General features: G+C 40.5%; 52 protein-coding genes, 4 tRNA genes, 6 rRNA genes and 7 pseudogenes (2 of these 69 only partly in view). 48 read left to right on the top strand and 21 right to left on the bottom strand.

The genetic code is table 11. The annotated features are described in order from the left end of the window. From ACWYN3_RS23145 to ACWYN3_RS23170, 6 genes are all read right to left on the bottom strand, one after another. Nucleotides 1–220: the start of a hypothetical protein gene (locus ACWYN3_RS23145; protein ID WP_456216528.1), read on the bottom strand. The gene continues 542 nt to the left of window position 1, outside the view; only the first 220 of its 762 coding nucleotides appear in the window; the start codon lies at nt 218–220; its stop codon lies beyond the left edge, outside the window. 141 nt (nt 221–361) lie between these two features. Then, nucleotides 362–715 carry a hypothetical protein gene (locus tag ACWYN3_RS23150; RefSeq protein ID WP_456216529.1) on the bottom strand — a complete coding sequence of 118 codons (354 nt, stop codon included), beginning with the start codon at nt 713–715 and terminating at the stop codon, nt 362–364. A 69-nt stretch (nt 716–784) separates the two neighbouring features. Continuing rightward, the gene (locus ACWYN3_RS23155; protein WP_456216530.1) at nt 785–1,009 is read right to left on the bottom strand and encodes a hypothetical protein; all 225 of its coding nucleotides are present in this window, start codon (nt 1,007–1,009) and stop codon (nt 785–787) included. A 35-nt stretch (nt 1,010–1,044) separates the two neighbouring features. After that, on the bottom strand, nt 1,045–1,305 hold the full coding sequence (locus ACWYN3_RS23160; RefSeq protein WP_456216531.1) for a MoaF-related domain-containing protein: 261 nt from the start codon (nt 1,303–1,305) through the stop codon (nt 1,045–1,047). Beyond that, entirely contained in the window at nt 1,268–1,489 is a 222-nt protein-coding gene (locus ACWYN3_RS23165) for a hypothetical protein (protein WP_456216532.1), read from the bottom strand. Before ACWYN3_RS23165 ends, ACWYN3_RS23160 begins: the two co-directional genes overlap by 38 nt. Nucleotides 1,490–1,573: 84 nt before the next feature. Further along, nucleotides 1,574–2,158, bottom strand: a complete 585-nt coding sequence (locus tag ACWYN3_RS23170) for a Crp/Fnr family transcriptional regulator (RefSeq protein ID WP_456216533.1) — start codon at nt 2,156–2,158, stop codon at nt 1,574–1,576. Between the two features lie 151 nt (nt 2,159–2,309). On the opposite strand from ACWYN3_RS23170, the gene ACWYN3_RS23175 reads away from it, so the two are divergent. The 5 genes from ACWYN3_RS23175 (at nt 2,310) to ACWYN3_RS23195 (ending at nt 5,229) form a co-directional block, all read left to right on the top strand. Continuing rightward, nucleotides 2,310–3,506 carry a glycosyltransferase family 87 protein gene (locus ACWYN3_RS23175; protein WP_456216534.1) on the top strand — a complete coding sequence of 399 codons (1,197 nt, stop codon included), beginning with the start codon at nt 2,310–2,312 and terminating at the stop codon, nt 3,504–3,506. Beyond that, nucleotides 3,506–3,817 (top strand): glycosyltransferase, encoded by a 312-nt coding sequence (locus ACWYN3_RS23180; RefSeq protein WP_456216535.1) that lies wholly within the window; start codon nt 3,506–3,508, stop codon nt 3,815–3,817. The genes ACWYN3_RS23175 and ACWYN3_RS23180 overlap by 1 nt, the downstream gene beginning before the upstream one ends. Before the next feature lie 8 nt (nt 3,818–3,825). Then, nucleotides 3,826–4,308, top strand: coding sequence for a hypothetical protein (locus tag ACWYN3_RS23185; RefSeq protein WP_456216536.1), 483 nt, complete (start codon nt 3,826–3,828; stop codon nt 4,306–4,308). Between the two features lie 137 nt (nt 4,309–4,445). Then, the gene (locus ACWYN3_RS23190) at nt 4,446–4,796 is read left to right on the top strand and encodes a polysaccharide deacetylase family protein (protein ID WP_456216537.1); all 351 of its coding nucleotides are present in this window, start codon (nt 4,446–4,448) and stop codon (nt 4,794–4,796) included. Then, nucleotides 4,789–5,229: a hypothetical protein gene (locus tag ACWYN3_RS23195; protein WP_456216538.1), complete on the top strand. Its 441-nt coding sequence runs from the start codon at nt 4,789–4,791 to the stop codon at nt 5,227–5,229. Before ACWYN3_RS23190 ends, ACWYN3_RS23195 begins: the two co-directional genes overlap by 8 nt. Before the next feature lie 40 nt (nt 5,230–5,269). On the opposite strand, the gene ACWYN3_RS23200 is transcribed toward ACWYN3_RS23195, so the two are convergent. The 13 genes from ACWYN3_RS23200 to ACWYN3_RS23260 form a co-directional block, all read right to left on the bottom strand. Then, nucleotides 5,270–5,656, bottom strand: a complete 387-nt coding sequence (locus ACWYN3_RS23200; RefSeq protein WP_456216539.1) for a GtrA family protein — start codon at nt 5,654–5,656, stop codon at nt 5,270–5,272. Between the two features lie 285 nt (nt 5,657–5,941). Further along, nucleotides 5,942–6,053, bottom strand: a 5S ribosomal RNA gene (gene rrf / locus ACWYN3_RS23205). Between the two features lie 169 nt (nt 6,054–6,222). After that, a 23S ribosomal RNA gene (locus ACWYN3_RS23210) occupies nt 6,223–9,105 on the bottom strand. A gap of 233 nt (nt 9,106–9,338) precedes the next feature. Next, nucleotides 9,339–9,412 (bottom strand) — tRNA-Ala (locus ACWYN3_RS23215). A 15-nt stretch (nt 9,413–9,427) separates the two neighbouring features. Then, nucleotides 9,428–9,501, bottom strand: a tRNA-Ile gene (locus ACWYN3_RS23220). A 165-nt stretch (nt 9,502–9,666) separates the two neighbouring features. Next, nucleotides 9,667–11,190: ribosomal RNA gene (locus tag ACWYN3_RS23225) — 16S ribosomal RNA — on the bottom strand. 858 nt (nt 11,191–12,048) lie between these two features. Next, entirely contained in the window at nt 12,049–12,294 is a 246-nt protein-coding gene (locus tag ACWYN3_RS23230) for a hypothetical protein (RefSeq protein WP_456216540.1), read from the bottom strand. A gap of 14 nt (nt 12,295–12,308) precedes the next feature. Beyond that, nucleotides 12,309–12,803: a zeta toxin family protein gene (locus ACWYN3_RS23235; RefSeq protein WP_456216541.1), complete on the bottom strand. Its 495-nt coding sequence runs from the start codon at nt 12,801–12,803 to the stop codon at nt 12,309–12,311. Between the two features lie 257 nt (nt 12,804–13,060). After that, nucleotides 13,061–13,172 (bottom strand): 5S ribosomal RNA (rrf, locus tag ACWYN3_RS23240). Nucleotides 13,173–13,339: 167 nt separating this feature from the next. Further along, nucleotides 13,340–16,230 (bottom strand): 23S ribosomal RNA (locus ACWYN3_RS23245). Nucleotides 16,231–16,465: 235 nt separating this feature from the next. Beyond that, nucleotides 16,466–16,539: transfer RNA gene (locus ACWYN3_RS23250), tRNA-Ala, on the bottom strand. Between the two features lie 15 nt (nt 16,540–16,554). Next, nucleotides 16,555–16,628: transfer RNA gene (locus ACWYN3_RS23255), tRNA-Ile, on the bottom strand. A gap of 164 nt (nt 16,629–16,792) precedes the next feature. Further along, a 16S ribosomal RNA gene (locus ACWYN3_RS23260) occupies nt 16,793–18,325 on the bottom strand. The 16S, 23S and 5S rRNA genes sit together here with 4 tRNA genes alongside, the layout of an rRNA operon. A gap of 1,164 nt (nt 18,326–19,489) precedes the next feature. On the opposite strand from ACWYN3_RS23260, the gene trhO reads away from it, so the two are divergent. The 37 genes and pseudogenes from trhO to ACWYN3_RS23445 all read left to right on the top strand — a co-directional run bounded on the left by trhO (nt 19,490) and on the right by ACWYN3_RS23445 (nt 48,245). Continuing rightward, nucleotides 19,490–20,428, top strand: a complete 939-nt coding sequence (trhO, locus tag ACWYN3_RS23265) for an oxygen-dependent tRNA uridine(34) hydroxylase TrhO (RefSeq protein WP_456216542.1) — start codon at nt 19,490–19,492, stop codon at nt 20,426–20,428. 258 nt (nt 20,429–20,686) lie between these two features. Further along, the gene (locus ACWYN3_RS23270; RefSeq protein WP_456216543.1) at nt 20,687–21,286 is read left to right on the top strand and encodes an RNA polymerase sigma factor; all 600 of its coding nucleotides are present in this window, start codon (nt 20,687–20,689) and stop codon (nt 21,284–21,286) included. Nucleotides 21,287–21,384: 98 nt separating this feature from the next. Beyond that, nucleotides 21,385–22,368 carry a FecR family protein gene (locus ACWYN3_RS23275; protein WP_456216544.1) on the top strand — a complete coding sequence of 328 codons (984 nt, stop codon included), beginning with the start codon at nt 21,385–21,387 and terminating at the stop codon, nt 22,366–22,368. 216 nt (nt 22,369–22,584) lie between these two features. Further along, nucleotides 22,585–23,859 (top strand): carboxypeptidase-like regulatory domain-containing protein, encoded by a 1,275-nt coding sequence (locus ACWYN3_RS23280; protein WP_456216545.1) that lies wholly within the window; start codon nt 22,585–22,587, stop codon nt 23,857–23,859. Between the two features lie 10 nt (nt 23,860–23,869). Further along, nucleotides 23,870–24,898, top strand: a complete 1,029-nt coding sequence (locus ACWYN3_RS23285) for a hypothetical protein (protein ID WP_456216546.1) — start codon at nt 23,870–23,872, stop codon at nt 24,896–24,898. 50 nt (nt 24,899–24,948) lie between these two features. Continuing rightward, a complete protein-coding gene (locus ACWYN3_RS23290; RefSeq protein ID WP_456216547.1) occupies nt 24,949–25,446 on the top strand; it encodes a TonB-dependent receptor domain-containing protein in 498 nt (165 codons plus the stop codon). Then, entirely contained in the window at nt 25,379–25,846 is a 468-nt protein-coding gene (locus tag ACWYN3_RS23295; RefSeq protein ID WP_456216548.1) for a hypothetical protein, read from the top strand. The genes ACWYN3_RS23290 and ACWYN3_RS23295 overlap by 68 nt, the downstream gene beginning before the upstream one ends. Further along, complete coding sequence (locus tag ACWYN3_RS23300) at nt 25,846–25,998, top strand: hypothetical protein (RefSeq protein ID WP_456216549.1); 153 nt, start codon at nt 25,846–25,848, stop codon at nt 25,996–25,998. The genes ACWYN3_RS23295 and ACWYN3_RS23300 overlap by 1 nt, the downstream gene beginning before the upstream one ends. A gap of 3 nt (nt 25,999–26,001) precedes the next feature. Then, nucleotides 26,002–26,733 (top strand): annotated as a pseudogene (locus ACWYN3_RS23305) (SusD/RagB family nutrient-binding outer membrane lipoprotein); the annotation flags it as partial. A gap of 167 nt (nt 26,734–26,900) precedes the next feature. After that, nucleotides 26,901–27,518, top strand: a complete 618-nt coding sequence (locus ACWYN3_RS23310) for a SusD/RagB family nutrient-binding outer membrane lipoprotein (protein WP_456223123.1) — start codon at nt 26,901–26,903, stop codon at nt 27,516–27,518. Nucleotides 27,519–27,546: 28 nt separating this feature from the next. Further along, on the top strand, nt 27,547–28,500 hold the full coding sequence (locus ACWYN3_RS23315) for a DUF1735 domain-containing protein (RefSeq protein ID WP_456216550.1): 954 nt from the start codon (nt 27,547–27,549) through the stop codon (nt 28,498–28,500). A gap of 244 nt (nt 28,501–28,744) precedes the next feature. Continuing rightward, nucleotides 28,745–29,917, top strand: a complete 1,173-nt coding sequence (locus ACWYN3_RS23320; protein WP_456216551.1) for a hypothetical protein — start codon at nt 28,745–28,747, stop codon at nt 29,915–29,917. Next, the gene (locus tag ACWYN3_RS23325; protein WP_456216552.1) at nt 29,914–30,969 is read left to right on the top strand and encodes a hypothetical protein; all 1,056 of its coding nucleotides are present in this window, start codon (nt 29,914–29,916) and stop codon (nt 30,967–30,969) included. The genes ACWYN3_RS23320 and ACWYN3_RS23325 overlap by 4 nt, the downstream gene beginning before the upstream one ends. After that, nucleotides 30,852–31,658 carry a hypothetical protein gene (locus tag ACWYN3_RS23330; protein ID WP_456223124.1) on the top strand — a complete coding sequence of 269 codons (807 nt, stop codon included), beginning with the start codon at nt 30,852–30,854 and terminating at the stop codon, nt 31,656–31,658. Before ACWYN3_RS23325 ends, ACWYN3_RS23330 begins: the two co-directional genes overlap by 118 nt. A 244-nt stretch (nt 31,659–31,902) precedes the next feature. Beyond that, nucleotides 31,903–32,898 carry a carboxypeptidase-like regulatory domain-containing protein gene (locus ACWYN3_RS23335; protein ID WP_456216553.1) on the top strand — a complete coding sequence of 332 codons (996 nt, stop codon included), beginning with the start codon at nt 31,903–31,905 and terminating at the stop codon, nt 32,896–32,898. After that, on the top strand, nt 32,852–34,423 hold the full coding sequence (locus ACWYN3_RS23340; protein WP_456216554.1) for a hypothetical protein: 1,572 nt from the start codon (nt 32,852–32,854) through the stop codon (nt 34,421–34,423). Before ACWYN3_RS23335 ends, ACWYN3_RS23340 begins: the two co-directional genes overlap by 47 nt. Before the next feature lie 248 nt (nt 34,424–34,671). After that, nucleotides 34,672–34,863, top strand: coding sequence for a hypothetical protein (locus tag ACWYN3_RS23345; RefSeq protein ID WP_456216555.1), 192 nt, complete (start codon nt 34,672–34,674; stop codon nt 34,861–34,863). Nucleotides 34,864–34,968: 105 nt separating this feature from the next. Next, nucleotides 34,969–36,465, top strand: a complete 1,497-nt coding sequence (locus tag ACWYN3_RS23350) for a RagB/SusD family nutrient uptake outer membrane protein (RefSeq protein WP_456216556.1) — start codon at nt 34,969–34,971, stop codon at nt 36,463–36,465. A gap of 85 nt (nt 36,466–36,550) precedes the next feature. Beyond that, the gene (locus ACWYN3_RS23355) at nt 36,551–37,405 is read left to right on the top strand and encodes a glucoamylase family protein (RefSeq protein WP_456216557.1); all 855 of its coding nucleotides are present in this window, start codon (nt 36,551–36,553) and stop codon (nt 37,403–37,405) included. 17 nt (nt 37,406–37,422) lie between these two features. Beyond that, nucleotides 37,423–37,866, top strand: a complete 444-nt coding sequence (locus tag ACWYN3_RS23360; protein ID WP_456223125.1) for a glucoamylase family protein — start codon at nt 37,423–37,425, stop codon at nt 37,864–37,866. A 41-nt stretch (nt 37,867–37,907) separates the two neighbouring features. Further along, the gene (locus tag ACWYN3_RS23365; protein ID WP_456216558.1) at nt 37,908–38,378 is read left to right on the top strand and encodes a hypothetical protein; all 471 of its coding nucleotides are present in this window, start codon (nt 37,908–37,910) and stop codon (nt 38,376–38,378) included. Continuing rightward, nucleotides 38,329–39,423 carry a discoidin domain-containing protein gene (locus tag ACWYN3_RS23370; protein ID WP_456216559.1) on the top strand — a complete coding sequence of 365 codons (1,095 nt, stop codon included), beginning with the start codon at nt 38,329–38,331 and terminating at the stop codon, nt 39,421–39,423. The genes ACWYN3_RS23365 and ACWYN3_RS23370 overlap by 50 nt, the downstream gene beginning before the upstream one ends. Before the next feature lie 110 nt (nt 39,424–39,533). Further along, a complete protein-coding gene (locus tag ACWYN3_RS23375; protein WP_456216560.1) occupies nt 39,534–39,659 on the top strand; it encodes a hypothetical protein in 126 nt (41 codons plus the stop codon). A gap of 85 nt (nt 39,660–39,744) precedes the next feature. After that, nucleotides 39,745–39,966, top strand: a complete 222-nt coding sequence (locus tag ACWYN3_RS23380) for a hypothetical protein (RefSeq protein WP_456216561.1) — start codon at nt 39,745–39,747, stop codon at nt 39,964–39,966. Nucleotides 39,967–39,982: 16 nt separating this feature from the next. After that, a complete protein-coding gene (locus ACWYN3_RS23385; protein ID WP_456223126.1) occupies nt 39,983–41,251 on the top strand; it encodes a glycoside hydrolase family 3 N-terminal domain-containing protein in 1,269 nt (422 codons plus the stop codon). Between the two features lie 34 nt (nt 41,252–41,285). Further along, complete coding sequence (locus ACWYN3_RS23390) at nt 41,286–41,387, top strand: hypothetical protein (protein ID WP_456216562.1); 102 nt, start codon at nt 41,286–41,288, stop codon at nt 41,385–41,387. A gap of 5 nt (nt 41,388–41,392) precedes the next feature. Beyond that, nucleotides 41,393–42,046: a fibronectin type III-like domain-contianing protein gene (locus ACWYN3_RS23395; RefSeq protein ID WP_456216563.1), complete on the top strand. Its 654-nt coding sequence runs from the start codon at nt 41,393–41,395 to the stop codon at nt 42,044–42,046. Between the two features lie 381 nt (nt 42,047–42,427). Further along, nucleotides 42,428–42,736, top strand: coding sequence for a carboxypeptidase-like regulatory domain-containing protein (locus ACWYN3_RS23400; protein ID WP_456216564.1), 309 nt, complete (start codon nt 42,428–42,430; stop codon nt 42,734–42,736). 11 nt (nt 42,737–42,747) lie between these two features. Then, nucleotides 42,748–44,388 (top strand): SusC/RagA family TonB-linked outer membrane protein, encoded by a 1,641-nt coding sequence (locus tag ACWYN3_RS23405; protein WP_456223127.1) that lies wholly within the window; start codon nt 42,748–42,750, stop codon nt 44,386–44,388. Next, complete coding sequence (locus ACWYN3_RS23410; protein ID WP_456216565.1) at nt 44,385–44,906, top strand: TonB-dependent receptor domain-containing protein; 522 nt, start codon at nt 44,385–44,387, stop codon at nt 44,904–44,906. The genes ACWYN3_RS23405 and ACWYN3_RS23410 overlap by 4 nt, the downstream gene beginning before the upstream one ends. After that, entirely contained in the window at nt 44,906–45,637 is a 732-nt protein-coding gene (locus tag ACWYN3_RS23415; RefSeq protein ID WP_456216566.1) for a hypothetical protein, read from the top strand. The genes ACWYN3_RS23410 and ACWYN3_RS23415 overlap by 1 nt, the downstream gene beginning before the upstream one ends. 14 nt (nt 45,638–45,651) lie before the next feature. Then, nucleotides 45,652–46,407, top strand: a complete 756-nt coding sequence (locus ACWYN3_RS23420; protein WP_456216567.1) for a RagB/SusD family nutrient uptake outer membrane protein — start codon at nt 45,652–45,654, stop codon at nt 46,405–46,407. A 137-nt stretch (nt 46,408–46,544) separates the two neighbouring features. After that, the gene (locus tag ACWYN3_RS23425) at nt 46,545–46,922 is read left to right on the top strand and encodes a hypothetical protein (RefSeq protein ID WP_456216568.1); all 378 of its coding nucleotides are present in this window, start codon (nt 46,545–46,547) and stop codon (nt 46,920–46,922) included. Between the two features lie 49 nt (nt 46,923–46,971). Next, a complete protein-coding gene (locus ACWYN3_RS23430; protein WP_456216569.1) occupies nt 46,972–47,061 on the top strand; it encodes a hypothetical protein in 90 nt (29 codons plus the stop codon). Nucleotides 47,062–47,180: 119 nt separating this feature from the next. Then, nucleotides 47,181–47,378, top strand: a complete 198-nt coding sequence (locus tag ACWYN3_RS23435) for a RagB/SusD family nutrient uptake outer membrane protein (protein ID WP_456216570.1) — start codon at nt 47,181–47,183, stop codon at nt 47,376–47,378. Nucleotides 47,379–47,463: 85 nt separating this feature from the next. After that, nucleotides 47,464–47,970 carry a carboxylesterase family protein gene (locus tag ACWYN3_RS23440; RefSeq protein WP_456216571.1) on the top strand — a complete coding sequence of 169 codons (507 nt, stop codon included), beginning with the start codon at nt 47,464–47,466 and terminating at the stop codon, nt 47,968–47,970. Then, entirely contained in the window at nt 47,949–48,245 is a 297-nt protein-coding gene (locus ACWYN3_RS23445; protein ID WP_456216572.1) for a carboxylesterase family protein, read from the top strand. Before ACWYN3_RS23440 ends, ACWYN3_RS23445 begins: the two co-directional genes overlap by 22 nt. Nucleotides 48,246–49,147: 902 nt before the next feature. Here ACWYN3_RS23445 and ACWYN3_RS23450 read toward each other — a convergent pair. Together ACWYN3_RS23450 and ACWYN3_RS23455 are read right to left on the bottom strand one after the other, a co-directional pair. Beyond that, nucleotides 49,148–49,875, bottom strand: a pseudogene (locus tag ACWYN3_RS23450) (YebC/PmpR family DNA-binding transcriptional regulator). A 23-nt stretch (nt 49,876–49,898) separates the two neighbouring features. Continuing rightward, nucleotides 49,899–50,846 (bottom strand): NAD-dependent epimerase/dehydratase family protein, encoded by a 948-nt coding sequence (locus ACWYN3_RS23455; protein ID WP_456216573.1) that lies wholly within the window; start codon nt 50,844–50,846, stop codon nt 49,899–49,901. Between the two features lie 342 nt (nt 50,847–51,188). Between ACWYN3_RS23455 and ACWYN3_RS23460 the strand changes: the two are divergent. The 6 genes and pseudogenes from ACWYN3_RS23460 to ACWYN3_RS23485 all read left to right on the top strand — a co-directional run. Then, nucleotides 51,189–51,796: pseudogene (locus ACWYN3_RS23460) on the top strand (gluconate 2-dehydrogenase subunit 3 family protein). A gap of 16 nt (nt 51,797–51,812) precedes the next feature. Continuing rightward, nucleotides 51,813–53,515 (top strand): annotated as a pseudogene (locus ACWYN3_RS23465) (GMC oxidoreductase). Beyond that, nucleotides 53,515–54,676: pseudogene (locus ACWYN3_RS23470) on the top strand (Gfo/Idh/MocA family protein). The pseudogenes ACWYN3_RS23465 and ACWYN3_RS23470 overlap by 1 nt, the downstream one beginning before the upstream one ends. Nucleotides 54,677–54,682: 6 nt before the next feature. Beyond that, nucleotides 54,683–55,739: pseudogene (locus tag ACWYN3_RS23475) on the top strand (sugar phosphate isomerase/epimerase family protein). A 141-nt stretch (nt 55,740–55,880) separates the two neighbouring features. Then, complete coding sequence (locus ACWYN3_RS23480; protein ID WP_456216574.1) at nt 55,881–56,279, top strand: c-type cytochrome; 399 nt, start codon at nt 55,881–55,883, stop codon at nt 56,277–56,279. Nucleotides 56,280–56,327: 48 nt separating this feature from the next. Beyond that, nucleotides 56,328–57,671: pseudogene (locus ACWYN3_RS23485) on the top strand (Gfo/Idh/MocA family protein); it runs 119 nt beyond the window's last position.

Below are 57,671 nucleotides of genomic sequence, written 5' to 3' on the forward strand. Positions count from 1 at the left end.
TTTGTGCAGTAGCATATACCGTTACCTCCGGATAATACTTTTTGATAACTTCCAAACCAAAATAAAAGTCAGGATCACCGTGACTGATATAAATCGATTTCAGGTTCTTACCCGTCTTTTTTAACTCAGCAACAACCTGCTCTGCATCGGGCAAGGTAAACTGCGCATCAATCAGAATGGCATCTGTTTGACCACTTACAATAACGGATGCTATTCCCAAACTAGTTTCAGGTGCATTGTATACTGTTAATTTTAATGGACTGGTTTCTACCTTTTTAATACTTTGCGCGCATCTGCATTCGAAACGAATGAACTAAGCGCCAATGCTAAAATAATGAAGTTTGTTTTCATAAAGAATATGTTATTTAATAGTTTTCGAATTTATTTCTTCAATCAGAAGATCAATGTTTTTGGTAATTTCTGCTAAAGAAGAGTAACCTTGTTCCAGCAAAGTCAGCTGATCCTGTTCTTCAAATAACAAAGTAGGATAAGAAGAGGCATATTGAATCGCATTAGAAAAAGCAATCTGAGTAGTCTCTTTCATCTTTTTACTACGAAAATTAATTAAGAACCCGGCCTCGTCAATTCCAAGTTGATTACAAATATTCAAATAGGTACCTTCCATATTCAGATCTTTGCCATCTCTATATCTTGCCTGCTGTACGGCTACCATAAATGGGATATTTTGAGCATTCCAGAATTGCTGGACCGTCATAATGGCTCTTGATGGTATTTCGCTATCCAGCTTAACTTCCTGCTGCTGGATAAATTGAAAATACGCTTCTCAAACAAACTCAGTTCCGGTAAGCTGAGCTATCCGTTCATCGTGTTTCTGAAAATAGCTGGCCATTTGGGGAGATTGCATTCTCACATTTGGTCCTGCCCACATACCGCCAGGCACTATAACAAAGTCAAGTATATCTTTATAGACTCCAAAAAGAGCCAGAGTATGGTTACTGTTACCGTAACACCAGCCGCAAAGCGGATCCATTACATAAATCAATTTCATTTATTTATTGTTTTTTCAGATGTAGCCTCTGAGGATTAGTGATTAGCAATATATTCGAATTTGCCATGAAGGAATTCTGTTTTTCTACCTGACGGACCAGTTGCATCTTTATAGGTCAGATAAGCAGTAACCTTCATATCCTGTGTATCGATTACCTGGCTTACAGTCAGCCCGCTATCCTCCATCCAGTTTAAAAAGTAGGAATGGTCGCTAACTTTTTGATAAAAAACATGTTCTGATTCTTCTGCAACAACTCCTTTAGCGTCCACCGTTTTCCAGTGTGAATAGTAAATCATTGAGATACGCCACTTCGGCCTGGAAGTTATCATATGTGATTTTGCCTGTCTTACCAATCAGGTCATGTTCTGAATTTCTTACAGAGAGGTCCGTTGAGTTTCCTGATGTAGTGCAAGCCGACACAGTTGCAATTACCAGAAATCCAAGAATTTTAGAGAGTGAAGAAAATTTAAAAGCCAACATAATTATTATGTATTAAAATTTGTTTATTAACACAAAATTATATCATCTCCACGAAGGAAAAGTTGAACTAGTTCAAAAAACAGGTTATCTAATTTTGGATACCTTTTTCCTGATTTTACTAAGGAACTCATGGGATATACCCAAATATGCCGCTACTTGCTGCTGGGAAAGTCTTTGCTCCAAATACGGATACTTGGTAATAAATTCCAGATATCGTTTATCCGCCGTTTTACTTAAAGAAGAAATCATTCTGCGCTGTAAAGCTGCATGTGTTTTTTGCGTCATCACCCTAAATAGCTTTTTTTCCACTTTGGGTAATGTTTCATACAGAATGTTTTTATAAGGATAAGTGATCATTAGAATTTCACTATCCTCGAGCGCTTCAATGTTTAATATGGATGGAGCCTGGTTTGTAAAACTATCAATATCTGTAATCCACCATCCCTCTACTGCAAAATATAACACCTTTTCAAAACCTGATTCATCCAGATAATAAACCCTCAGGCAACCTTTATTTACAAACCCTTCAAACTTACAAATCTCACCCTCACGCAATAGCATCTGCTTCTTTTGCACCTTCTGCAAATAAAATGGAGCAGAAAATTGTTCAAATTCCTCGTCAGTAAGATGAATATGTTTTGCTATGTTTTCACGGAGTAAAGTATACATATGGAGGTTAATGAATAAACAGAGAAATGTCGAATATGTCTAAAATAGGCAATATTTTCACAATGTCTTTTATGCCGTCATTTTGAAGCATTCTTTTACAAGATTACTTTTGTAACTTTACCATTGCAAATCTCTTAATAAGATAGAATTAATGCCACTCACAACACAAATGAAATTGAGTTTAACCACTGGTTTAACTAAACTATTCAATAACCGGTTATTTATTTTCAGTTTTTTCATCTTATTACCAGCTATTACGACCTATAGACAATATCATACTGGTGCATCCCATAATAATTATCTGATATTCATTTATACCTATTTTCATGCCAATGATCATTTGTCATTATTTGCCAGATATCCTGAATATGGAGATATGAATCACTATGGCCCGCTATTCGCGTTAATCATTGCTCCCTTTGCACAATTGCCAGAATTCATTGGAATGTTTTTCTGGGAACTTGCAAATAGTTTGTTTTTATACTACGCGATCAGAAGTTTACCATTGAAAGATGCTAAAGTGAATGCTGTTTACTGGATTATTGCACATGAATTGCTAACAGCATTGTTTGCCTGCCAAATTAACCCTTCCATCACAGCTATAATTGTTTTAAGCTATACTTTAATTGATAAAAAACAGAATTTCTGGGCCGCGTGCCTGATTATGCTGGGTACATTTATCAAGCTATATGGTATTGTCGGATTGGCTTTCTTCTTTTTTGTTAAAGAAAAACCAAAATTCATTGCCTACTGTATTTTCTGGGCCATTCTATTTTTTGCATTGCCGATGCTGTTTTATGGACATGAATATATCCTCTCACAATATAAAGAGTGGTATCTTTCTTTAAGTGCGAAACAGCTAGAAAATGCAACACTTGTTTCGTGGCAGGACATCTCTGTTATGGGGTTATTCAGAAGGATTAGTGGTAATGCTAGCCTGCCAAACCTACCTTTTTTAATTACCGGGCTTATACTTTTTTGCCTGCCGTACCTGAGGATCAAACAATATAAATCACAGGATTTCAGACTGATGTATTTGGCTTCGACCTTAATTTTCACAGTAATATTCAGTAATTCATCTGAATCACCTACCTATATACTAGCCTTTACAGGGGTTGCAATCTGGTTCGTTTTGCAGGAAAAACCAATACAACCATTAGTAATTGCCCTTTTTGTATTTGCTATCCTCCTCACCACATTAGCTCCTTCGGATTTCTATCCCCGGTATATCCGTGAGCATTACATTATGCGGTATTCTTTAAAAGCTCTTCCATGTGTGCTGATATGGCTATTTATTACTTATCAAATGATCTTTAAACAATTTGATCTAAAAACTACCTCAAACTAATGAAGAAACTGGTTTCAGTTGTGATTCCCGCCTTCAATGAGGCAGAGAATTTAACCGTCATTATTGACAGGTTAGAAAATGTTTTCAGTAAAACAGCATACAATGTAGAGTTTATATTGATTGACGACGGTAGTAAGGATAAAACACTGGCTATTCTTAAAACAATTGCCACAGTCAAATCAAACTTATTCTACATAGAGTTTTCAAGAAACTTTGGACATCAGCTTGCCCTGAAAGCAGGACTGGATAAAGCTAATGGAGATTGTGTTATTTCTTTGGATGCTGTGACCTTCAGCACCCGCCAGAATTAATTATCCAGATGCTCGAAAAATGGGAAGAAGGTAACGATGTGGTCTATACGCGACGATTAGAAGATAAAACCTTGCCCTACGGAAAAAGAAAGTCATCATTACTTTTTTACAAGCTGCTGAATGTCTTATCCAGTATTCACATTGAAGACGGAACAGCTGATTTCAGGCTCATGGATAAAAAGGTAATTGAGGTATTCAAAAACTTTGAAGAAAATGAGCCTTTTATAAGAGGGCTTATCCAATGGATGGGCTATCAGCAGGTCGCGATTGATTATATACCCGACAAACGACATGCAGGATCAAGTAAATATAATGTCCGCAAAATGATGCGTTTTGCCTTACAGGGTGTAACCTCTTTTAGTATTAAACCCCTTTATACAGCAGTTTACCTGGGGTTTTCTTTTTCAATGTTATCGATTTTATATGTTCCCTACGTTTTCTACTCCGTTTATAGAGGTATTGAAGTAGATGGATGGCATCTACAATCATGACAATTGTATTTTTTGGAGGTCTTCAGCTCATCATTATGGGCATCATAGGAATCTATATCGGAAAAATGTTCATGCAAACTAAGAACCGCCCGAACTACATTATTAAGTCTACAAATTTAATTCAGCCTATATAAGATATGGTATTACTCAGTTTTGATATTGAAGAGTTTGATATGGCTTTTGAATATGGGAAAAGCATAACTTTCGAAGATCAGATCAGTATTTCAACTGAAGGAACCCGGATCATACTGGATTTACTCTTAAAGAATAACCTTAAGGCAACTTTTTTCAGTACAGTTACTTTTGCTAAAAATGCCACGCATCTGATCAAACGTATCCTTGACGAAGGCCACGAATTAGCTTCACACGGAGTTTACCATTCTGACTTTAAAAAGGAACACCTTCTGGAATCCCGGCTTGCCTTAGAAGAACTCTCTGGTGTAAAAGTAGCAGGTTATAGAATGGCCAGAATGATGCCCGTTGGATGAACAGGAAATACAAAAAGCAGGATATTTATACAATAGTTCTATAAATCCAACCTGGTTGCCGGGAAGATATAATAACCGGCATATTTCCAGAACATATTTCCATCAAAGTGGTGTTTTGCAACTACCGGCATCTGTAAGCCCGATTTCACGCTTTCCACTCTTCTGGTTATCATTTCATAATCTTCCGCTTTGGTTCTACCAGCATCTTGCCAAAAGAACCTATCAGAAAGACAATTATATTAATATCTATTTCCATCCCTGGGAATTTACAGATCTTACAGATAAAGAGCGTTTCGGCTTCCCTGGTTATGTCAGTAAAAACAGTGGTAAAGATATGATCCGTCGGATGGATCAATTTATGGGATGGATTAATCAACAGGGTTATCCTTCTGGAACAATATCTCAGTTTACAAAGAATATTCCTGCAGAATAAATCAGAATTCAGATTTATCATAGCTGAACAAACAGCTAAATTAAGCTCTCTCCCGGAAAGTCACATAAGACTGGAAGAAATAGCTGAATGCTGACATTACTACGATTATAAAGGCTTGTGAAGGCGTTGCCCACAAGCCGAAATATCCTACCAGTAAATGCAGTAAACCATAATTCATCAATAGCGAACTTACTGTAACTACTCCATATAAGATCAGTTGCTGGATACCCCGTCCTTCCTGTTGAAAAACAAGATACTTATTCAATAAAAAGCCTACTGGAAAACTTACTGAAAGTGCCATTAAATCAGCAGCGATATAAGAGGTAATAGTTAAGCTTCCTACCTTTAAGTCTTGCCCTATCAGGATAAAATTATAACTCAGATAGAATATAGTCAGATTCAGCAACGCATTACTTCCTCCTGTCATACCATATCTGAATGTCTTTATAGGGATAAATCTGGAAAAAGGTGGGTAAAAGAAATCTATTAACTTAATGAGCGGATTCTTGAGCAAGTTTTATAAATTATGTTAATACAAATAGTAAAAGTTTAGTTAACAAAATAAGACACTTTTAAACACCATACTATAACTGAACGGATATTCCGTAAAAAAGGTTATAAACCAAAAAAGGGAGCCAGGCTCCCAATAACGTACAAACAAAAAAGGTTGTAAACAAGAAAAGCCTGTAGTTTCCTACAGGCTTTCTTTAAGATTTGGCACCGACCTACTCTCCCACGTGTTACCGCAGTACCATCGGCTCTGGTGGGCTTAACTTCTCTGTTCGGAATGGGAAGAGGTGGACACCACCGATATAGGCACCTAAATGTCTTTATCCAGCTTTTGTTATTATTACTCGATTGATATTTTTTTATAGTTTGTCCTTTTCAGTTCCGGTTTTTACATTGCTGCATTATACCTTTCCATCTTTGGAATCAAACGATGACATATTATTGAAAGAAGTTAGTTATGAAGAACAAACAACAGTTTATTGCTCTTGAAAGCTTCGGATGATTAGTATTACTCGACTATGCTGTCACCAGCTTTACATCTATAACCTATCAACGTAGTAGTAGTCTGCTACGGTCCTATATGGAATTCTCATCTCGTGGCTAGTTTCGCACTTAGATGCTTTCAGCGCTTATCTATTCCCAACGTAGCTACTCTGCAATGCCCCTGGCGGAACAACAGATTCACTAGAGGTTAGTCCAACCCGGTCCTCTCGTACTAAGGTCAGCCCCACTCAAAATTCCTACGCCCACAACAGATAGGGACCGAACTGTCTCGCGACGTTCTGAACCCAGCTCGCGTGCCACTTTAATCGGCGAACAGCCGAACCCTTGGGACCTTCTCCAGCCCCAGGATGTGACGAGCCGACATCGAGGTGCCAAACCTCCCCGTCGATATGAGCTCTTGGGGGAGATCAGCCTGTTATCCCCAGCGTACCTTTTATCCTTTGAGCGATGGCCCTTCCATGCAGAACCACCGGATCACTATATCCGTCTTTCGACCCTGCTCGGCTTGTCTGCCTCACAGTCAAGCAAGCTTATGCTATTGCACTCCTCACGGTTACCAAGCGTATTGAGCTTACCTTTGAAAGCCTCCGTTACCTTTTTGGAGGCGACCACCCCAGTCAAACTACCCATCAAACAATGTCCCCCCCTGAAGGGGTTAGACACCGAATACAAAAAGGGTGGTATTTCAACGTTGACTCCACAACACCTAGCGATGCCACTTCATAGTCTCCCACCTATCCTACACATCTTGTATCCAATGTCAATGTTAAATTGTAGTGAAGGTGCATGGGGTCTTTCCGTCCCGTTGCGGGTACCCGGCGTCTTCACCGGGACCACAATTTCACCGAGCTCATGGCTGAGACAGCGCCCAGATCGTTACACCATTCGTGCAGGTCGGAACTTACCCGACAAGGAATTTCGCTACCTTAGGACCGTTATAGTTACGGCCGCCGTTTACTGGGGCTTCGATTCAATGCTTCTCCTTTAACAGATGACATCCCCTCTTAACCTTCCAGCACCGGGCAGGTGTCAGGTTATACTTATACTTCTTCGATTTTGCAAAGCCATGTTTTTTTGTTAAACAGTCGCCTGGGCCTTTTCACTGCGGCTGACATTGCTGTCAGCGCCCCTTCTCCCGAAGTTACAGGGCCATTTTGCCGAGTTCCTTAGCCATGATTCACTCGAGCACCTTAGAATTCTCTTCCCGGATACCTGTGTCGGTTTGCGGTACGGGTTTTTATAACCTGAAGCTTAGCGGTTTTTCTTGGAAGTCTGATTACCTGCGCTATCCACTTACCCGAAGGCTTGCGGTACTATCGACTTTTAGCTAGAGTGGCGGATTTGCCTACCTCTCCAATACCTACAGTCTTTAACGATCTATTCCGTCAGATCGCGGCAGTGTCACTACTCCGTCCCCACATCGCAGTTATAAAAAGTACTGGAATATTAACCAGTTGTCCATCGAATTTCCCCTTCGGGTTCTCCTTAGGCCCCGACTAACCCTGATCCGATTAGCGTTGATCAGGAAACCTTATCCTTTCGGTGGGCAGGTTTCTCGCCTGCCTTATCGTTACTTATGCCTACATTTGCTTTTCCAGAAGCTCCACCACAACTTACGTCATAACTTCGCTGCCGCTGGAATGCTCCCCTACCGTAATAAATTCATATTACCCATAGCTTCGGTGTACTACTTTATGCCCGTTTATTATCCATGCACGATCGCTCGACTAGTGAGCTGTTACGCACTCTTTAAATGAATGGCTGCTTCCAAGCCAACATCCTAGCTGTCTAGGCAATCGCACCTCGTTAGTTCAACTTAGTAGTAACTTGGGGACCTTAGCTGATGGTCTGGGTTCTTTCCCTCTCGGCCCGTGACCTTAGCACCCCGGGCCTCACTGCAGTGTATATTTAATAGCATTCGGAGTTTGTCTGGATTTGGTAGGATTTGACTCCCCCGCACCCAATCAGTAGCTCTACCTCTATTAAACTTTACCACCACGCTGTTCCTAAAAACATTTCGGGGAGTACGAGCTATTTCCCAGTTTGATAGCCTTTCACCCCTACCCACAGATCATCCGGAAACTTTTCAACGTTTATCGGTTCGGTCCTCCAGTACGTGTTACCGCACCTTCAACCTGTCCATGGGTAGATCACAAGGTTTCGCGTCTACCTCCCCTGACTATACGCCCTATTCAGACTCGCTTTCGCTTCGGCTGCGTGTCTTAAACACTTAACCTTGCCAGAGAAGAGTAACTCGTAGGCTCATTATGCAAAAGGCACGCCGTCACGCCACCTGGACGCTCCGACCGCTTGTAAGTACACAGTTTCAGGTTCTATTTCACTCCCCTGTTCGGGGTTCTTTTCACCTTTCCCTCACGGTACTGGTTCACTATCGGTCTCTCAGGAGTATTTAGCCTTACCGGATGGTGCCGGCAGATTCCCACAAGGCGTCTCCGACCTCGCGGTACTCAGGATACTACTAGACTAATGTTACTTACGTGTACGCGGCTCTCACGCTATCTTGCCAGGCTTCCCATCCTGTTCCACTTCATTTCATTAATGCCATATTGTAGTCCTACAACCCCAGCTATGCCGTAACATAACTGGTTTGGGCTCTTTCCCGTTCGCTCGCCACTACTTAGGAAATCATTATTATTTTCTCTTCCTCTGCTTACTTAGATGTTTCAGTTCGGCAGGTTTGCGCATCGTAATGCGACTAGTCTTCAACTAGCCAGGTTTCCCCATTCGGAAATCTCCGGATTAATTCATATTTGCTAATCCCCGGAGCTTATCGCAGCTTATCACGTCCTTCATCGCCTCTGAGAGCCAAGGCATCCCCTGTGTACTCTTTCTTACTTTCTTCTCTCCATAGCCTTTTGCGCCTATGGAAATGCTTTTTTTGATTGTTATTAACCCTTTCGTTAGTTCATATGCAAGCACATTCACTTCCTCAAAGCTAACAACGTCTCTATTGTTGTTTGCTCTTCTTTATTAACTTCTTCCAATATGTCAAAGAACTTTATTGTCCCAGATACCCAGTATTGCTACTTCGTACCCTATTTCTCGTGTCTTTTATCTTAAACACGGGCCAATTGTGGAGAATAACGGAGTCGAACCGTTGACCTCCTGCGTGCAAGGCAGGCGCTCTAGCCAGCTGAGCTAATCCCCCTTAGAATATATAATGTAGTCCCGAGCAGATTTGAACTGCTGACCCCTACATTATCAGTGTAGTGCTCTAACCAACTGAGCTACGGGACTAAATTGTCTTAACTTTCAGTAGGTGAACAACACTAATTTTGATGTTTCATCCTATGGGTTTTCTTTTGAGATTTTATTGTCATTTACTATATATACTAAAAACACCTCTCTTTCGAGTCCTTGTTAGTATATCATTTACGCAGCGAGTAATCTACCTTTCTCCAGAAAGGAGGTATTCCAGCCGCACCTTCCGGTACGGCTACCTTGTTACGACTTAGCCCCAGTTATCGGTTTTACCCTAGGACGCTCCTTGCGGTTACATACTTTAGGTACCCCCAACTTCCATGGCGACGGGCGGTGTGTACAAGGCCCGGGAACGTATTCACCGTATCATTGCTGATATACGATTACTAGCGAATCCAACTTCAAGAGGTCGAGTTGCAGACCTCTATCCGAACTGTGAATGGCTTTTGGAGATTTGCTTGCTGTTACCAGCTTGCTGCCCTCTGTACCATCCATTGTAGCACGTGTGTAGCCCCGGACGTAAGGGCCATGATGACTTGACGTCGTCCCCTCCTTCCTCTCTGTTTGCACAGGCAGTCTGTTTAGAGTCCCCACCTTAACGTGCTGGCAACTAAACATAGGGGTTGCGCTCGTTGCGGGACTTAACCCAACACCTCACGGCACGAGCTGACGACAGCCATGCAGCACCTAGTTTCGTGTCCTTGCGGACTCATCTATCTCTAAATGATTCACTAACTTTCAAGCCCGGGTAAGGTTCCTCGCGTATCATCGAATTAAACCACATGCTCCTCCGCTTGTGCGGGCCCCCGTCAATTCCTTTGAGTTTCAATCTTGCGACCGTACTCCCCAGGTGGAATACTTAACGCTTTCGCTTAGCCGCTAACTGTGTATCGCTAACAGCGAGTATTCATCGTTTAGGGCGTGGACTACCAGGGTATCTAATCCTGTTTGATCCCCACGCTTTCGTGCCTCAGCGTCAATAAAATCATAGTAAGCTGCCTTCGCAATCGGTGTTCTGTGACATATCTATGCATTTCACCGCTACTTGTCACATTCCGCCTACCTCTAATTCATTCAAGCTCTTCAGTATCAAGGGCACTGCGATGGTTGAGCCACCGTCTTTCACCCCTGACTTAAAAAGCCGCCTACGCACCCTTTAAACCCAATAAATCCGGATAACGCTTGGATCCTCCGTATTACCGCGGCTGCTGGCACGGAGTTAGCCGATCCTTATTCCTTCGGTACATTCAGCTACTTACACGTAAGTAGGTTTATTCCCGAATAAAAGCAGTTTACGACCCAGAGGGCTGTCTTCCTGCACGCGGCATGGCTGGCTGGTTCAGAGTTGCCTCCATTGACCAATATTCCTTACTGCTGCCTCCCGTAGGAGTCTGGTCCGTGTCTCAGTACCAGTGTGGGGGGTCATCCTCTCAGATCCCCTAGACATCGTGGTCTTGGTGGGCCGTTACCCCGCCAACTAACTAATGTCACGCATGCCCATCTTAATCCTATAAATATTTGATCATTGTACAATGCTGTACTGTGATTTTATGCGGTGTTAATCCGAATTTCTTCGGGCTATCCCCCTGATTAAGGTAGGTTGCATACGCGTTACGCACCCGTGCGCCACTTTCCTCCTTAGCAAGCTAAAGAGTATCGTTCGACTTGCATGTATTAGGCCTGCCGCTAGCGTTCATCCTGAGCCAGGATCAAACTCTCCATTGTAAAAAATGTTGTTGTTTGAACACTGACCATTCTTAACTTGTATTAATAATAGTCTTATTCTTATTTGTCTGTCAGAATAGACTTAAAAAACTCGCGCGGTTCATGTACTTTGAACTTGTACGTGTTTACCTCGCTACGTTTGTAAATGACATCTCTTTAATGAACTTATCGACTTAACCTCACGGCAGTCTATATATTTTTCAATGGTTACTCTCTATTATTCAGGTCTTAATGTTCCTGATTATTTTCCAGCTCTCATCGTTTCAATCTTGTTATTGTTGCCCTATCAACATCCGTTGTAAAGCTTCCCGTTTTTGTTGGGACTGCAAAGGTAGAAATCTTTTTCGTTTTGGCAAGCTTTTTATTTTTTATTTTTAGAAGTTTTTTTTTTATCCCTTCCTAAAATGCTTACTAACACTCCTACTTTACATCCTTTCAATCTTCCTTTTCACTCTTTCCCTTCCTCCGAAGCGGGATGCAAATGTAGGAAAATTATGCCACCCACCAAACAATAACACACTATTACTTGTATACAATCCATAACTCCATGGTTTACAACACTAAAAACTTTAAAATAAATAATCAGGACGATAGATTCAACAGCTTTTTAGCCTTTAGCCCCCCACTAAAATGCATTCCCTCTGCCAACACTAAATACATGAATTATGCCCATTCCCTGCATAAAACCATGTTTTTACGCGAAGTTATCCATAAAGCATCCAGCATAAAAAAACAAAAAGTAATAAAAGATATCGTAGGAATAAGTTGATAAAGTATAAAACTTATTAAAAGGCTCGATCAAATCACCCATATTATTAAAAAACAATCTGGTATCAATAATAATGATCGAATGGTAGATTATTCAGGAAGTGTTTTAAGCAACCCTTTAGCCGGAACGGATGTAGGATTACCATTCTTATCACCGACAACGAGATTTTCATTATTTAAGGCGGCTTCCTCAACCAAGTTGCGCAAGGCCTTTTTAAGTCCAATCATTACCTTATCGGTAAACGTGCCACCCTGATCAGGTCTTTCCATAATTTTGCTGTTTAATGATGGTATACCAAAGCTCGCTATTAAAAATTGTTTTTCCAAAGCCATCATACTTTGCAATTACTTCAGGTGCCAGGTGCCAGGTCCATATTATTGACAAGCGTCCATTCGTCACATACCGGCATATAGAGATTGTATAAATTATAAATACCTCTGTAATATCTCCGTTCTATGACATCCGCAGGAATATGATGACCTCCATTACTCACTCGTTTCGCCACACGCTCTACAGTTAAATTTGGAAAGCTTAACCAAAAATATAACAGACTGACCTGGTAACCCATCAGCTGAGCCTGCTTAGCCATGGAAACATAGCTTTTACTAGCTAATGTCGTTTCAAAAGCAAAATCAACCTGGGCAGTCATCAATTCACGAATACGGTTAAGCATAATCCTACCTGATTCAAAAGCAACACTTTCAGGATTAAATGGAGATAATCCAGCGGCGATATTATCCGCATTGACAAACTCCCTGCAATTTAGAATCTCAGGTAAAATCGTATAACTGGCCGTTGTCTTTCCTGCGCCATTACAACCGGATACGATATATAGATTAGGCAAAAGATCTCCCCATCGAGAATACTTTTTGTATACTGCTTAATAAATAAAAAATTGATTGTTTCATTAAAGCTAAAGATAGAAATTATTATTCTCAAAGCTCAGCGTCGCTGTTTCTGATTTTAGTAAAGATATACATCAGAAATCCCCAGTCTATAGTTATAGACGTTATTATTTAAATAAGATGTTATAAAGCAGCAGCGTATTAAAAAAGGCTTTAAACAAGAAAAGCCTGTAGTTTCCTACAGGCTTTCTTTAAGATTTGGCACCGACCTACTCTCCCACGTGTTACCGCAGTACCATCGGCTCTGGTGGGCTTAACTTCTCTGTTCGGAATGGGAAGAGGTGGACACCACCGATATAGGCACCTAAATGTCTTTATCCAGCTTTTGTTATTATTACTCGATTGATATTTTTTTATAGTTTGTCCTTTTCAGTTCCGGTTTTTACATTGCTGCATTATACCTTTCCATCTTTGGAATCAAACGATGACATATTATTGAAGAAGTTAGTTTGAAGAACAAACAACAGTTTATTGCTCTTGAAAGCTTCGGATGATTAGTATTACTCGACTATGCTGTCACCAGCTTTACATCTATAACCTATCAACGTAGTAGTCTGCTACGGTCCTATATGGAATTCTCATCTCGTGGCTAGTTTCGCACTTAGATGCTTTCAGCGCTTATCTATTCCCAACGTAGCTACTCTGCAATGCCCCTGGCGGAACAACAGATTCACTAGAGGTTAGTCCAACCCGGTCCTCTCGTACTAAGGTCAGCCCCACTCAAAATTCCTACGCCCACAACAGATAGGGACCGAACTGTCTCGCGACGTTCTGAACCCAGCTCGCGTGCCACTTTAATCGGCGAACAGCCGAACCCTTGGGACCTTCTCCAGCCCCAGGATGTGACGAGCCGACATCGAGGTGCCAAACCTCCCCGTCGATATGAGCTCTTGGGGGAGATCAGCCTGTTATCCCCAGCGTACCTTTTATCCTTTGAGCGATGGCCCTTCCATGCAGAACCACCGGATCACTATATCCGTCTTTCGACCCTGCTCGGCTTGTCTGCCTCACAGTCAAGCAAGCTTATGCTATTGCACTCCTCATACGGTTACCAAGCGTATTGAGCTTACCTTTGAAAGCCTCCGTTACCTTTTTGGAGGCGACCACCCCAGTCAAACTACCCATCAAACAATGTCCCCCCCTGAAGGGGTTAGACACCGAATACAAAAAGGGTGGTATTTCAACGTTGACTCCACAACACCTAGCGATGCCACTTCATAGTCTCCCACCTATCCTACACATCTTGTATCCAATGTCAATGTTAAATTGTAGTGAAGGTGCATGGGGTCTTTCCGTCCCGTTGCGGGTACCCGGCGTCTTCACCGGGACCACAATTTCACCGAGCTCATGGCTGAGACAGCGCCCAGATCGTTACACCATTCGTGCAGGTCGGAACTTACCCGACAAGGAATTTCGCTACCTTAGGACCGTTATAGTTACGGCCGCCGCCGTTTACTGGGGCTTCGATTCAATGCTTCTCCTTTAACAGATGACATCCCCTCTTAACCTTCCAGCACCGGGCAGGTGTCAGGCCTTATACTTCATCTTTCGATTTTGCAAAGCCATGTGTTTTTGTTAAACAGTCGCCTGGGCCTTTTCACTGCGGCTGACATTGCTGTCAGCGCCCCTTCTCCCGAAGTTACAGGGCCATTTTGCCGAGTTCCTTAGCCATGATTCACTCGAGCACCTTAGAATTCTCTTCCCGGATACCTGTGTCGGTTTGCGGTACGGGTTTTTATAACCTGAAGCTTAGCGGTTTTTCTTGGAAGTCTGATTACCTGCGCTATCCACTTACCCGAAGGCTTGCGGTACTATCGACTTTTAGCTAGAGTGGCGGATTTGCCTACCTCTCCAATACCTACAGTCTTTAACGATCTATTCCGTCAGATCGCGGCAGTGTCACTACTCCGTCCCCACATCGCAGTTATAAAAAGTACTGGAATATTAACCAGTTGTCCATCGAATTTCCCCTTCGGGTTCTCCTTAGGCCCCGACTAACCCTGATCCGATTAGCGTTGATCAGGAAACCTTATCCTTTCGGTGGGCAGGTTTCTCGCCTGCCTTATCGTTACTTATGCCTACATTTGCTTTTCCAGAAGCTCCACCACAACTTACGTCATAACTTCGCTGCCGCTGGAATGCTCCCCTACCGTAATAAATTCATATTACCCATAGCTTCGGTGTACTACTTTATGCCCGTTTATTATCCATGCACGATCGCTCGACTAGTGAGCTGTTACGCACTCTTTAAATGAATGGCTGCTTCCAAGCCAACATCCTAGCTGTCTAGGCAATCGCACCTCGTTAGTTCAACTTAGTAGTAACTTGGGGACCTTAGCTGATGGTCTGGGTTCTTTCCCTCTCGGCCCGTGACCTTAGCACCCCGGGCCTCACTGCAGTGTATATTTAATAGCATTCGGAGTTTGTCTGGATTTGGTGGTAGGATTTGACTCCCCCGCACCCAATCAGTAGCTCTACCTCTATTAAACTTTACCACCACGCTGTTCCTAAAAACATTTCGGGGAGTACGAGCTATTTCCCAGTTTGATTAGCCTTTCACCCCTACCCACAGATCATCCGGAAACTTTTCAACGTTTATCGGTTCGGTCCTCCAGTACGTGTTACCGCACCTTCAACCTGTCCATGGGTAGATCACAAGGTTTCGCGTCTACCTCCCCTGACTATACGCCCTATTCAGACTCGCTTTCGCTTCGGCTGCGTGTCTTAAACACTTAACCTTGCCAGAGAAGAGTAACTCGTAGGCTCATTATGCAAAAGGCACGCCGTCACGCCACCTGGACGCTCCGACCGCTTGTAAGTACACAGTTTCAGGTTCTATTTCACTCCCCTGTTCGGGGTTCTTTTCACCTTTCCCTCACGGTACTGGTTCACTATCGGTCTCTCAGGAGTATTTAGCCTTACCGGATGGTGCCGGCAGATTCCCACAAGGCGTCTCTCCGACCTCGCGGTACTCAGGATACTACTAGACTAATGTTACTTACGTGTACGCGGCTCTCACGCTATCTTGCCAGGCTTCCCATCCTGTTCCACTTCATTTCATTAATGCCATATTGTAGTCCTACAACCCCAGCTATGCCGTAACATAACTGGTTTGGGCTCTTTCCCGTTCGCTCGCCACTACTTAGGAAATCATTATTATTTTCTCTTCCTCTGCTTACTTAGATGTTTCAGTTCGGCAGGTTTGCGCATCGTAATGCGACTAGTCTTCAACTAGCCAGGTTTCCCCATTCGGAAATCTCCGGATTAATTCATATTTGCTAATCCCCGGAGCTTATCGCAGCTTATCACGTCCTTCATCGCCTCTGAGAGCCAAGGCATCCCCTGTGTACTCTTTCTTACTTTCTTCTCTCCATAGCCTTTTGCGCCTATGGAAATGCTTTTTTTGATTGTTATTAACCCTTTCGTTAGTTCATATGCAAGCACATTCACTTCCTCTCAAAGCTAACAACGTCTCTATTGTTGTTTGCTCTTCTTTATTAACTTCTTCCAATATGTCAAAGAACTTTATTGTCCCAGATACCCAGTATTGCTACTTCGTACCCTATTTCTCGTGTCTTTTATCTTAAACACGGGCCAATTGTGGAGAATAACGGAGTCGAACCGTTGACCTCCTGCGTGCAAGGCAGGCGCTCTAGCCAGCTGAGCTAATCCCCCTTAGAATATATAATGTAGTCCCGAGCAGATTTGAACTGCTGACCCCTACATTATCAGTGTAGTGCTCTAACCAACTGAGCTACGGGACTAAATTGTCTTAACTTTCAGTAGGTGAACAACACTAATTTTGATGTTTCATCCTATGGGTTTTCTTTTGAGATTTTATTGTCATTTACTATATATACTAAAACACCTCTCTTTCGAGTCCTTGTTAGTATATCATTTACGCAGCGAGTAATCTACCTTTCTCCAGAAAGGAGGTATTCAGCCAGCCGCACCTTCCGGTACGGCTACCTTGTTACGACTTAGCCCCAGTTATCGGTTTTACCCTAGGACGCTCCTTGCGGTTACATACTTTAGGTACCCCCAACTTCCATGGCTTGACGGGCGGTGTGTACAAGGCCCGGGAACGTATTCACCGTATCATTGCTGATATACGATTACTAGCGAATCCAACTTCAAGAGGTCGAGTTGCAGACCTCTATCCGAACTGTGAATGGCTTTTGGAGATTTGCTTGCTGTTACCAGCTTGCTGCCCTCTGTACCATCCATTGTAGCACGTGTGTAGCCCCGGACGTAAGGGCCATGATGACTTGACGTCGTCCCCTCCTTCCTCTCTGTTTGCACAGGCAGTCTGTTTAGAGTCCCCACCTTAACGTGCTGGCAACTAAACATAGGGGTTGCGCTCGTTGCGGGACTTAACCCAACACCTCACGGCACGAGCTGACGACAGCCATGCAGCACCTAGTTTCGTGTCCTTGCGGACTCATCTATCTCTAAATGATTCACTCACTAACTTTCAAGCCCGGGTAAGGTTCCTCGCGTATCATCGAATTAAACCACATGCTCCTCCGCTTGTGCGGGCCCCCGTCAATTCCTTTGAGTTTCAATCTTGCGACCGTACTCCCCAGGTGGAATACTTAACGCTTTCGCTTAGCCGCTAACTGTGTATCGCTAACAGCGAGTATTCATCGTTTAGGGCGTGGACTACCAGGGTATCTAATCCTGTTTGATCCCCACGCTTTCGTGCCTCAGCGTCAATAAAATCATAGTAAGCTGCCTTCGCAATCGGTGTTCTGTGACATATCTATGCATTTCACCGCTACTTGTCACATTCCGCCTACCTCTAATTCATTCAAGCTCTTCAGTATCAAGGGCACTGCGATGGTTGAGCCACCGTCTTTCACCCCTGACTTAAAAAGCCGCCTACGCACCCTTTAAACCCAATAAATCCGGATAACGCTTGGATCCTCCGTATTACCGCGGCTGCTGGCACGGAGTTAGCCGATCGATCCTTATTCCTTCGGTACATTCAGCTACTTACACGTAAGTAGGTTTATTCCCGAATAAAAGCAGTTTACGACCCAGAGGGCTGTCTTCCTGCACGCGGCATGGCTGGTTCAGAGTTGCCTCCATTGACCAATATTCCTTACTGCTGCCTCCCGTAGGAGTCTGGTCCGTGTCTCAGTACCAGTGTGGGGGGTCATCCTCTCAGATCCCCTAGACATCGTGGTCTTGGTGGGCCGTTACCCCGCCAACTAACTAATGTCACGCATGCCCATCTTAATCCTATAAATATTTGATCATTGTACAATGCTGTACTGTGATTTTATGCGGTGTTAATCCGAATTTCTTCGGGCTATCCCCCTGATTAAGGTAGGTTGCATACGCGTTACGCACCCGTGCGCCACTTTCCTCCTTAGCAAGCTAAAGAGTATCGTTCGACTTGCATGTATTAGGCCTGCCGCTAGCGTTCATCCTGAGCCAGGATCAAACTCTCCATTGTAAAAAAATGTTGTTGTTTGAACACTGACCATTCTTAACTTGTATTAATAATAGTCTTATTCTTATTTGTCTGTCAGAATAGACTTAAAAAACTCGCGCGGTTCATGTACTTTGAACTTGTACGTGTTTACCTCGCTACGTTTGTAAATGACATCTCTTTAATGAACTTATCGACTTAACCTCACGGCAGTCTATATATTTTCCAATGGTTACTCTCTATTTCCTAAAGTCTTAATGTTCTTCAGGTATTTTCCAGCTCTCATCGTTTCAATCTTGTTATTGTTGCCCTATCAACATCCGTTGTAAAGCTTCCCGTTTTTGTTGGGACTGCAAAGGTAGAAATCTTTTTCGTTTTGGCAAGCTTTTTTTTTTTTTTATTTTTAGAAGTTTTTTATCCCTTCCTAAAATGCTTACTAACACTCCTACTCTACATCCTTTCAATCTTCCTTTTCACTCTTTCCCTTCCTCCGAAGCGGGATGCAAATGTAGGAAAATTATGCCACCAAACAAACAATAACACACTATTACTTGTATACAATCCATAACTCCATGGTTTACAACACTAAAAACTTTAATACAGATCTAGCAGAACCAAATTGAAGCGAATTTCTTCATTCTGCCCCGCCAATCCACCAGGTTTTCAACCCCGAAATCAAAGAAAAAAAAACAGCATCAAACAATAAGACAAACCAATCAGTTCTTCCCTTTTCAATGCAATAGCCTTTGTTTCATCTTAAAACTAAAGACTTAGGGCCCCAGGTAATACCAGCATTATAGTTAACAAACACCAAAAAAAAGTCAGAAACAAGGAATCAGCTCTATACAAGCTCACCTTGATACGGCTTTGAAGCGGGTCTGATACGGGTCTGAAACGCCTTGCCCCGTTTCAGACCCGTATCAGACCCGTATCAGACCCGCTTCAGACTGAGCCACAATACAGCGATAATAATGCTCCTACATTGCCTTGAATACTCCTCAACCCATTATTAACCCTATTTCCCTGCTTACACCTCATAGTAGTATATATATATACTATACAAACCCACACATCAAAACCTTCTATTTATCCCCCATTCACTCATTCCGCCAGCAACATTCATAAAATTTAGATTTTATTCTTAAATTTGCAGCTGTTAAACGCCGTTTGCAGCGGTATCAATTTTTTATGGAAAAATTCAATACGATATTATACTATTGCTATAGTCCTATAGCAGATGCGGAACAATTTGCAGCCGATCACCTTAAATTTTGTAAATCATTAAATCTCGTTGGACGTATCATCGTTGCTGATGAAGGTTTAAACGGGACCATTTCAGGTACTGAAAGTTCTTGTGCAGCTTATATGACAGCTGTTCACGCAGACGAACGCTTTGCAAAAACTGAATTTAAGATAGATGAGGTTCCTGAACCATCCTTCATTAAAATGCATTGCCGTTATAAATCAGAGATTGTGCATTCTGGTTTAAGAGATACAAGCATTATTGATCCGAATGAACAAACGGGAAAGCACCTTGAACCCGCAGCATTTAAAGAGATGATCGATCAGGAAGATGTAATCATCCTGGATGTACGCTCCAATTACGAACACAGTCTTGGCAGATTCAAAAATGCCATTACACTTGATATAGACAATTTCAGGGAATTCCCGGAAAAGATAAATGAACTGGCGCAATACAAAGACAAAAAAGTACTGACGTATTGCACTGGTGGGATTAAATGTGAAAAAGCCTCTGCACTATTGCTTCATCATGGTTTTAATGACGTTTACCAATTACACGGTGGTATCATTAAATATGGTAAAGAAGCAGGTGGTGAAGATTTCGAAGGTAAATGCTATGTATTCGACAACCGTATAGCAGTAGACGTGAACTCAGTAAACCCTACTATAGTATCAAAATGCTATAACTGCGGTACAATTACTGCAAAAATGATCAATTGCGCCAATCCGGAGTGTAATGAACACATTACTCAATGTGATGAATGTGGTACAAAACTAGAAGGGTGCTGCTCAACTGCTTGTGTAACTAACCCACGCCGCCGCCCTTATGATGGAACAGGCTACTATGTGAAAGTTCCTCAACAGGTAAATGTTTCCCCGAAATAACAATCCGGTTTCAATAACCTCTTAATTATTGATAACCTGTTAATAAAGCATTCTCTATTTCCAGAGAAGTTGATTCAGAAGCTGTTTGAAATTTTATCATCTAAATTTAAACAGCTTCTGAAATTTCCAGGGCTAATCAGCCATATTAGAAAACAGTTCATTTTTAACCTTAATTATTTTATTAGATTTGATTATAGAGACTCGCTTAAAATTTAAGCAGGCCTATAACAAAGATTTAAAATTTCTATAGGTATAAAATTGTCAAATCACGCAGAAAACATTCAGGAGGAATTTCTACAGCAACTTATCGCTGGAGATCAAAGTGGTTTTGCCGGCTTATACGACTTGTATAACCGATCTATATATAATTTTATAATCAGATTTGTGCATTCTGTCCCTCTGGCAGAAGATCTTACCCAAGAGGTTTTTATCAAAATATGGGAAAACAGACTCTATCTCAAAGGGGTAAGATCATTTAAAGCCTATTTGTTTACCGTAGCCCGTAATCACACTCTAAATAGCCTTAAAATAGTTTTTCGTTCAGAAGCTGCAATTGGAGAGGTCATTAAAAGTTTCATCGATACCAGAAGTGAGACGGAGGAAGACATTTTGCACAAAGAATATCTTGAATTCTTAAAGAAAACAATGGATGCCCTTCCTGAACGGACACGCCAGATTTTCAAACTTTGCCGTGAACAGGAAAAAACTTATGATGAAGTCGCTAAGTCCCTGAACATTTCCCGCAATGCAGTAAAAAATCACATGGTTCAATCCATGAAACTATTGAGTTCTTCTATCAAAAAGGAATTTGGAATCTCTTTAACCCTGTTTATGATCATTTTACACGGCATTCGATAGTAAAAGCATTTAGCACAATGTAAAAACTATCTTTTTTTTCAATCCCGGCTACCCTACCCCAGCTTTTTATTGTCTTTATAAATAAGAAGCCGGTAATTATGAACGAAGACTACCTCAGACAGCTAGTTAAAAGATATCACGATAAAAAATCAACAGACGGGGAACTGGAAGTTTTTGTATACCTGATGAAACAAGGTAAACTGGATCAGTACATCCAGGAAGCAATGGATACAGATATTCAGACAGCTGCTGATAGTAATATTCCTCAACCAAAAATAGCTACCTATAAAAACGCAAAACTATATTTGAAAATTGCGGCCAGCATATTACTGGTTTCAGGTTTAATAGCCACTATCTACTTTTATAAAAATAATCAGCCTGTATTAACAGCAATAAATACAATCAGCATCAATAACCATACTGGCATTATTTACAAACAAGTATTACCCGATGGAACCAGGGTATGGCTAAATCCAAACGCCAGTCTAAGCTATCCTTCAAAATTTGGTAAATTCCGTGAAGTAACCATGCAGGGCGAGGCATTTTTTGATGTCACCAAAGATCATAAACATCCTTTCATAATTACTAGCGGCAACGTATTGACCAAAGTTTGGGGAACAAGTTTCCGCATCCGTTCTATTCCGGGTGAAAATAGTACTAAAGTATCCGTATTAACCGGAAAAGTCTCAGTAAGTGTACCAGAGAAAGCTTCCAATACACCGAAGAAAGCCGAAGAAGTAATTTTACTCCCTCAGGAAGAAGCGACTTATCAAAAGACAGCACATCATTTAATGAAGGCACCAGTACCAGCATCTTCGGATTTGACGATCTGGCACAACACTAACCTTTCTTTTGAAAACGAAACGATTGAACAGGTGACAAAGGTTTTAAGCAAAAAATACAATTTGCAGATACAGGCAGAAGGCACGCAACTAAATCAATACCGGTTAACCGCAGATTTTACAGATAAAAATCTTGCAGACATACTTTTCCTCATTTGCAGATCAGTACAGACAACTTATGTGAGGAATGATAATAAAATCACCTTAAAAAACTCAAAACTCAACTCAACCATAACCTAACCACCTAAACCAGAACCAAATGCAAAAATAAAAGCCCGTAATTTTTCAGAAAAAAGGAACAGAAGTGTTCTAACCACTCCTGTCCATAATCAAAATTCCTTCATTGATAGAGCGTCTAACCCGCTCTAAAGGGGAATTATTTGTCTCATTTGTTCAAAAGAAACATTCTAATTTATGAATTTAATTTTACAAGACCGTATTGGCTTATTTAAAATTATGAAAGTCACCTTGAGTCAATTAGCCATTGTACTTGCTCTTTCAGGCGCTTCTTATGCCGAAAACAGCAAAGCTCAGGATGTTGTATTAGACCGGTCAATAAATATTTCTGTAAAAAACAGAAGTCTGGAAACCGTGTTAAAGAAAGTAACTTCAATCACCTCAGTAAAGTTCATTTACAGTAAAGACTTTGTCAATACTGATGCTTTAGTTTCAGTTGATGCGAAAAACCAATCGCTAAGAAATTTACTAAATGATTTACTGACTAAATACAACATTCATTATGAGATTATTAACGGGGATATTTTACTGGAAGTACAACCAGCACAATCCTCTGCATCCGAAAAACAAGGAGAGTCAAATCAGCAACAGCTGATCTCTGGAACAGTAACCAGTAACAACGGAGAGTCTTTGCCCGGAGTAAGCGTATTTATTAAAGGAACCAAACAAGGAACATATACTGATGGTTCAGGGAAATACGTCATCAAAGTACCTGATGCAAACAGCATTCTGGTTTTTGAATACCTTGGTTATGTCCATAAAGAAGTACCTGTTGCTGGAAAATCCCTGTTGAATGTCATCCTTACAGAAGATGCTCATCAACTGGGTGAAGTAGTAGTAACCGCTTTAGGGATTAAACGTTCTGCAAAAGAACTTGGCTATGCCACTCAGCAGGTTAATACGAAAGACCTTACCCAGAGCAGACCAACGAATCTTGCCGCCGGTTTATCAGGAAAAGTAGCAGGTTTACAAATTGTACAGACCAATAATCAGATAGATGCTGGTGATCAGATCAGAGTTGTTTTGCGTGGAAACAGATCTTTCCAGGGTAGTAACCAGGCTTTACTGGTATTGGATGGAGTTGTAGTACCACTGAGTTACCTGAACTCTGTCAATCCGAATGATGTAGATAATGTGAATATCCTTAAAGGAGCAAATGCAGCTGCATTATATGGTTCTGAGGCTTCAAATGGAGTAATGATTGTAACGACCAAACATGGCACGAAAGATCAGACGCAAATTACCTATACGAATACAACACAATTGAACCAGCTTGCCTATTTCCCTAAGATGCAAACGCAGTTTGGTGGTGGATCTGGACAGGATGTTTACGGGTTCCCTCAGTTTACGGCTATTGAAAATCAGAATTTCGGTGATCGTTTTGATGACAGCATGCGTCCTTTAGGCCGTCCTCTTCCGGATGGTTCCATACAGATGGCACCTTATTCCAATTTATCTGACGAAAAGAAAAAATTTTCAAACTGGAATCGATGAGCAGAATGACTTGAGTTATAGCACAGGAAATGATAAAGGATCTACTTATATCAATATCCAGCGTGTAAACAGCAAGGGTTATGTACCCGGTGATTTCGCAAATCGTACAGCTGCAAGGTTTAATGGCACACGTATTTATAACAAACTAAAAATAGATTATACGTTAAACTATACGCAGAAGAATTACGATAAATCCTACTCACAGGTTTATAATAATATTATAAATACCCCGGCAAATATCCCGCTTACTCAATATAAAGATATTAACTCCATTTATGGGAATCTGGATAACTACTTTAATGACTATGGCTTAAATCCTTATTTCTATTTACAGCAACAGCGTAACAATGAACGCAGGGACGATTTATTAGGAAACCTGTCTTTATCTTATGATGTAGCTCCATGGCTGAACTTAACAGCCAGAGGTGGTATTACTACTTTCACCAAAAACGGAAAGTTTATAAAAAAAGCAGTAAGCTACTCTGATTTTGCACATGATAGCGGGAAGTCTATCGCAAATCCACAGAACTCTCCTGCAACTGAATCTGACTATTCTAATTTTAACAGCCGTATGGAAGGAAACCTGATGGCTACTTTTAAAAAGAAAGTCTCTGATTTCAACTTTACGCTGATTGCAGGTGCCCAGACTATTCAAAAATCAATTCGTGACCTATCGGTCGGAACAGACTTCCTGGTTATTCCTGATTTTTATAATATAGGTTACCGTGCTGGTGACGCTAACGTTTCAGAAACAAGCAGAAAAGACAGACAACTTGCGGCTTTCGGAGATTTGACAGTCGGCTATAAAGATTATTTATTCCTTCATGCATCAGGTCGTAATGACTGGGATTCAAGACTGTCTGAGAAAAACCGTTCTTTCTTTTATCCGTCTGCGGATCTTTCCTTTGTATTTACAGATGCTTTCAAATCACTTAAAGAAAGTAAAATACTTTCTTATGGTAAAATCAGGGGTGGGATAGCCAAGGTTTTTATGCGGTACAATTTGATCCTTATTCGCTGGAAGCAACGTTTGATGTAGGTTCAGGATTTCCTTATGGAAGTACTGCTGGATATAGTGTTGGTGGTACTGTGTATGCCCCTGATTTAAAACCAGAACAAACGGTATCTACTGAGATAGGTTTGGAATTAGGCTTTTTCAATAACAGGATTACCATGGAAACCTCAGCTTACTGGGAAACCACAAAAGATCAGGAAATCCTGAAAGGGATCAATATTTCGAGCGCCACAGGTTTTACCAATGCGGTTATCAATACAGGATCAGGAAAAAACAAAGGGATTGAACTCTCTCTTAAAGGTTCACCGTTTGTGAGCCATAACGGACGTGGCGCAACCTGGAATATAGGGGTTAACTATTCGTACAATACCAACAAAGCAGTTGAACTTTACCAGGGATTGCCAAATCTAAGCATTGGCAACAACAACTACATTGTTAAAGACCAGCCATACCCTGTTTTAATGGGTACTGGTTTTTGCGACAGATCCACAGGGAAGAACCATTGTGAATGCCGGAACCGGTTTCCCTGTTTTAAGCCCGACAAACATTCTTTTCGGACAGACAACTCCTAAGAACATTCTCGGTATCAGTTCTAGCTTAAGTTATCACAATTTCACTTTATCCGGCACAGCCGAATACAGAAGCGGAAGTGTAGTCTATAGTGGTGCGGGCAGTACAATGGATTTTTCGGGGATCAGTTATGGCTCTGCCACCAATGGCCGTGAACGTTTTGTCTATCCTAATTCAGTAATAGAAACCTCTCCTGGCGTATATGTTCCGAATACGAATATTACTACCAGAACCGGAGGCATTGACTATTGGGCTGGTTCTACAACACGTTATGATGTATTGCAGAATTATGTGACCAGTGCAGCCTTCTGGAAAATCCGTGAGCTTTCTATTGGTTATGAAATTCCTGCAAAGTTCCTGGAACATACCAAATTTATTAAACGTGCAAAAATTTTGCTTTAGTGGGCAGGAACCTATTTATGTTCAGACCAAAAAGCAATATGTACAGCGATCCGGAATACAATGCAACGACTGATAATGCACAAGGATCAAACAACCTGAACCAAACTCCGCCAACACGTATTTACGGCTTTACCGCTACCATAACTCTTTAAATTATGCAAAAGCTTAAAAATAAATCAATATTACTTTGTATCGCAGTAATCCTGCTTTTAGGAGCCTGTAAAAAAAACTATCTGGATATTAACACTAATGTGAACAAACCCACTGATGTAACCCCTGGTTTGGTTTTAACAAATGCGTTGAATTCAACTGCAAAAAACACTACCGGATCAAGTAGTTTCTATCAGTTTGCATCCGCATGGATTGGTTATTGGAATTTTAGTGGCGCTGTAGCGGCATTTGCCGAAGAACGCAGTTACCAGTTTACAACTAACTATAGTGGTGTAGTTAACATCTGGACTTCCTTGTATCATAACCTGGAAGATTATGATTATGTAGGAAAAAAAAAAGGAACAGCGGCTAAGAATCAGTTTTATATTGCCGTGGCAAAAACGATGAAGGCCTATGACTTTCAGAATTTAGTAGATGTATATGGAAATATCCCTTATAGCCAGGCACTGAAATCTACAGCAGTGATCAGACCAGGTTATGATAAAGCACAGGATATTTATGAAGATCTGGCTAAACAATTAGACACCGCGGCTTCCTTATTCAAAGCAAATACTGGAAAAGTTTCTTCAGCAGACGGAGCTTTTGATATCATGTATAAAGGTGATGCAGGTAAATGGGGGAAATTCGCCAATACACTTAAACTACGTTTGTTATTACGTCAGTCTGAAATCCCTGGCAGAGAAACTTATATCCGTGCAGAAATCGCCAAAATCAATGCAAATGGTTTAGGCTTTATCGGAGCAGGGGAAACTGGCGCTGTGAATCCTGGATATAATAATTCGGCAGGGAAACAAAATCCATTCTGGGCAAGCTTCGGTTATACGCCATTAGAAAAACTGCACCTACTGATAACCACCGCTACTTTATTGCGAGTGAGTATGCGATTAACTTTTACCAGAATAACAATGACCCCAGACTTGGAAAATTGTATACAACTATTAACGATGGTAAAGGCACAACCTACTCAGGAAGTCCATTTGGCCCAACCGCTAATTCAGGGGATAACCCAGAGTTTAAATCGGCCATTGGAACAGGCTTATTAAAAAGTGCAGACATGGCGCAACCTTTACTGACCGATGTTGAATCGTTATTTCTACAGGCAGAAGCTGCACAGCGTACTTACATTAATAGCAACACCCGTTCTTTATATGAATCAGCTATTCAGCAATCATTTACTTACCTGGGTGCTGATAATATTACTACTTATCTAAAAAGCGACGTAGCTAACTGGGATGTGGCTGCCGATAAACTTAAGCTTATTATGACTCAGAAATGGGCAGGTATGAACGGACTTAACGATATGGAGTCATGGGCCGATTACCGCAGACTGAATATTATTCCTGCTGATATCCCGATTTCAAATAACCCCGCAGCATCTACCCGTCAGGTTCCTGTTCGTTTATTATATCCGCAGAGCGAGTATAATTATAACCCGGATAATGTTTTAAGTCAGGGAACAATCAGCCAGTTTACTTCCAGAATTTTCTGGGATATCAATTAATAGGGCGTTTAATTTTAAGCTAAAGAATATGTACAAAAGATCATTATATACCTTTTTAATCGGAACCCTGGTCATCAGCAGCTTTTCTGCCTGCCTGAAAGATGACTCTCAGCCTGATTTCACACAAAATAAACCAGTCATTGAATTGCCAATAGGCTCTTCTAATGCAAATGGCGCCGGTAATACCATTGATGTCAAATTTATACAGGACGAAGTTCCTTCAGACTACTTTGTGTATGTGAATTACGCGGCACCCGATGCCAATCCGCAGGATGTGACAGTAACATTATCTGTAGACGGTGCAGCCCTGGACAAATACAACCAGACAAACAATAAAAATTACACTTTATTACCGCCAGCAGGCTATACCCTGGCTTCCAGCAAAGTTGTCATACCAGCCGGACAGCGTAAAGTTCAGCTTCCTGTTAATATCAATACGATCAATCTGGATCCGACTAAAACCTATGCCTTACCTGTAACCATTACTGATGGGGGTGGCTTTACGATCAGTGGAAATTTTGGAACATTGATTTCTGTGATTACACTGAGAAACAGATGGGATGGAGTTTATACCGTTACCGGAACAATGAATGATACCATGAATAGTACATTTACCGGTGCTTATCCAAGAACTGTTCAGCTGGTTACACGCGGGCCTTATACGGTAGCGATGTATGATCCTGGATACAATGCATTTGCACATGCTATTCTGAATAATGGTGCAAACAGTACTTATGACACTTTCAGTCCTCTATTTACCATAGATCCGGCAACAAATACAGTGACCAGTACAGCAAATTATTATGGACAGCCGTCGTCAAAAGGATATTCAGCCAGATTAGATCCGACAGGAGAAAATAAATTCATGATGTCAGCGACTGAAAAAGTTCCTGTAAGCTTAAAGACAAAGTACATCCTTATACAGGATGGTGCTGACAGAACATTTTTTGAGGAGAGCTGGACTTTCAAGTCTGCCAGATAATCGGATACAGCTAAAAGGATTGCTCATATCGATCATCATCTTTACAAGAGAGCCGGTTTAAATTCAAACCGGCTCTTTCGTTTATAGATAAATATCCTTTAATGCAGTGTAAACGCAGGCCGGAAAGGAAAATCGCCCGGTATGTCTTCAATTTTATCAAGGGAAACTAATTTTTAATGTATAATTTGCGGCTTTTATAAGAAGCTGTTTAAGCTTTTTTAAATATTGAGTATCCATTTTATAAATGAAAATCCGTTATCTACTGAATTTCTTATTGTTCCTGTCTTTTGTTTTGACCGGTACACTGCTTAAAGCAACACAGATAAAGAGTATTGGTGTTCCTTATGTTCAGAAGAATTTCCCGAAATCAGTTTACCTTTCCGGAAATCAGAACTGGGCTGTCGCAAAAGATACTCAGGGAATTATGTATTTTGGAAATACTCAGGGTCTTTTAACTTATGATGGCAAATACTGGCAGCAATACCAGATGCCTAATCGCCAAATAGTCCGTTCTGTAGCAACCGATTCTAAAGGAAAGATTTACACTGGCGGTTTCGGTGAATTTGGTTACTGGTCTACACAAAACAAAAAACTCACCTATACTTCATTAGTTAAACTGATCCCTAAAACCGGGCAGCTATCCGATGAAATCTGGAAAATCTATGTAGATGGTAAAAGAATTATCTTTCAGTCATTCACTACGATCTACAGCTATGAAGACAATAAAATAACTCAGATTAAAGGCCCCGGGTCATTTTTTTTGTTCCTCCATCATGTGGGCAACAGATACTTAGTTGAAGTACTGGACAAAGGAATATTTGAGCTGAAAGGACATACCCTGACACCCCTTCCGCATACAGATCTGGCCAGTCCGCGAAATATCATGACTATTCTTCCTTATAAAAATGGAAGTATGTTAATCGGCACAAGCAAGGATGGTTTATTCATCTATAACGGATCAACTTTTACTCCTTTTAATATCCCGGCAAATAATTTCCTCAAAACATTTCAACTGAATAATGGCAGCAGGATAAATAATCAGTATTATGCCTTTGGTACTATCCTGAACGGATTAATATTAATTGATCAGGAAGGAAATATTGTACAGCAGATCAATAAATCCAAAGGCCTGCAAAACAACACCGTATTAAGTGTATTCACGGATAATGAGCAAAATCTCTGGGCTGGGCTGGATAATGGAATTGACAGGGTCGAATTGAACTCTCCACTTTATTTTTATCTCGATAAAGCGGGACAGTTAGGAACAGTATATTCCAGCCTGATTTATAATAACAATATATACCTGGGTACAAACCAGGGCCTTTTTTATAGTCCCTGGGCTCCTGGAAACGGCAAAACTTTAATACTTTCGATTTCAGACTGGTTCCAAATTCACAGGGACAGGTCTGGGATTTGAGCGTACTGGATGGTCAGCTCATTATGGGCCATAATGTAGGTAGTTTTAAGGTAAACGGGAATCAACTGGAAAAGATTTCCAGTTCAAGTGGAGGCTGGACGATTAAAAAACTAAACACTAATCCGAACTACCTGATTCAGGGAACCTATAAAGGACTTGTTTTATACAACAAGGACACAAACGGACAATGGAAGTATTTTACTAAAATTCAAAACTTCGAGGAGCCTTCACGTTATGTAGAGCAGGATTCAAGGGGAGATATCTGGGTAAGTCATGCTTACAAAGGTTTATACAGGCTTACGCTAAGCGCTGATTTTAAAAAGGTGATCAAAACTCATTATTATGATGAAAAAAATGGCCTTCCTGGTAATTATAACATCAACCTGTTTACACTGGAGAATAAGCTGATCTTCTCTTCTGATGCCGGCTTTATGCTCTATGATGAAATCAGTAATCGTTTTACACCGTATAAAGAGTTAAACAAGGGTTTAGGGAGTTTTGCCAACTCTAACAAGATTATCAGCGCGGGTGTAAAAAAATACTGGTTCATCAACCATGGAAAAACGGCAATGGTCGATTTCAGTGAACCCGGCAAACTGCTCATAGATTCTAACAGGCTCAGTTTACTGGACGGCAGGATGGTTCAGTATTACGAGAATATCAGCCCGATCAGCAATACGATGCATTTGGTTAGTGTGGATGATGGCTTTGTAATTTATGATGCAATAGCTGGTAATGATCCCGGAAAGAAAAAAATGCTGCCAGCAGTGCTGATCAGAAGAGTAGAAGATGTAACTGATGTTTATAAAACGATCAGTGAAAGTGGAAATAGTGGCGGGGAGATTGAGATACCGTTTAACAGGAATAATATCAGGATCTCGTTTTCACTGCCATATTATAGACAAGCAAAAATAAAGTTCCAGTATTACCTTACCTGGAAGGATATGCTAACCAATGGTCTGAATGGAGCCCTTCTTCTCAGAAAGACTTCACCAATCTTGGCAAAGGGAATTATAAATTCCTGGTTCGTGCTAAGATTAATGATGAACTGATCAGTAAGGTCAGCGTATTTGAATTTACCATCCTCCCCCCTTTTTATGCAAGTAACTGGGCTTTCGCCTTATATGTAATCTTGATTATTCTGCTGTTTATCCTGGCTAAAAAACAATACCAGCTGAGACTTCAGAAAGACCATGATGACATCCTGGCTAAAGTGCAATTAGAAAAAGAGATTTTCCTGAAAAAAGAAGCTGAAGAAAGAGAAAAACAACTAAGCATTATTCAGACAGAAACACTCCAGTCAGAGCTGAAAAGTAAAAACCGTGAGCTGGCAAACTCGGCAATGAGCCTGGTGTATAAAAATGAGCTGCTGCAAAAGTTAAGTCAGGAGATGATCAAGCTGAAAGACGAGAAAGGCAAAACTCTTGCAGATGATCAGTTCAGAAAGATACAGAAGGTTATTGATGAGGGAATGAATGATGAACGTGACTGGAATTTATTTGAAACCAGCTTCAACGAAGCACATGGAAGTTTCTTCAAAAAACTAAAAGCCAATCATCCTGACCTGGTACCAAACGACCTCAAGCTATGTGCTTATCTGCACATGAATATGAGTAGTAAAGAAATGGCCTCTCTATTGAACATCTCCCTGAGAGGTGTTGAGATCAGAAGATACAGACTTCGCAAAAAACTCAATATACCGCACGACAAGAACCTTGCAGAGTTCTTTATGGAGCTTTAGGACTACATCATTACTACACAAAACCATAAAACCGTTTTAAATACATCAATTCTTCTTTAAAATACCCTCCGCCATCTATCCTATCTTAAAGGCCGGTTCAGCTGCATTTTTATAGCTCCAACACTTATTGTAATTTTTACACAAAGGCGTCGTGATGTATTAATGTAGAGGTACTTTCTTTGTTTATGATCCAAATCCGACGGAGATTTAACAAACTATTATTAACACAAAACCAATAATCAGTATGAAACGAATCTTTACAAAATTTTCTGTTTTAACTTTTCTATGTTTGCTTTTTATTAATGCAGCATCTGCCCAAAACATTACTGTTAAGGGTACCATTACAGATGGTCAGGATAAGACAACTATTCCTGCAGTAAGCGTAGTTGTAAAAGGGACAACCATAGGAACACAAACAGATGCTAATGGTAAGTATGCCATCAGCGTTCCGGCAAACGGAACATTAGTATTTACTTATATAGGATACAATACACAGGAGGTTCCTGTAAACAATCAAACAACAGTTAACGTGACTTTAGCTTCCAGCTCTCAGCAATTAGAGCAGGTAGTGGTAGTTGGGTATGGTACTCAGCGTAAAGTTGACGTGACTGGTTCTGTAGCGAGTCTTAAGGGATCTGAGATCTCTAAGCAGGCATCTACCAACCCGGTAAGTGCATTACAGGGTAAAGTAGCAGGTGTTTCCATTACAAACTCTGGTACACCGGGTTCTTCACCTCAAATCAATATCAGAGGTTTAGGTACTATCTACGGTAACCAGGCTCCACTGTATGTTGTTGATGGTGTATGGTACAGCGACATTAATTTCCTGAATCCTGGTGATATCGAAAACATGAGTATCCTGAAAGATGCCTCTGCACAGTCTATCTATGGTATCCGTGCAGCAAATGGTGTAGTCTTAATTACCACTAAGAAGGGGAAATTAGGTTCAGCAGCCACAATTAACTATGATGCTTATGCTGGATTCCAGTCGGTAACAAATAAAGTTAAGATGGCTAATGCCTCTGAATACGCAACACTGACTAACGAGTTGTATACTTATAATGGTCAGGCTCCATTATTCAAGGATACAAATTTAGGAGCTGGTACGGACTGGTACAAACAAATCTTACAGAATGCTTTCGTTATGAACCACAATATTTCTATTGCTGGTGGTACAGAAAAATCGACTTATAATGTTTCCCTTGTATTTGAATCAGGATGGTATTGTAAAAACAAATAACTTCAAAAGATATACTGCAAGAGTATCCAATGATATTCAGATTTTCAAAGCATTGAAAGTTGGCTATAATATTACCGGTGTTGGCAGTCAGTCAAGAGACATTCCTCCAACTATCTTTCACGAGATGTACTCTGCTTCTCCAACAGTGCCAGTATTTAATGCTGATGGAACTTATGGTGATCCAAGAGCACAGAACTTAGGAGACGGCGCCAGATTCAACCCTCAGGCCACACTTGATTTCTTTAATCAGAGGACACAGGATTACAGGGCTACAGGTAATATCTATGCTGAATTAAAGTTTGCAAAACACTTCACTTTCAGAACTAGTTTGGGTGGAGAATTTGGTCAGACTGAGAACAAAAAATATACCCCGGCTTATTTCGCAACGACAGGACAAAAAAATGATATCAGTATTTTAGATCTTAAACGTGTTGAAACCAGGAACTGGATTATTGAAAAAACACAGACTTATCAGAATACCTTTAATACAGATCACAGTCTGACTGTATTGTTAGGCCAGTCTGCACAAAGAAATAAATCTTATACCTTAAATGCTTCTGCACAAAATGTTCCTTTTAACAGTGATGCAGATTTATATTTAAGTTTGGGTAATGCCGGTACACAAAATTTAGCTGACGCCGGAACGCTGATTAAATTTGCTTCTTATTTTGGAAGAGTAAATTATGCTTTCAAAAATAAATACTTACTGAATGCTTCTATCCGTGCGGATGGTGCTTCTCAATTCTTTGGCAAGGAAACATGGGGATATTTTCCATCAATAGGTGCAGGATGGGTAGTAACGAATGAAGACTTCATGAAAGATCAGACTGTATTCAGCTCTTTAAAAATAAGAGGAAGCTGGGGTAAAGTTGGTAACGCAAGTGTACCAATTAACCCAAGTCAGTCATTAATCTCACAAACTGGTGACCTGGTTGCTTTTTATAATGGTATTCCAGCTACTGGTGCGAGTAACAACACACTACCTCCTCCTTTTATTGTCTGGGAAAAAGGAATTGGTAGTAACATAGGTTTTGAAGCTGGATTTTTAAAAAACAGACTGACAATTGAAGGTGATTATTATTCCAGAAAAACTTCAAAAGCAATTTTCGCTATTCCAATTCTTGGTTCGTTAGGAACAAAAGACAATGGACTTATTGGTAACCAGGCTGATTTACAAAACAGAGGAGCTGAACTTTCAGCTAACTGGAGTGATGTAACAGGTGGTGGTTTAACTTATTCAATTGGTGGTAATATCAGCTACAATCAAAATAAAGTATTATCAGTACTTTCTGGTAAAACCCCTATTTATGCAGGCAGTACCGGTCTGACTAATGGTTATGTAGCTAGCAGAACAATGGAAGGAAGCCCTATCGGAGAATTCTTTGGTTATAAAACCGTAGGTATCTTCCAGAATGCGGCAGATATTGCAAATTCACCAGCACAAGCAGGTGCTTTACCTGGTGATTTAAATACGCTGATACTAATGGTGACGGACAAATTAATTCTCAGGACAGAGTTCCACTAGGAAATCCCAACCCCAAATATACCTATGGTATAAACACGAGCTTCTCTTATAAAAACTTTGATCTTGCTTTAGATTTCCAGGGTGTTGCTGGTGTTGATATTTATAATTCTAACCTGGCTTACCGCTTTGGAAATGAGAATTTCACTAAAGATTTCGTAGATAACCGCTGGCACGGAGAAGGTACATCGAATACCTATCCTTCAGCAAGTCTGGGTTCTTCTGCTAACTCTGCACCAAACTCTTTCTATGTGAGCAGTGGTTCATATTTCAGAGTAAGAAATGCACAATTAGGCTATACATTGCCTAAAGGTATTCTGGCGAAGTGGAAAATCCAAAAAATCAGGTTCTATGCCAATGCACAAAATGCAATCAACCTATTTGGCTACAAAGGATTCAGTCCTGAGGTTGGGGCCGTACCAGTTGACAATTCAGAAAAATAAGGACAGACGTGATAACTCTCTGAATGCTGGTCTTGATGCTAACGTATACCCATTGTATGCGACTTACAATTTTGGTGTTAACCTTACTTTTTAATCTGAGACATCATGAAACAAAATAAAAACATATATACAAAGACGGTTTTAGGTATAAGCTTAATCGTTTCTATTGCAATTATTCCTGCTTGTAAAAAGGGCTTTTTAGATGTCCCTCAACAAGGACAACAAAGTAGTGAAGTGTTCTGGAAAACAGCAGAAGATGCCGGAAAAGGTGTCAATGCGATTTATGGAAACCTGCGTTCGTGGGAAAACACAGCTTTTCCTGCAATAGCAATTGAGAGCATGGGTTCGGATGATGCAGAAAAAGGAAGTACACCTTCTGATGCAAGTTTCTTTAATGACTTTGATACATTCAGTGTAGACCCGGCGCAAGGTAATATCGGTGGTTTCTGGAGTGGTCAGTACAGAAATATAAATTATGCTAACCAGGTTCTTGACCATGTACCTGCTATTGTCATGGATGAAGCTCTAAAAGCAAGATATCTGGCAGAAGCTAAGTTTGTGAGGGCATTCTCTTATTTCAGACTGGTTCGCGCTTTTGGTAATATCCCATTGCGTATCAAACTGCCAACTGATGCTAATGTAGATTACAACCTGCCACAGACACCTGCTGCGCAGGTTTATGCACAAATTGAAAAAGATTTGACTGAAGCTGAAGCAGTTTTACCACAAACTTATCCAGATGCAGATAAAGGAAGAGCAACAAAAGGTGCTGCTTTAACTTTACATGCTAAGGTAGCGATGTACCAGAAGAAATGGGGAGATGTATTAACCTATACCAATACGGTAATGGGTATGGGTTATTCTCTATTACCTGATTATGAAAAAGTTTTCAGACTAGAGAATGAAAATGGGCCGGAATCGATATTTGAGATTCAATGTGTATTGTTGCCTGGAAATCCCGAGGCTTCCAATTCTCAGTATTCACAAGTTCAGGGTGTACGTGGTCAAAGCGGTGTAGATGGTGGTGGATGGGGATTCAATGTTCCTACTCCTGATTTAGCTGCTGCTTTTGAACCTGGTGACCCAAGAAAAGCCGGTACTATTCTTAAAAGAGGTACAACTACTCCGGAAGGTGATGTTATTCCCGCTGTTGGTGACAATCCAATGTACAACATGAAGTCTTATGTTCCTTTTAAATTATATGTAAGTAACTTCAATGAAGGCGCACAACAGAATGTACGTATGCTTCGCTATTCTGATTTTTTATTAATGAATGCAGAGGCAGCAAATGAGCTGGGTAATTCTGGTCAGGCTTTATCTTCATTAGAACAAGTAAGAAGAAGAGCACGTCAGGGTAACCCTGATATTCTGCCTGCAGTAACCACTACAGATCAAACTGCCTTACGTGCAGCAATTTACAGAGAAAGACGTGTAGAATTTGCTATGGAATTTGACCGCTACTTTGATGTAATCCGTCAGGGAAGAGCGCTGCAGTTTTTTGGCCCTAAAGGCTGGAAAGCGAATAAAAATGAGGTTTGGCCTATCCCACAAACAGAGGTTGATCTGAGTGGTGGCGTACTCATCCAGAACCCAGGTTATTAATTTAATTACATCATAATTCGAAGAGGTTGCCAGGCTGAGCCTGGTAACCTCTTTTAACATCATTCAATCCCTGCAAACAAAATCTATGAAATTCAACTCTTTATTCAGTCTCCTGGTTTTGACAACTATCAGCTTTTCTGTATTAGCGCAAAAGAAAAATGTAGCTTTTCAAGGTATTAAACCTGAATTGAAAATACAGAAAAACCTGACCGACGACCAGCTTCTTGATTTAGTGCAGAAACAAACCTTCCGGTATTTCTGGGATTTTGGTCACCCTGTAAGCGGAATGGCTCGCGAGCGCAGCAATGCTGCTTTTGATTACGGCAATGAAGTAGTGACAACTGGCGGAACAGGTTTTGGAGTGATGGCTACCATTGTAGCTGCTGAGCGTAAATTTATCACGCGCGAACAAGCTGCTGCAAGAACTAAAAAAATTGTAGACTTTTTATATAAAGCTGATCAGTTTCATGGAGCATTTCCACACTGGTTAAATGGGGAGACCGGAAAAGTAATCCGTTTCAGCCCTAAAGATGATGGTGCTGACATCGTTGAAACTTCTTTTCTTTTTCAGGGGTTATTAACCGCACGCCAATATTATACAGCGGACAATGCTGTAGAAAATGATATCCGGAACAAGATACTCTGGATGTGGGAAAGCATTGAGTGGAACTGGTTCACACAACAACAAAATGCACTTTACTGGCATTGGAGCCCCAACAATGGATGGAGCATGAACCACCAGATTAAAGGATGGAATGAATGTTTTATCACTTATGTAATGGCTGCTTCCTCGCCTAAATTCCCTATTGATAAAAAAGTTTACGAAGAAGGATGGGCTAACAGCAATACATTCTTCAACGGAAAGAAATTTGAAGGGATTACCCTTCCGCTTGGTTTGATTTTGGCGGCCCGTTATTCTTTTCACAATATTCCTTTATAGGACTTGATCCGCGCGGACTGAAAGATCGTTACGCAGATTATTTTGAACAGAATAAAAACCACACTTTAATCAATCATGCCTATTGCGTTGAAAACCCGAAACATTTTAAAGGTTATGGTGAAAATAGCTGGGGATTAACTGCCAGTGATAGCTGGCAAGGTTATGCCGCGCACTCTCCATCTGAAGATTTAAGTGTGATCAGCCCTACTGCTGCATTATCTGCTTTCCCATATACTCCTGAATATTCCATGAAAGCTTTGAAACACTTCTATTTTGATCTGGGTGATAAAATATGGAGTGAATATGGTTTTGTAGATGGCTTTAGTGAAGAACATAACTGGTATGCAAAATCACACCTTGCAATTGATCAGGGCCCGATTATCTGTATGATAGAAAACTACCGGAGCGGATTATTATGGAAATTATTTATGAGCAGCCCCGATGTTAAAAATGTTGAATAAACTGGGTATTGAAAGCCCTGCAATAACTAAATAAAATGGTGATGAAAAGAAATATACTGTTGTTATGCTTCTTGATTTCAAGCTGTACATTATTTGCTCAGAAAAAACAGCTGACCTATTGTAATCCTGTAAACCTGGATTATGGCTATACCCCTATCCCTCATTTTACGGATCAGGGAAAACATCGTGCAACAGCAGATCCTGTAATTGTCAATTATAAAGGAGATTATTTTTTATTCTCTACCAATCAAATGGGTTATTGGTGGAGTGCTGATTTATACAACTGGAATTTCGTTTCGCGCTCCTTCCTGCGTCCGGAGCATAAAGTCTATGATGATTTATGTGCGCCTTCGGTATGGATACAAGGGGATACAATGTTGGTTTTCGGTTCTACCTATTCGAAGAATTTTCCGATATGGATGAGTACAGATCCAAAAAAAGATTCCTGGAAAGAAATCGTACATGAATTTGAAATTGGTGGCTGGGACCCTGCACACATTTTTTGTAGATGAGGATGGAAAGCTATATATGTACAATGGCAGCAGCAATCAATATCCTTTGTATGGCGTTGAGTTAAACCGTAAAACTTTCGCTCCCATCGGAACAAGAAAAGAATTATTACTGCTTAATGATGAAAGATTCGGATGGCAGCGCTTCGGTGAAAATCTGGACAATACTTTCCTTGATCCTTTTATTGAGGGTGCATGGATGACTAAACATCATGGAAAATATTATTTACAATACGGAGCACCGGCTACAGAATTTAGTGGTTATGCAGATGGTGTAGCTATATCAAAGAGTCCGCTTGGCCCGTTTGAACATCAGTCTTTACCCCTTTCTTATAAACCCGGAGGCTTTGCAAGAGGCGCTGGTCATGGGGCTACCTTTCAGGACAGATGGAAAAATTACTGGCATGTTTCTACCATGATCGTTTCTGTGAAGAATAACTTTGAACGAAGATTGGGAATCTGGCCGGCCGGGTTCGATAAAGATGATGTAATGTATATGGATGCTGCTTTTGGCGATTATCCGCATTACCTGCCAACAAAATCTACTGATCATTTAAAGTCTGGTTTCACCGGATGGATGTTGCTTAATTACAATAAACCAGTAACTGTTTCTTCTACGTTAGGTGGTTTTACTGCAAATAATGCCGTTGATGAAAGTATCAAAACGTATTGGAGTGCACAGAGTAATAAGAAGGGGGAATGGATACAATCTGATCTTGGAAATTTATCTGAGATCAATGCGGTACAGATTAACTACGCAGATCAGGATGCAGAATTTTTAGGCAAACAGAAAGGGGTTTATCATCAATATAAACTTTCGTATTCGACGGATGGTAAAAGCTGGAAAATACTGGCAGATAAAAGTGCAAATAAAACAGATGTTCCACATGATTATATAGAACTGGATAAACCTGTTTCTGCCCGTTTTATCAGATTAGAGAACATACATATGCCAACCGGAAAATTTGCAATCAGCGGATTACGGGTCTTTGAAATGGAAATGGAAATGGTAGTAAGCCTTCGGCTGTTAAAGACTTCACCGTACTGAGAACAGAAAAAGATAAAAGAAATTCATGGATCAGGTGGAATGCTGTAAATGATGCCTACGCTTATAATATATATTTAGGTACTGAGCCTGATAAATTATACAATAGTATCATGGTCTATCAGGCCAATGAATATTGGTATAAGGGAATGGATAAAGAAAAACCTTATTACTTCTGCATAGAGGCCATTAATGAAAATGGTGTCTCTGAAAGATCAAAAGTAGTCAGGGTTAATTAGGTTCCGGCACTTATAACAAACGAATACACACAAATGAAAACCTGGCAAGGCCAGCTTGAATACAATTAAAAATCAATACAGACTTATGAAAACTACGACTTCCTTATTTTTCCTGGCGGCTATTTTCAGTGCAAACTCTTTAGTTGCACAACAGAAAAAAGCTGTTAGCGCGCCTGACCAGAAGATGAATACCTTCATCAACAATCTAATGTCTAAAATGACAGTAGATGAAAAAATCGGACAATTGAAACTTACCGGCTGTAGGTTTCGATGTAACAGGGCCGATTTTAAGTCAGGGGGTAAATGAAAAGATTGAAAAAGGCCTGGTAGGAGGTGTTTTCAATACATTCACGCCCCAAGCTGTACGTAAATTACAGAAACTTGCCATGACTAAATCCCGTTTAAAGATTCCTTTGTTATTCGGATATGATGTAGTACATGGTCATAAAACTATTTTTCCTATTCCATTAGGCTTAAGTGCGAGCTGGGATATGGATTTAATTGAGAAAAGTGCCCGTATTGCCGCAAGAGAGGCAAGTGCTGATGGTTTAAACTGGACCTTCTCTCCTATGGTGGATATCGCAAGAGATCCAAGATGGGGAAGAATTTCTGAAGGTTCTGGTGAAGATTCTTATTTAGGTTCATTAATCGGTGCTGCTATGGTTAGAGGATATCAGACCAATAGTCTTGCAAATAAAGATGCAATTATGGCAAGTGTAAAACACTTTGCTTTATATGGTGCTGCCGAAGGAGGAAGAGATTACAACACCACAGACATGAGTCTGATCAGAATGTACAATGAATATTTACCTCCTTATAAAGCGGCTATTGATGCAGGTGCTGAAACAGTCATGGTATCTTTCAATGATATTAACGGAACACCTGCTACGGCTAATAAATGGTTATTGACAGATTTATTGCGTAAAGACTGGGGTTTCAAAGGTTTTGTAGTGAGTGATTATACAGGTGTTAGTGAGCTGATTGCTCACGGTCTGGGTGATTTACAAACCGTAAGTGCAAAGGCTTTGGATGCTGGAACTGACATGGATATGGTTAGTGAAGGTTTCCTGACTACTTTAAAGCAGTCTCTGAAAGAAAAAAAGATCACTCAGGAAGTGATTGATTTAGCTTGCCGCAGAATTCTGGAATCAAAATACAAACTGGGTTTATTTGAAGATCCTTACAAATATGTTGACGAAGAACGTGCAAAAACAGAAATCCTTTCAGCACAAAACAGATTAGATGCAAAGAATATTGCAGCTGCTTCTATGGTGTTATTGAAAAACAACAATCAGTTACTGCCGTTAAAGAAAAATGCAAAGATCGCTTTAATCGGACCGTTAGCTGATAATAAACGCGATATGATTGGTAACTGGAGTGCAGCGGGTGACTGGAAAAAAGCCATCAGTGTAATCGAAGGATTGAAAAATGCCGCGCCTGATATGGATATTATTTATGCTAAAGGAGCAAATCTGGTTGATAATCCAGCAATTCTTAAACAGATCAATGCCAATGGTGCTGATATTACGGCAGATGCAAAATCACCAAAACAATTAATTGATGAGGCGGTAACCGCAGCAAAAAAAATCTGATATAGCTGTTGTTGTTTTAGGTGAAAGTGCAATCATGGGTGGTGAAGCGACAAGTCGTACTAACCTTGATTTATTACCTAACCAAAAAGATTTACTAAAAGCTTTATCAGCAACTGGTAAAAACCGATCGTATTAGTATTGATGAACAGTCGTCCATTGACCCTGGAATGGGAAGATGCAAATGTTCCTGCAATTTTAGAGACCTGGTTTAGCGGTACTGAGGCTGGAAATGCAATCGCAGATGTATTGGTAGGTAATTATAATCCTTCTGGTAAACTGACAGCTACCTTCCCAAGAAATGTAGGTCAGATCCCACTTTATTACAACCACAAAAGTACTGGCCGTCCATATGATGGTGCATCCAATGAGAAATTTAAGTCACGTTATATTGATAGCTCAAATGATCCTTTATACCCATTTGGTTTCGGTTTGAGCTATACAACTTTCAGTTTCTCACCGGTTAAATTAGATAAATCTTCTCTAAAAAGCGGTCAGACTATCAAAGCAACAGTAGAGGTTAAAAACACCGGAGATTTTGACGGACATGAAATAGTTCAGTTATATATCCAGGATATTTACGGTTCTGTTACCCGTCCTGTTAAAGAACTAAAAGGTTTTCAAAAAATATTCTTAAAAAAGGGTGAATCTAAGCAAGTTACTTTTACAATCGACACGGAAATGCTTAAGTTTTATAACTCCGATTTAAAATTTGCAGCCGAATCCGGAGACTTCAATGTATTTATCGGTTCAAATTCACGGGATGTTTCAACAACCAAATTTGGTTTTACACTTTAACATTACCATTTCAAAAAGCCTCTCAGATAATTACTGAGGGGCTTTTTTTTGTTTAATCAGGAATCTGAAGAGAATATTTTGCCGCATTTTTACTCATCTTACAGCCTTGATTTCAGCCAGCGAAAAATAAATATCTTTAACTATTGGATTTAAACTTTCCTTTCTTTAGTTTAGATATAGTGTACGAACTACACATATACCATTGTGTATTAACACACACACATATATTTTATTCACATTAAAAACCAATATATAAAAAAACAGCTTTATAACTATAATCCCTTCACCTAAACCAACTATAAACTTATGCAACGAAATTTACCACTTTTCAAGAGGGTTCTACTTCTCTTGTGCCTGGGCCTGTCATTTGCAATCGGAGCAATGGCCCAAAGCAAAATTACCGGAAAGGTCATCGCAAGTGATGACAAACTGCCCATTATCGGCGCTTCAATCAAAATCAAAAATGCCGCGGGTGGAACTACCACAGACGGAAACGGTGCATTCGCGCTTATCGTAAAACCTACAGATGTATTAGTCGTTTCCTTTGTTGGATATGGCGCCAGAGAAGTTACTGTTGGTAACCAAACTAACATCAGCATAACTTTAGTGGCCGACAACAACAACCTGAATGAAGTAATTGTAACCGGGTACTCTTCACAACGTAAAAAAAAGACCTTACTGGTTCTGTAGCTGTAGTTAACATTGGTCTTTTAAAAGCCCAGCCTGCTGCCAGTGCTGTTGAAGCCCTACAAGGTAAAGCGACCGGTGTGCAAATCATCAACGATGGTGCACCGGGGTCAACACCACAAATCAGGATTCGTGGTACAAGTAGTACGATCAATAACAATGAACCACTTTATGTAATCGATGGTGTACCATTTGAAGGCAAATTATCATGGCTTAATCAGAATGATATTGAAAGTCTTCAGGTGCTGAAAGATGCATCTTCTGCTTCTATTTATGGATCAAGAGCAAATAACGGTGTTGTGATCATTACGACCAAAAAAGGAGTACCAGGCGCACCAAAAATCACATTAGATTCTTATTATGGTACTCAGGTTCCAAGAAAAAACAGCTTTCCAAAAATGATGAATCCGCAGCAATACGCACAGTATGTGTTTGATGGTTATACAAATGCAGGAAAAACTATCGCCGCAGGTACAAATTATGGATCAGGTTCGGTTCCTGTATTACCAGATTACCTTCTTGCAGGTGGAAAAACAGGTCAGGAGATCACTGCTGCTGATTTAGATCCTTCAAAATACAACTACAGCCGTGACCCTGCTAAATTTTACCAGATTACAAAAGCAAATAAAGAAGGAACTAACTGGTTTGATGAAATTACAGATCCTGCTCCTATTCAGAACTACCAGTTAAGTGCTACAGGGGGCGGAGAAAATGCAACCTACACTTTTTCTGCAGGTTATCTGGATCAAAAAGGTACTTTGAAATATACAGGTTTCAAACGTTATAATTTCAGATCTAACACTAATATTTCTGCCTTTAATAAGAAAGTACGCTTTGGTGAAAATGCACAGTATAGCTATTCTGAAGGCTATGGCTTAGGCGTAAATCAAAACGGTGCCGGAGATTATCAGGATCAGGGAAGTGCACTAAGCTGGGCATATCGTATCCCAACAATTATTCCGGTATATGATGTGAATGGAAATTTTGCAGGTAGCCGTGGTAGTCAGCTGGGTAATGCCGAAAATCCTTTGGCTTTCCTTTATCGTGCAAAGGACAATAGAAACAAAAGCAATTTCTTTTTCGGAAATGTATATGCAGAGGGTGATGTTTTACCTGGACTTGTATTAAAGACTAATTTTGGTCTGCGCTATGAAAACTATAACGGTTTATCAATGCGTTATCCAAATCTGGAATTCTCAGAAGGTAATAACTCCAATAGTCTGAGTGAGTATATGGGTTATTCTACTGAATGGACCTGGTCAAATACCTTGAATTACAGTAAGGTATTTAATGAGAAACACAGATTAAATGTATTAGTTGGTACTGAGGCTATCAGATCTAAGTCCCGCCAGCTCAATGCCGGAAGAAATGACTTCTTTCTTTTAGGTAATCAGGATTATTATTACCTGAATACAGGTGCTTCCAATATCAGTAACTCGAGTTACGGTTCCATCGGATCACTCTTTTCTTTATTTGGTAAGGCCGATTACTCTTATCATGACCGTTATCTGGCCAGTGTTACGCTTCGCCGAGATGGTTCTTCGAATTTTGGCCCTAACAACAAATATGGATATTTCCCAGCTGCAAGTGCTGCATGGAGAATTTCAGAAGAGAACTTTATGAAAAGTGTTAAATGGGTAACTGATTTGATTTGAAGTTCCGTGTAGGTTATGGACAAACAGGTAACCAAAGGATACCTGGATTTCAGTACGTTGACAGGTTCCAGAGCTCTATTTCCAGTGCTGCTTACGCCACTTCCGGGGGCAATCAACTAGCTACCGGGGTATGGCAAAGTTCATATCAAAATCCTGACATCAAATGGGAAACTGTAAAATCTTTGAATATAGGTATTGATTTTACCTTATTAGATGGTGCATTTGACGGATCAGCCGATTGGTACAATAAAAAAACTTCTGATATGCTTTATAATGTCCCAAGGCCTTCAAGCGTAGTAGGATTAGGTAGTTCTCCTTACGTTAATATTGGTGATATGAGTAATAAAGGAGTTGAATTTAATGTAGCTTATCATTATGGAAGAAAAGATGATAGTCCATTTAAGTTTGATGTTGGTCTGAATTTCTCTAAAAACATAAATAAACTAGTAAAACTAGCTCCTGGTATTTCCAACCAGGTTTATAATAACTATAGAAGTTTTTACAGACAAGTGTATTAATGGAAGGAGCACCTTTTGGCTCATTCTACGGATACAAAACAGCCGGAATTTATCAAAGTGCTGCAGATATTGCAAACAACCCATCTTATACAGGGGCAAGAGTTGGTGGCCTGCGTTATGTTGATGTTAATGGTGATGGGGTAATTGATCCTAAAGACCGTACGGTAATTGGGAATCCAAATCCAGACTTCACTTATGGGATCAATTTGAATGCTTCTTATAAAAACTTTGATATTGCAACCTTCTTTTATGGAGTTCAGGGCAATGATATTTTTGAGGCAACCCGTTATTTCACAGATTTCCCATCATTTGATGGTGCAAAAAGTACCAGGTTATTAAATGCATGGAGCCCGACCAATACATCAAGCCAGATACCTTCATCTTATGTGGGAGCATCCGATCTGGAATATGCTTCTTCCAGCTACTACATACAAAAAGGTAGTTTCTTCAGACTGAAAAATATCCAAATCGGTTTCGATTCGATTCCAACAGCTAAAGCATTTGGTCCAAAATCTGGTATTAGCAAACTGAGAGTTTATGTAAGTGCTACTAATCTTTTCACAATTACGAAGTACACTGGTCTTGATCCTGAGGTAAGTCAGACGAGAGAATCTTCTGCTTCTGTTGGAAGCACGGGTATGCCAGCTGACCAATTCTCAGCCCTTGGCGTTGACAAAGGAGTTTATCCTACGCCACGTCAATTTATTATCGGTATTAATGTTGGATTTTAACTAAAGAGACAAAGATGAAACACTTAAAATATATTTTCATATCCTTTTTAATTTGCAGTACGCTTTCCTGCAAGAAGGAATTTTTAACCGGTCAGCCACAAGGTGAATTGACCGGCCCCCAGTTGACTACGCAAGATGGTGTTGAAGGTTTATTGGTAGGCGCCTATGGTTTACTGAATGGTAATGTGAACGGTACCTGGGGTAATTATGGTGCTGCTCCAAGCCAATGGCTATTCGGTGAAGAAGTTGCTTCCGATAATGCCCATAAAGGCAGTAGCAATGGAGATCAGCCTAACATGAACGCAATAGAACGTCATGCCCCAACCAGTACAAATGATAACCTGGCTAATGTATGGGACAGATGCTTTGAAGGTATTCAGCGCAGTAACAATACGCTGAAAGTTTTAGCTGCATTACAAGCTGGTCAGGGAACTACAAAATTTGATGATGCCCGTGCAAAAGAAATTCAGGGTGAAGCCAGATTACTTCGTGCACACTTCTATTTCTTTTTGGTAAGGATATTCAAAGTTGTACCTTATGTTACTGAGGCTACTACAAATGGAGACATCATTCCAAATGACAAAGATATCTATCCTAATATCATAGAAGATTTGCAGTTTGCAGTAGCAAATCTGAATACAACAAAACCAAAAGGTCAAAAGGGTCGTATGGATAAATATGCTGCGCAAGCTTATCTTGGAAAAGTATTTTTTTATATCAGAAAAAATATGCCGAGGCTTATGCTCAGTTTAATGCTATTATTATTGTAGCAAAACCAAGTCTTGTAAATTTACCTTATTCAGATAACTTCGATATTACTAAAGAAGATGGTCCGGAATCAATTGTTACCGTACAACATTCTGTAGGAACAGATGGTACTGGTGGTGATAACGGGAACGTTGGGGATATGCTGAATTTCCCTTATGGCAGTGCACCGATCAATTGCTGTGGTTTCTTCCAGCCTACAATTGACCTGGCAAATTCATTCAGAGTAGATGCCAATGGTCTTCCACTACCTCCTGAAATCTACCGTCAAACGCCCTATACATCTGATCTTGGATTAACAGCAGATCAAAAGACAGCCTATACTGTGAATACAGCATTGGCTTTAGATCCAAGAATTGAGTCTACTTTGGGAAGAAGAGGTATTCCGTTCCGTGACTGGGGTTTAATGCCAGGTGATGCCTGGATTCGTGATGCAAGTAATGGCGGCCCATTCCTTGCCGTTAAAAATACAATCGAAGTTGCTCAGTTAAACCAGCGGAACTGCTCCGGGAAGTACTAATGTAACAGGATTAAATGTTAATCTGATCCGTCTTGGGGACATCTATCTGATGGCTGCCGAATGTGCAGTAGAAACAGGTGATCTGGGAACAGCCCTAACCCTGGTCAATGCGGTAAGGCAACGCGCAGCAAAAAAATAACTCCTCAAACGATCAACGGAGCACCAGCAGCAGCCTACAAAGTAGGTCTTTATGCTTCATTCCCGGATGCTAATTACGCCAGAACTGCTGTTCGTACTGAACGCAGATTAGAATTGGCATTGGAAGGCCATAGATTCTTCGATCTTGTACGCTGGGGTATTGCAAAAACAACATTGGAAAGTTACTTCGCTTTTGAAGGTACATACTTTGATTATCTGAAGGGTATCAGTTTAAAACCTCGTGATGAATATTTTCCATTACCACAAGATCAAATTGACAGAAGTCAGGGTAAATTAGTACAAAGCCCGGGCTATTAATAAGAATTTACCAATAGTGATTTCAAATAAAAATTAATTCATGAAAACCCGCTCCTATCCGAGTTTTTTTTTTTAATTTAGTAACATGAAGCATCTCAAATTAATTCTCTGGTTCTCCCTTCTGTTCATTTTACAAACAAAGGCTCAGGATTTCAAAAAATATGACAAAGGCAGTTTTATCGATGGTAAAGACAGTATCTCTTACCGGATCTTATTTCCCGAAAATTTCGACCCTAAACAAAAATATCCAATATTATTCTTTCTTCATGGTAGCGGGGAGAGAGGAAATGATAACGCAAAACAATTACTGCATGGCGGAAAATTATTTCTGAGAGATGACATCCGTAAACAATACCCTGCAATCATAGTTTTTCCTCAATGTTCAGAAGACAGTTTTTGGGCTAACATAAAGATGTCATCTGATTCTGCCGGAAAAAGAAACTTTGATTATCAAAAAGGTGGGAAACCGACAAAAGCTATGAAGGCCCTTTTAGGAATGGTAGATAACTTCCTCGAAAACCCTATATCAATCACAAACAGGTATACGTTGGCGGACTCTCTATGGGTGGTATGGGAACACTGGAATTGTTGAGACGCAAACCAAGAACCTTTGCTGCTGCCATTTCCATCTGTGGTGGTGATAACATCGCAAATGTAGATAAATACAAAAAAGTACCCCTTTGGATCTTCCATGGCGGAAAAGATGATGTGGTACCACCATCGGGATCTACAGCAATAGCTAACCAGTTAAAAATAATCGGAAAGGAAGTGAAATTCACACTTTACCCGGACGCAAACCATAACAGCTGGGATTCCACTTTCGCTGAGCCAAAGCTTCTCCCGTGGTTGTTCAGTCATCAAAAGTAATCCCGGTAAAACAAATAAGGACATGTAGTTTTCTGGCCGCGTTCACTGAACTGTGAACAATGCCAGAAAACTACATGTCCTTATTTGTTTTACAATGTCTGACTTGTTTACGAGCTGAGTCTTTTGTTTTATTATCCCACGCGTATTCCCGCAATCCCCCTTCATCAGTATAACTCTCTTACTGGTTATTTTTCTTAGAAAACAATATTTTAATTTTCTTCCAGGCTCCTGTGAATTTTTTCTTCTTAGGGCTCTATCCAAGTCTTTCCCAGAGCGGTATCTAAGGTTTTTAGGTTTCTTCCAGGAGTTTATCTTCTAAGGCTCCTTCTAAATTTTTCTTCTTAGGATGCCTTCCTGATTTCCTTCTCAAGCTCTTTCTAAACTCTTCTTAGGGTGCCTTACTAGTTTCCTTCTCAAGCTTTTCTAAATTTTTCTTCTTAGGGCTCTATCCAAGTCTTTCCCAGAGCGGTATCTAAGGTTTTTAGGTTTCTTCCAGGAGTTTATCTCCTTAAGCTCCTTCTAAACTCTTCTTCTTAGCGCGCGCTCCAAGATTTTCTTCTAAGGTTCATTTTAAATTTTTCTTCTAAGGGCTCTATACAAGTCTTTCCCAGAGTGGTACCTAAGGTTTTTAGGTTTCTTCCAGGAGTTTATCTCCTCCTTAAGCTCCTTCTAAACTCTTCTTCTTAGCGCGCGCTCCAAGATTTTCTTCTAAGGTTCCTTTTAAATTTTTCTTCTAAGGCTCCCTAAATAAGGCGTCTTCCAGGCCTTCCCCCAGTCATATCTGATATGACATAGAATAAAAAAAGCCTTACTAGTTTTCTGCCATTGTTCACAATTCGTGAACGCGGGCAGAAAACTAGTAAGGCTTTTTTTATTAAGTTTAGCGGATAGCCCCCTACACCCTACTCTGTCATGTTGTGATAAACAGCCTGTACATCATCATCCTCTTCCAGCTTGTCAATTAGTTTAAACACATCCACAGCCTGTTCTTCAGAAATATCCGTAGTAGACAACGCAATCCTTTCCAGTTTCGCGCTTTTCATTTCAAACCCTAAATCTTCCAGAGCTTTCTGCATTTTACCGAAATCTTCAAAAGCTGTTTGAACAACCGCGATATCATTACCTTCCTCATCAGATTCAAGGTATAACTCTTCAAGGGCATCGCATCGATCAGTTCAAACTCCAGTTCTTCCATATCCTTTTCACCCGGTACAAACCTAAAAATAGATTTACGATTAAAAATAAAATCCAGAGAACCTGTTTTCCCCAATGAACCACCAGTTTTACTAAAGTAACTACGCACATTAGCAACAGTTCTGTTCGTATTATCAGTAGCAGTTTCGATTAATATCGCTACACCATGAAGTGCATATCCTTCGTAAACATGTTCCTCGTAACCATTCTCATCCTTATTAGATGCCCGTTTAATCGCGGCATCCACTCTGTCTTTCGGCATATTTACCGCTTTAGAGTTTTGAATTGCCGTACGTAAACGTGAATTCGTATCAGGATTAGGACCACCGTCCTTAACAGCCATAACAATCTCTTTCCCTATACGGGTAAACTGTACGGCCATTTTGGCCCAACGTTTAAATTTTCTTTCTTTTCTGAACTCAAATGCTCTTCCCATGGTATAAATTATAGAGATTTACCCTACTTTTTTTTTAAATTGTTTAACATATCGATCGTCATTTTTGACAGATCAAATTCAGGCTTCCAGCCCCAGTCATTTCTTGCAACCTGATCATCTATCGAACGCGGCCAGCTGGCAGCGATCTGTTGGCGGGGATCATTAGCAGTATAAGTTAATGTAAATTCCGGAATATGTTTCCTGATTTCTGCTGCCAAAATTTCGGGAGTAAAACTTACACCTCCAAAATTGTAACTTGAACGGATAGAAATAAGATTTGCCGGAGCGTCCATTAATTCTATTGTTCCGCGGATTGCATCATCCATATACATCATTGGTAATTCCGTTTCAGCAGAAAGGAAAGAAGCATAACTTGCTTTTTTCAATGCATCATGGAAAATATGGATGGCATAATCCGTTGTACCTCCGCCCGGAGCAGCCTTCCAGCTAATCAGTCCAGGGTAGCGGATACTACGCACGTCAAGACCAAATTTCTGATGATAATACTCACACCATCTTTCACCAGCTAATTTACTGATTCCATAAACAGTATTTGGGTCCATCACACAAAATTGTGAAGTATTATCCTTTGGAGAATTAGGTCCGAATACAGCAATAGAACTAGGCCAGTAAACTTTGGCAGTTTTATAGACAATCGCCAGATCAAGAATATTCAGCAGACCGTTCATATTCAGGTCCCATGCAAGTTTTGGATTCTGCTCGCCGGTAGCTGATAATAAAGCTGCAAGTAAATAAACCTGGCTTGGTTTATATTTATTAAAGATAGTATTTAAAGTATCCTTCTCTAAAACATTGACGAATTCAAATGGTCCGGAATTCTTAATGTCATAATCAGGACGTCGGATATCACAGGCAACTACATTGTCTTCACCATAAGTTTTGCGCAGTGCAGTAACCAGTTCAGTTCCTATCTGCCCATTAGAGCCTAATACTAGTATTTTTTCAGTCATTGGTCTTTTGATTTTGGCAAAGGTAAAAAATTGTGTGAAACCTGTTGAAAAATGTTTTTACACCAGTCATGTTTATATTAAACAGGCAAAGCTCTTTGTCGTAAAGAAACGCGGTTCAACTACCCTATAGAACGATGTTTAGACATTCTTTTGTTAAATCCTTATTTAGAATCAATATAGGGTGTAACAAAAGGATGATAAGTAAGAATAAAATATCAATATTTTGTTCGTTACGCATATTTTTTTTCTATTTTTAGTAGTTGATAGTGTACAAACAACACCTTAAATAACCAAATATTAAGTATGGAAAGAAGAGACGCAGTCAGAAACATTGCCTTTTTAATGGGAGGCGCATTATCTGCTACTACAATCGGAGTATTTCTTGACAGCTGTAACACTCCTTCGACCAAGAAAGGATCGGGAATATTTTCAGCAGATCAGGATCAGTTGATCACAGAAGTGGCAGACATTATTATTCCGTCAACAAAAACACCAGGTGCGAAAGCAGCAGGGGTTGGACCATGGATTTCAATGATGGTAAGGGATTGTTACCTAAAGATGCACAAGATGCATTTGTTAAAGGTCTTGAAGACCTGGAAGCCCGTTCAAAAAAAGAATACAATAATTCATTCCTTAAAATTTCTGTAAAAGAACGTGAACAATTACTTGGAAAAGTAAGAGATGAGACTGTTGCTGCTCAGAAAGCTGATGGCGAAAAAGCCGCAGCAGCTGAAAAAGCAAAAAGCAAAGCATTGACCAATACTGTTAAAGCTGCTAAATACGGTCCTCAGGGTACTCCATACTTTTTTGCCATAGCGAGAGATTTAACCCTGCTAGGTTATTTCACCTCAGAAATCGGCGCAACACAAGCGTTAGAGTACATTGACGTTCCCGGCCGTTACAATGGCTGTGTCGATTTAAAACCTGGACAAAAAGTTTATTCTTCTTAATCTATTTACAAAACACATGAATTTAAACACAAAAGCAACCGCACAAAATACATACGATGCTATCGTAGTTGGATCAGGAATAAGTGGAGGATGGGCAGCAAAAGAACTGACTGACTGAAAAAGGACTTAAAGTTCTGCTACTTGAACGCGGCAGAAACATAGAGCATATAAAAGACTATACTACAGCAATGAAAAAACCATGGGAGTTTGAACACCGTGGTAAATTAACTGAAGTACAAAAAGAAGCCCACCCGGTACAAAAGCGTGATTATCCTTACCAGGAATTTAATGAAAGCTTTTGGGTAGATGATCATGAATGTCCATATACAGAGGTTAAACGTTTTGACTGGTACCGTGGTTTCCATGTAGGTGGAAAATCACTGATGTGGGGCAGACAGAGTTACCGTTTTAGTGACCTGAATTTTGAAGACAATAAAAAAGATGGCCATGGTAATGACTGGCCTATCAGATATAAAGACTTAAGTCCATGGTATGACCATGTAGAAAAATTTGCCGGAATTAGTGGTCAGGTTGAAAACTGGCCTGCTTTACCTGATGGACATTTCCTCCCACCAATGGAAATGAACTGTGTAGAGAAAGATGTTAAAAACGTATTGAAGCTAAATGGAATAAATCACGTATCATGACAATTGGCCGTACAGCCAATCTGACTGTTCCTCACGGAGGAAGAGGAAGTTGTCAATATCGTGACAGATGTAGCAGAGGCTGCCCTTTTGGTGCATACTTCAGCACACAGTCTTCTACCCTGCCAGCTGCGGTAGCTACTGGAAATCTTACTTTACGTCCTTTCTCATTAGTAGATCATATTGTCTATGACAAAGAAACACAGAAAGCAACAGGTGTAGTAATCATTGATTCAGAAACAAAAGAAAACATAGAATACTTTGCCAAAATTGTTTTTGTAAACGGTTCTACCTTAGGTAGTACATTCTTATTATTGAACTCAACTTCTGCTGAACATCCTAATGGTTTAGGAAATGCAAGCGGAGAGCTGGGACATAATTTAATGGATCACCATTTCCGTTGTGGTGCTTCTGGAGATGCAGAAGGTTTTGATGACAAATATACTTACGGCCGCAGGGCCATGGTATATATGTTCCGAGATACCAGAACATGGGAGGTGATAAACGTGATTACTTACGTGGATTTGGTTATCAGGGTGGTGCAAGCCGTACAGGTTGGCATAAAGACGTAGCCGAACTTGCTTTTGGCGGTGACTTTAAAGATCTGATGACTCAGCCAGGTGCATGGAAAATGGGATTAGGTGGTTTCGGTGAATCTCTTCCATACCATGAAAACAGAGTTTACATTGACAAAACGAAAAAAGATAAATGGGGAATGCCGGTACTGGCTATCGACTGTGAATTTAAGGGTAACGAAGAAAAAATGCGTATTGACATGATGAATGATGCGGCAGAAATGCTTGAAGCAGCAGGAATCAAAAATGTACAAACTTATGATGTCGGCTCAACACCAGGTATGGCTATCCATGAGCAGGGAACTGCCCGTATGGGAAATGATCCTAAAACTTCGGTATTAAATAAATGGAACCAGATGCATGAAGTAAAAAATGTATTTGTAACAGATGGTTCTTGTATGCCATCTATCGCATGTCAAAATCCTTCGCTGACTTTTATGGCTTTAACAGCCAGAGCAGCAGATTTTGCAGTAAGTGAATTAAAAAAAGGTAATCTTTAATGAACGGTAAAATAAGAATGGGGATGATCGGTGGCGGTAAAAATGCATTTATAGGCGCCGTCCACCGTATTGCAGCCAATATAGATGGTCAGATAGAACTGGTTTGCGGGGCTTTAAGCTCCAATCCTGAAACTGCTAAGGAATCAGGTGAATTATTGTTCCTGACAGCAGACAGAAATTACGGGACTTATCAGGAGATGATCGAAAAAGAGAGTCTCCTGCCTGCTGATATAAGAATGCATTTTGTGACAATTGTTACGCCTAATTTTGCGCATTTCGCACCTGCGATGCTGGCGCTTGAACATGGCTTTCATGTGGTTATTGATAAACCAATCAGCCTTACACTGGCAGAAGCTAAGCTACTGAGAGATAAAGTACTGGAAACTGGTCTGACTGACTTTATGTCTTACCTATACCTATTCTGGCTATCCAATGGTTAAACAAGCCCGCAGGATGGTAAAGGATGGTACTTTCGGAAAGATCAGAAAGATTTTAGTGGAATATCCGCAGGGGTGGTTAAGCCTGCCTTCTGAGCGTGATGGAAACAAACAATCTGCATGGAGAACTGACCCATCAAAAAGTGGGATCAGTGGCTGTATGGGTGACATCGGAACACATGCGGCACAGCTTGCTGAATATATTTCAGGTCTGGAGATTACAAAAATCTGTGCAGATCTGAATATTATGGTTGATGGCCGCGCGCTGGATGATGATGGAAACGTACTGCTAAAATTCAACAATGGAGCGAACGGTGTTTTAGTCGCTTCACAAATTGCTGCGGGAGAAGAAAATGCACTGAAAATTAAAGTTTACGGAGAAAAAGGTGGCTTAGAATGGCACCAGGAAGAGCCGAATACACTGAAAGTAAAATGGCTGGATGCACCAACTCAGCTTTACCGTGCTGGTCAGGGTTATTTAACTGAAGCAGCACAGTTCAATGCAAGAACACCAGCCGGACATCCTGAAGGTTATCTGGAAGCTTTTGCTAATATTTACCGAAATTTCGCATTAACTTTAAAGTCAAAGATGGACGGTAAAACCCCGACCCCGGAGATGTTAGACTTCCCTGGTGTAGACGAAGGTGTACGCGGAATGGCCTTTATAGAAAATGTAGTAGCCTCAGGGCTGTCAGACCAGAAATGGTTTGATTTTAAAATATAAATAACGATGACAACAATCAAAGGACCTGCAGTTTTTTTAGCCCAGTTTATTGGAGACGAAGCGCCGTTTAATTCCCTTGACGGAATTTGTAAATGGGCAGCAGATTTAGGGTTTAAAGGTATACAAATGCCAACCCTGGATACAAGATTTATTGACTTACAGAAAGCAGCTGAAAGCAAAACTTATGCTGACGAACTGAAAGGAAAAATAAATTCATACGGACTGAAAATCACACAGAACTTTCTACACATATCCAGGGTCAGCTAGTAGCTGTTAACCCTGCTTATGACAAAGTATTTGATGGTTTTGCTCCGGCTGCTTATCAGAATAATCCTGCAGCCAGAACAGAATGGGCAGTACAACAGTTGAAATATGCTGCGAAAGCTTCTCAAAACCTGGGTTTGAATGCACATGCTACTTTTAGCGGTTCTCTTTTATGGCACATGTTTCACCCCTGGCCACAAAGACCGGAAGGTTTGGTAGAAGAAGGTTTTAAAGAACTTGCACGCCGCTGGTTACCGATACTAAATGAATTTGACGCCTGTGGTGTAGATGTTTGTTATGAAATCCACCCGGGCGAAGATTTATTTGATGGGATAACTTATGAGATGTTTCTGGAACAGCTAAATTTCCACCCAAGAGCCTGTCTGTTATATGACCCATCACATTTTGTATTACAACAACTGGATTATATCCAATATATAGATCTTTATCATGAAAGAATTAAAGCTTTCATGTGAAGGATGCAGAATTCAACCCAACGGGCAGACAAGGTACTTTTGGTGGCTATCAGAGCTGGGCAAACCGTGCCGGCCGTTACCGTTCTCCGGGAGACGGACAGGTTGACTTCAAAACCATCTTCAGTAAACTTGCTCAGTATGACTTTAAAGGCTGGGCAGTAATGGAATGGGAATGCTGTATTAAAGACTCTGAAACTGGTGCGAGAGAAGGTGTTGAATTTATTAAAAATCACATCATTCCGGTTACTACAAGAGCATTTGATGATTTCGCTGCGACAGGTGCAGATCAGGAATTCAACAAACAAATATTAGGTATAAAATAAATAGTAAAACAAACACACACACGATGAAACCTGAATGAGCTTACCGCTCATGAAAGCTTCATAACCGTTAACCACGAAGTGCTCTTGAGAACAATTAAAAAACAATGAGTACTTCGAAAAAAAAAAAACAATAAGAGCATTATGAAAAAGACACTGTTAATTTTGGGATGTATTAGTTTAGCAATCGCTTCATGCGGAAACCCGGGATCTACAACTGAAGGATCAACTACTGCGACTACTACAGATACTGAAGCCTCAGCAAAAACACCAGCTCCATCAGAAATGTTGCCTGGAGAGAAACTAATAGCAACAGCAGATTGTATAGGCTGCCATAACAAAACTCAAAAGGTAATCGGCCCTGCATATGTAGATATCGCAGCAAAATATCCTTCAAGCGAAGAAAACATCAACAAATTAGCGGATGTAGTTATTGCAGGAAGCAAAGGAACATGGGGAGATCTGCCAATGACTCCACACCCTAACTTAAGCAAAGACGATGCAAAACAAATGGTGACCTGGATTTTGTCACTGAAAAAATAAGTTCTCCGGAACCACCACACATACCTATCTAACCAAATATTAATAAGCATGGAACAAACCAACAAAGAGATAGATGCGTCCAACAGGCGCTCGTTTCTTAAGACAACAGCAATTGCCGCAGCTTCAGCTTCATTTATGATTGTGCCCCGTCATGTATTAGGCGGGAATGGCTTTTTAGCACCTAGTGATAGATTGATCGTAGCAGGTATTGGTGCTGGTGGAAAGGGTGCTTCTGATATTGCAAATTTTGCTAAAAGCGGAAAAGCCGATATTGGATTTCTTTGTGATGTAGATACAAACAGAGCTGCGGGATCAGTTAAAAGCTTCCCTAAAGCTAAATTTTATAAAGACTGGCGTGAATTACTGGACAAAGAGCATAAAAACTTCGATGCGGTAAGTGTTTCAACACCTGATCACAGTCATGCCATGATTGCGCTTGCTGCCATGCAGCTGGGTAAGCATGTTTATGTTCAAAAACCACTGACACATGATATTTATGAGGCCAGAAAGTTAACTGAGGCAGCGCAAAAATATAAAGTAGTTACACAGATGGGTAACCAGGGAGCATCAAATGATGGCCCCCGCCAGATGAAAGAATGGTATGATGCAGGTCTGATTGGCGATGTTCATACTGTTATGCATGGACAGACCGTCCGGTTTGGCCGCAAGGTATTCCATGGTCTGCAAACAAGGCAGATATCCCTAAAAACCTGGATTGGGATTTATGGCTGAACAGTGCCCCTTACAAAGACTATGTAGAAAAACTGGTTCCTTTCAACTGGAGAGGCTGGTGGGATTATGGAACAGGTGCATTAGGAGATATGGGCTGCCATTTACTGGAAGCTCCTTTCAGTATGCTTGGTTTAAAATATGCATCTGAAGTAGAAGCTAGTGTTGGTTCTGTCTATGTTGATGAATTTAAACGTGGTTATTTCCCGGATAGTTGCCCGCCTTCAAGTCATGTGACTTTAAAATTCCCTAAAACGTCTAAAACATTAGGCGACGTTACTGTACACTGGATGGATGGTGGTATACAGCCTACCCGTCCCGAAGAACTGGAAGCCAATGAGGTATTTGGTGATGGTGGTAATGGAACCTTATTTATTGGGACAAAAGGAAAAATGATGAGTGAAAATTATAGTGCAAACCCTCGTCTTTTACCCCTAAGCCGTAATAAAGATATTAAAGTTCCTGAAAGATTTGCCCGCGTACCTAAAGGTGCAGAGGGTCATTATGCGCAATGGGTTGAGGCTTGTATTGCCGGTCATGGCAAAAAAGAACTAAGTTCTCCATTCGAAATTGCCGGCCCGCTTACTGAAGCTTTATTAATGGCTAACCTGGCAATCAGAGCAAATGATGTGCAGCGCAAAAATGATAATGGAAAGATAACTT

The organism is Pedobacter sp. NJ-S-72, from assembly GCF_053890575.1.

Excerpts from the sequence above, each read along its gene's own strand:
- ACWYN3_RS23380 (WP_456216561.1), top strand. The coding sequence starts at position 39,745 with ATGAAAACTACGACTTCCTTATTTTTCCTGGCGGCTATTTTCAGTGCA.
- trhO (WP_456216542.1), top strand. The coding sequence starts at position 19,490 with ATGGAAAAATTCAATACGATATTATACTATTGCTATAGTCCTATAGCA.
- ACWYN3_RS23420 (WP_456216567.1), top strand. The coding sequence starts at position 45,652 with ATGAAACACTTAAAATATATTTTCATATCCTTTTTAATTTGCAGTACG.
- ACWYN3_RS23155 (WP_456216530.1), bottom strand. The coding sequence starts at position 1,009 with ATGAAATTGATTTATGTAATGGATCCGCTTTGCGGCTGGTGTTACGGT.
- ACWYN3_RS23180 (WP_456216535.1), top strand. The coding sequence starts at position 3,506 with ATGAAGAAACTGGTTTCAGTTGTGATTCCCGCCTTCAATGAGGCAGAG.
- ACWYN3_RS23395 (WP_456216563.1), top strand. The coding sequence starts at position 41,393 with ATGAACAGTCGTCCATTGACCCTGGAATGGGAAGATGCAAATGTTCCT.
- ACWYN3_RS23340 (WP_456216554.1), top strand. The coding sequence starts at position 32,852 with ATGTTTCCCTTGTATTTGAATCAGGATGGTATTGTAAAAACAAATAAC.
- ACWYN3_RS23150 (WP_456216529.1), bottom strand. The coding sequence starts at position 715 with ATGACGGTCCAGCAATTCTGGAATGCTCAAAATATCCCATTTATGGTA.
- ACWYN3_RS23230 (WP_456216540.1), bottom strand. The coding sequence starts at position 12,294 with ATGATGGCTTTGGAAAAACAATTTTTAATAGCGAGCTTTGGTATACCA.
- ACWYN3_RS23165 (WP_456216532.1), bottom strand. The coding sequence starts at position 1,489 with ATGTTGGCTTTTAAATTTTCTTCACTCTCTAAAATTCTTGGATTTCTG.
- ACWYN3_RS23390 (WP_456216562.1), top strand. The coding sequence starts at position 41,286 with ATGGGTGGTGAAGCGACAAGTCGTACTAACCTTGATTTATTACCTAAC.
- ACWYN3_RS23160 (WP_456216531.1), bottom strand. The coding sequence starts at position 1,305 with ATGATTTACTATTCACACTGGAAAACGGTGGACGCTAAAGGAGTTGTT.
- ACWYN3_RS23355 (WP_456216557.1), top strand. The coding sequence starts at position 36,551 with ATGAAATTCAACTCTTTATTCAGTCTCCTGGTTTTGACAACTATCAGC.
- ACWYN3_RS23190 (WP_456216537.1), top strand. The coding sequence starts at position 4,446 with ATGGTATTACTCAGTTTTGATATTGAAGAGTTTGATATGGCTTTTGAA.
- ACWYN3_RS23445 (WP_456216572.1), top strand. The coding sequence starts at position 47,949 with ATGGGAACACTGGAATTGTTGAGACGCAAACCAAGAACCTTTGCTGCT.
- ACWYN3_RS23175 (WP_456216534.1), top strand. The coding sequence starts at position 2,310 with ATGCCACTCACAACACAAATGAAATTGAGTTTAACCACTGGTTTAACT.
- ACWYN3_RS23440 (WP_456216571.1), top strand. The coding sequence starts at position 47,464 with ATGAAGCATCTCAAATTAATTCTCTGGTTCTCCCTTCTGTTCATTTTA.
- ACWYN3_RS23200 (WP_456216539.1), bottom strand. The coding sequence starts at position 5,656 with ATGACAGGAGGAAGTAATGCGTTGCTGAATCTGACTATATTCTATCTG.
- ACWYN3_RS23335 (WP_456216553.1), top strand. The coding sequence starts at position 31,903 with ATGAAACGAATCTTTACAAAATTTTCTGTTTTAACTTTTCTATGTTTG.
- ACWYN3_RS23415 (WP_456216566.1), top strand. The coding sequence starts at position 44,906 with ATGGAAGGAGCACCTTTTGGCTCATTCTACGGATACAAAACAGCCGGA.
- ACWYN3_RS23480 (WP_456216574.1), top strand. The coding sequence starts at position 55,881 with ATGAAAAAGACACTGTTAATTTTGGGATGTATTAGTTTAGCAATCGCT.
- ACWYN3_RS23275 (WP_456216544.1), top strand. The coding sequence starts at position 21,385 with ATGAACGAAGACTACCTCAGACAGCTAGTTAAAAGATATCACGATAAA.
- ACWYN3_RS23365 (WP_456216558.1), top strand. The coding sequence starts at position 37,908 with ATGAAAAGAAATATACTGTTGTTATGCTTCTTGATTTCAAGCTGTACA.
- ACWYN3_RS23185 (WP_456216536.1), top strand. The coding sequence starts at position 3,826 with ATGCTCGAAAAATGGGAAGAAGGTAACGATGTGGTCTATACGCGACGA.
- ACWYN3_RS23400 (WP_456216564.1), top strand. The coding sequence starts at position 42,428 with ATGGCCCAAAGCAAAATTACCGGAAAGGTCATCGCAAGTGATGACAAA.
- ACWYN3_RS23375 (WP_456216560.1), top strand. The coding sequence starts at position 39,534 with ATGGTCTATCAGGCCAATGAATATTGGTATAAGGGAATGGATAAAGAA.
- ACWYN3_RS23455 (WP_456216573.1), bottom strand. The coding sequence starts at position 50,846 with ATGACTGAAAAAATACTAGTATTAGGCTCTAATGGGCAGATAGGAACT.
- ACWYN3_RS23170 (WP_456216533.1), bottom strand. The coding sequence starts at position 2,158 with ATGTATACTTTACTCCGTGAAAACATAGCAAAACATATTCATCTTACT.
- ACWYN3_RS23370 (WP_456216559.1), top strand. The coding sequence starts at position 38,329 with ATGAATTTGAAATTGGTGGCTGGGACCCTGCACACATTTTTTGTAGAT.
- ACWYN3_RS23425 (WP_456216568.1), top strand. The coding sequence starts at position 46,545 with ATGCTGAATTTCCCTTATGGCAGTGCACCGATCAATTGCTGTGGTTTC.
- ACWYN3_RS23350 (WP_456216556.1), top strand. The coding sequence starts at position 34,969 with ATGAAACAAAATAAAAACATATATACAAAGACGGTTTTAGGTATAAGC.
- ACWYN3_RS23320 (WP_456216551.1), top strand. The coding sequence starts at position 28,745 with ATGAAAATCCGTTATCTACTGAATTTCTTATTGTTCCTGTCTTTTGTT.
- ACWYN3_RS23315 (WP_456216550.1), top strand. The coding sequence starts at position 27,547 with ATGTACAAAAGATCATTATATACCTTTTTAATCGGAACCCTGGTCATC.
- ACWYN3_RS23280 (WP_456216545.1), top strand. The coding sequence starts at position 22,585 with ATGAAAGTCACCTTGAGTCAATTAGCCATTGTACTTGCTCTTTCAGGC.
- ACWYN3_RS23430 (WP_456216569.1), top strand. The coding sequence starts at position 46,972 with ATGGCTGCCGAATGTGCAGTAGAAACAGGTGATCTGGGAACAGCCCTA.